The organism is Thermomicrobiales bacterium, assembly GCA_041390825.1.
Taxonomy (GTDB): domain Bacteria; phylum Chloroflexota; class Chloroflexia; order Thermomicrobiales; family UBA6265; genus JAMLHN01.
Window position 1 is genome coordinate 1 of sequence record JAWKPF010000017.1, and the last position, 56404, is coordinate 56404.

63 protein-coding genes, 6 tRNA genes, 1 other RNA gene and 2 pseudogenes (1 of these 72 cut by a window edge) are annotated in these 56404 nt (G+C 60.8%); 31 read left to right on the plus strand and 41 right to left on the minus strand.

The annotated features are described in order from the left end of the window. From dnaG to dnaN, 6 genes are all read right to left on the minus strand, one after another. Positions 1 to 1636: DNA primase (dnaG, locus tag R2855_10485; GenBank protein MEZ4531447.1), on the minus strand; the 1636-nt coding region annotated here is incomplete at its 3' end. Between the two features lie 5 nt (positions 1637 to 1641). Beyond that, on the minus strand, positions 1642 to 2679 hold the full coding sequence (locus R2855_10490) for a deoxyguanosinetriphosphate triphosphohydrolase (protein MEZ4531448.1): 1038 nt from the start codon (positions 2677 to 2679) through the stop codon (positions 1642 to 1644). A gap of 14 nt (positions 2680 to 2693) precedes the next feature. Further along, positions 2694 to 4961: a UvrD-helicase domain-containing protein gene (locus R2855_10495; protein ID MEZ4531449.1), complete on the minus strand. Its 2268-nt coding sequence runs from the start codon at positions 4959 to 4961 to the stop codon at positions 2694 to 2696. A 124-nt stretch (positions 4962 to 5085) separates the two neighbouring features. Continuing rightward, positions 5086 to 5159 (minus strand) — tRNA-Gln (locus tag R2855_10500). Positions 5160 to 5219: 60 nt separating this feature from the next. Continuing rightward, positions 5220 to 6425 carry a DNA replication and repair protein RecF gene (gene recF / locus R2855_10505; protein ID MEZ4531450.1) on the minus strand — a complete coding sequence of 402 codons (1206 nt, stop codon included), beginning with the start codon at positions 6423 to 6425 and terminating at the stop codon, positions 5220 to 5222. Positions 6426 to 6461: 36 nt separating this feature from the next. Continuing rightward, positions 6462 to 7622, minus strand: coding sequence for a DNA polymerase III subunit beta (gene dnaN / locus R2855_10510; protein MEZ4531451.1), 1161 nt, complete (start codon positions 7620 to 7622; stop codon positions 6462 to 6464). 216 nt (positions 7623 to 7838) lie between these two features. On the opposite strand from dnaN, the gene R2855_10515 reads away from it, so the two are divergent. Together R2855_10515 and R2855_10520 are read left to right on the plus strand one after the other, a co-directional pair. After that, on the plus strand, positions 7839 to 8453 hold the full coding sequence (locus R2855_10515; protein MEZ4531452.1) for a hypothetical protein: 615 nt from the start codon (positions 7839 to 7841) through the stop codon (positions 8451 to 8453). A gap of 27 nt (positions 8454 to 8480) precedes the next feature. Next, positions 8481 to 8702, plus strand: a complete 222-nt coding sequence (locus tag R2855_10520) for a hypothetical protein (protein ID MEZ4531453.1) — start codon at positions 8481 to 8483, stop codon at positions 8700 to 8702. Positions 8703 to 8786: 84 nt separating this feature from the next. Here R2855_10520 and R2855_10525 read toward each other — a convergent pair whose 3' ends face one another. The 6 genes from R2855_10525 to R2855_10550 are packed head-to-tail and all read right to left on the minus strand — an operon-like array spanning position 8787 to position 13090. Beyond that, a complete protein-coding gene (locus R2855_10525; GenBank protein MEZ4531454.1) occupies positions 8787 to 9521 on the minus strand; it encodes a peptidylprolyl isomerase in 735 nt (244 codons plus the stop codon). Next, on the minus strand, positions 9511 to 10101 hold the full coding sequence (locus R2855_10530; protein MEZ4531455.1) for an HD domain-containing protein: 591 nt from the start codon (positions 10099 to 10101) through the stop codon (positions 9511 to 9513). The genes R2855_10525 and R2855_10530 overlap by 11 nt, the downstream gene beginning before the upstream one ends. A gap of 41 nt (positions 10102 to 10142) precedes the next feature. Then, positions 10143 to 11168 (minus strand): tRNA preQ1(34) S-adenosylmethionine ribosyltransferase-isomerase QueA, encoded by a 1026-nt coding sequence (gene queA / locus R2855_10535; protein MEZ4531456.1) that lies wholly within the window; start codon positions 11166 to 11168, stop codon positions 10143 to 10145. Positions 11169 to 11174: 6 nt separating this feature from the next. Beyond that, a complete protein-coding gene (gene ruvB, locus R2855_10540) occupies positions 11175 to 12266 on the minus strand; it encodes a Holliday junction branch migration DNA helicase RuvB (protein ID MEZ4531457.1) in 1092 nt (363 codons plus the stop codon). A gap of 38 nt (positions 12267 to 12304) precedes the next feature. Beyond that, positions 12305 to 12469: a Trm112 family protein gene (locus tag R2855_10545; protein MEZ4531458.1), complete on the minus strand. Its 165-nt coding sequence runs from the start codon at positions 12467 to 12469 to the stop codon at positions 12305 to 12307. Between the two features lie 18 nt (positions 12470 to 12487). Next, positions 12488 to 13090: a tetratricopeptide repeat protein gene (locus R2855_10550; GenBank protein MEZ4531459.1), complete on the minus strand. Its 603-nt coding sequence runs from the start codon at positions 13088 to 13090 to the stop codon at positions 12488 to 12490. Between the two features lie 162 nt (positions 13091 to 13252). Here R2855_10550 and R2855_10555 point away from each other — a divergent pair. The 7 genes from R2855_10555 to R2855_10585 all read left to right on the plus strand — a co-directional run bounded on the left by R2855_10555 (position 13253) and on the right by R2855_10585 (position 15624). Further along, positions 13253 to 13325: transfer RNA gene (locus tag R2855_10555), tRNA-Thr, on the plus strand. A 29-nt stretch (positions 13326 to 13354) separates the two neighbouring features. Further along, a tRNA-Leu gene (locus tag R2855_10560) sits at positions 13355 to 13438 on the plus strand. 35 nt (positions 13439 to 13473) lie between these two features. Continuing rightward, an RNA gene (gene rnpB, locus R2855_10565) (RNase P RNA component class A) lies at positions 13474 to 13816 on the plus strand. Between the two features lie 9 nt (positions 13817 to 13825). Then, positions 13826 to 13899 (plus strand) — tRNA-His (locus tag R2855_10570). A 30-nt stretch (positions 13900 to 13929) separates the two neighbouring features. Continuing rightward, positions 13930 to 14002, plus strand: a tRNA-Arg gene (locus R2855_10575). A 28-nt stretch (positions 14003 to 14030) separates the two neighbouring features. Next, entirely contained in the window at positions 14031 to 14408 is a 378-nt protein-coding gene (locus tag R2855_10580; protein ID MEZ4531460.1) for a hypothetical protein, read from the plus strand. Between the two features lie 49 nt (positions 14409 to 14457). After that, complete coding sequence (locus R2855_10585; GenBank protein ID MEZ4531461.1) at positions 14458 to 15624, plus strand: CinA family nicotinamide mononucleotide deamidase-related protein; 1167 nt, start codon at positions 14458 to 14460, stop codon at positions 15622 to 15624. Here the strand turns inward: R2855_10585 and ybeY are convergent. Genes ybeY through R2855_10605 form a run of 4 tightly spaced genes read right to left on the minus strand, consistent with a single transcriptional unit; the run spans position 15594 to position 17920 of the window. Then, complete coding sequence (ybeY, locus tag R2855_10590) at positions 15594 to 16049, minus strand: rRNA maturation RNase YbeY (protein ID MEZ4531462.1); 456 nt, start codon at positions 16047 to 16049, stop codon at positions 15594 to 15596. The genes R2855_10585 and ybeY overlap by 31 nt on opposite strands. A 3-nt stretch (positions 16050 to 16052) precedes the next feature. Beyond that, positions 16053 to 16511 (minus strand): GatB/YqeY domain-containing protein, encoded by a 459-nt coding sequence (locus R2855_10595; GenBank protein ID MEZ4531463.1) that lies wholly within the window; start codon positions 16509 to 16511, stop codon positions 16053 to 16055. A gap of 10 nt (positions 16512 to 16521) precedes the next feature. Then, positions 16522 to 16860 carry an HIT domain-containing protein gene (locus R2855_10600; GenBank protein MEZ4531464.1) on the minus strand — a complete coding sequence of 113 codons (339 nt, stop codon included), beginning with the start codon at positions 16858 to 16860 and terminating at the stop codon, positions 16522 to 16524. 37 nt (positions 16861 to 16897) lie between these two features. Beyond that, entirely contained in the window at positions 16898 to 17920 is a 1023-nt protein-coding gene (locus tag R2855_10605) for a mannonate dehydratase (protein ID MEZ4531465.1), read from the minus strand. 194 nt (positions 17921 to 18114) lie between these two features. On the opposite strand from R2855_10605, the gene R2855_10610 reads away from it, so the two are divergent. The 4 genes from R2855_10610 to mutM all read left to right on the plus strand — a co-directional run bounded on the left by R2855_10610 (position 18115) and on the right by mutM (position 22173). Then, positions 18115 to 19431 carry an extracellular solute-binding protein gene (locus R2855_10610; GenBank protein MEZ4531466.1) on the plus strand — a complete coding sequence of 439 codons (1317 nt, stop codon included), beginning with the start codon at positions 18115 to 18117 and terminating at the stop codon, positions 19429 to 19431. Between the two features lie 123 nt (positions 19432 to 19554). Further along, positions 19555 to 20427, plus strand: coding sequence for a sugar ABC transporter permease (locus R2855_10615; protein MEZ4531467.1), 873 nt, complete (start codon positions 19555 to 19557; stop codon positions 20425 to 20427). After that, complete coding sequence (locus R2855_10620) at positions 20427 to 21278, plus strand: carbohydrate ABC transporter permease (protein ID MEZ4531468.1); 852 nt, start codon at positions 20427 to 20429, stop codon at positions 21276 to 21278. The genes R2855_10615 and R2855_10620 overlap by 1 nt, the downstream gene beginning before the upstream one ends. A 64-nt stretch (positions 21279 to 21342) precedes the next feature. Beyond that, positions 21343 to 22173 carry a bifunctional DNA-formamidopyrimidine glycosylase/DNA-(apurinic or apyrimidinic site) lyase gene (gene mutM / locus R2855_10625; protein MEZ4531469.1) on the plus strand — a complete coding sequence of 277 codons (831 nt, stop codon included), beginning with the start codon at positions 21343 to 21345 and terminating at the stop codon, positions 22171 to 22173. 7 nt (positions 22174 to 22180) lie between these two features. Here mutM and rpsD read toward each other — a convergent pair whose 3' ends face one another. Beyond that, complete coding sequence (rpsD, locus tag R2855_10630; protein ID MEZ4531470.1) at positions 22181 to 22780, minus strand: 30S ribosomal protein S4; 600 nt, start codon at positions 22778 to 22780, stop codon at positions 22181 to 22183. A gap of 97 nt (positions 22781 to 22877) precedes the next feature. Beyond that, on the minus strand, positions 22878 to 24110 hold the full coding sequence (locus R2855_10635; GenBank protein MEZ4531471.1) for a right-handed parallel beta-helix repeat-containing protein: 1233 nt from the start codon (positions 24108 to 24110) through the stop codon (positions 22878 to 22880). A 141-nt stretch (positions 24111 to 24251) separates the two neighbouring features. On the opposite strand from R2855_10635, the gene R2855_10640 reads away from it, so the two are divergent. Beyond that, complete coding sequence (locus tag R2855_10640; GenBank protein MEZ4531472.1) at positions 24252 to 24503, plus strand: hypothetical protein; 252 nt, start codon at positions 24252 to 24254, stop codon at positions 24501 to 24503. Positions 24504 to 24551: 48 nt separating this feature from the next. Then, positions 24552 to 25016, plus strand: coding sequence for a hypothetical protein (locus R2855_10645; GenBank protein ID MEZ4531473.1), 465 nt, complete (start codon positions 24552 to 24554; stop codon positions 25014 to 25016). 20 nt (positions 25017 to 25036) lie between these two features. Here the strand turns inward: R2855_10645 and R2855_10650 are convergent, their stop codons facing one another. The 11 genes from R2855_10650 to R2855_10700 form a co-directional block, all read right to left on the minus strand. Further along, positions 25037 to 26641: an ABC transporter ATP-binding protein gene (locus tag R2855_10650; GenBank protein MEZ4531474.1), complete on the minus strand. Its 1605-nt coding sequence runs from the start codon at positions 26639 to 26641 to the stop codon at positions 25037 to 25039. Positions 26642 to 26648: 7 nt separating this feature from the next. Continuing rightward, positions 26649 to 27707 (minus strand): iron chelate uptake ABC transporter family permease subunit, encoded by a 1059-nt coding sequence (locus R2855_10655; protein ID MEZ4531475.1) that lies wholly within the window; start codon positions 27705 to 27707, stop codon positions 26649 to 26651. Positions 27708 to 27713: 6 nt separating this feature from the next. After that, positions 27714 to 28763, minus strand: coding sequence for an iron ABC transporter permease (locus R2855_10660; GenBank protein ID MEZ4531476.1), 1050 nt, complete (start codon positions 28761 to 28763; stop codon positions 27714 to 27716). Positions 28764 to 29165: 402 nt separating this feature from the next. Then, entirely contained in the window at positions 29166 to 29543 is a 378-nt protein-coding gene (locus R2855_10665; GenBank protein MEZ4531477.1) for a hypothetical protein, read from the minus strand. 1061 nt (positions 29544 to 30604) lie between these two features. Continuing rightward, positions 30605 to 30829 carry a hypothetical protein gene (locus R2855_10670; GenBank protein MEZ4531478.1) on the minus strand — a complete coding sequence of 75 codons (225 nt, stop codon included), beginning with the start codon at positions 30827 to 30829 and terminating at the stop codon, positions 30605 to 30607. Between the two features lie 267 nt (positions 30830 to 31096). Next, on the minus strand, positions 31097 to 31414 hold the full coding sequence (locus R2855_10675; protein MEZ4531479.1) for a hypothetical protein: 318 nt from the start codon (positions 31412 to 31414) through the stop codon (positions 31097 to 31099). Between the two features lie 57 nt (positions 31415 to 31471). Then, a complete protein-coding gene (locus tag R2855_10680; GenBank protein MEZ4531480.1) occupies positions 31472 to 31606 on the minus strand; it encodes a hypothetical protein in 135 nt (44 codons plus the stop codon). Positions 31607 to 31808: 202 nt separating this feature from the next. Continuing rightward, a complete protein-coding gene (locus R2855_10685) occupies positions 31809 to 32285 on the minus strand; it encodes an argininosuccinate synthase (protein MEZ4531481.1) in 477 nt (158 codons plus the stop codon). 75 nt (positions 32286 to 32360) lie between these two features. Beyond that, a complete protein-coding gene (locus tag R2855_10690; protein MEZ4531482.1) occupies positions 32361 to 32519 on the minus strand; it encodes a hypothetical protein in 159 nt (52 codons plus the stop codon). A gap of 259 nt (positions 32520 to 32778) precedes the next feature. Further along, positions 32779 to 32988 (minus strand): hypothetical protein, encoded by a 210-nt coding sequence (locus R2855_10695; protein MEZ4531483.1) that lies wholly within the window; start codon positions 32986 to 32988, stop codon positions 32779 to 32781. 1009 nt (positions 32989 to 33997) lie between these two features. Then, positions 33998 to 34300 (minus strand): hypothetical protein, encoded by a 303-nt coding sequence (locus R2855_10700; protein MEZ4531484.1) that lies wholly within the window; start codon positions 34298 to 34300, stop codon positions 33998 to 34000. A gap of 594 nt (positions 34301 to 34894) precedes the next feature. Here R2855_10700 and R2855_10705 point away from each other — a divergent pair. Next, positions 34895 to 35173 carry a hypothetical protein gene (locus R2855_10705; protein ID MEZ4531485.1) on the plus strand — a complete coding sequence of 93 codons (279 nt, stop codon included), beginning with the start codon at positions 34895 to 34897 and terminating at the stop codon, positions 35171 to 35173. 231 nt (positions 35174 to 35404) lie between these two features. Next, the gene (locus R2855_10710; protein MEZ4531486.1) at positions 35405 to 35848 is read left to right on the plus strand and encodes a hypothetical protein; all 444 of its coding nucleotides are present in this window, start codon (positions 35405 to 35407) and stop codon (positions 35846 to 35848) included. 234 nt (positions 35849 to 36082) lie between these two features. Here the strand turns inward: R2855_10710 and R2855_10715 are convergent. From R2855_10715 to R2855_10760, 10 genes and pseudogenes are all read right to left on the minus strand, one after another. Next, positions 36083 to 36158: transfer RNA gene (locus tag R2855_10715), tRNA-Gly, on the minus strand. A gap of 289 nt (positions 36159 to 36447) precedes the next feature. Then, positions 36448 to 37128 (minus strand): hypothetical protein, encoded by a 681-nt coding sequence (locus R2855_10720; GenBank protein MEZ4531487.1) that lies wholly within the window; start codon positions 37126 to 37128, stop codon positions 36448 to 36450. Positions 37129 to 37167: 39 nt separating this feature from the next. Beyond that, entirely contained in the window at positions 37168 to 37299 is a 132-nt protein-coding gene (locus tag R2855_10725) for a hypothetical protein (GenBank protein ID MEZ4531488.1), read from the minus strand. A gap of 247 nt (positions 37300 to 37546) precedes the next feature. Continuing rightward, positions 37547 to 37777, minus strand: a pseudogene (locus R2855_10730) (AAA family ATPase). Beyond that, positions 37666 to 38025 carry an AAA family ATPase gene (locus R2855_10735; GenBank protein MEZ4531489.1) on the minus strand — a complete coding sequence of 120 codons (360 nt, stop codon included), beginning with the start codon at positions 38023 to 38025 and terminating at the stop codon, positions 37666 to 37668. Before R2855_10735 ends, R2855_10730 begins: the two are co-directional and overlap by 112 nt. Next, complete coding sequence (locus R2855_10740) at positions 38022 to 38426, minus strand: hypothetical protein (GenBank protein MEZ4531490.1); 405 nt, start codon at positions 38424 to 38426, stop codon at positions 38022 to 38024. The genes R2855_10735 and R2855_10740 overlap by 4 nt, the downstream gene beginning before the upstream one ends. 62 nt (positions 38427 to 38488) lie before the next feature. Continuing rightward, positions 38489 to 38650: a hypothetical protein gene (locus tag R2855_10745; GenBank protein MEZ4531491.1), complete on the minus strand. Its 162-nt coding sequence runs from the start codon at positions 38648 to 38650 to the stop codon at positions 38489 to 38491. Between the two features lie 184 nt (positions 38651 to 38834). Then, complete coding sequence (locus tag R2855_10750; GenBank protein MEZ4531492.1) at positions 38835 to 39077, minus strand: hypothetical protein; 243 nt, start codon at positions 39075 to 39077, stop codon at positions 38835 to 38837. A gap of 1792 nt (positions 39078 to 40869) precedes the next feature. Beyond that, the gene (locus R2855_10755; protein ID MEZ4531493.1) at positions 40870 to 41103 is read right to left on the minus strand and encodes a hypothetical protein; all 234 of its coding nucleotides are present in this window, start codon (positions 41101 to 41103) and stop codon (positions 40870 to 40872) included. Positions 41104 to 41160: 57 nt separating this feature from the next. After that, entirely contained in the window at positions 41161 to 41670 is a 510-nt protein-coding gene (locus R2855_10760; protein ID MEZ4531494.1) for a tetrahydrofolate dehydrogenase/cyclohydrolase catalytic domain-containing protein, read from the minus strand. A 423-nt stretch (positions 41671 to 42093) separates the two neighbouring features. Between R2855_10760 and R2855_10765 the strand changes: the two genes are divergently transcribed. The 8 genes from R2855_10765 (at position 42094) to R2855_10800 (ending at position 45798) form a co-directional block, all read left to right on the plus strand. Then, complete coding sequence (locus tag R2855_10765; protein MEZ4531495.1) at positions 42094 to 42414, plus strand: hypothetical protein; 321 nt, start codon at positions 42094 to 42096, stop codon at positions 42412 to 42414. 403 nt (positions 42415 to 42817) lie between these two features. Beyond that, entirely contained in the window at positions 42818 to 43204 is a 387-nt protein-coding gene (locus R2855_10770; GenBank protein ID MEZ4531496.1) for a hypothetical protein, read from the plus strand. Further along, entirely contained in the window at positions 43201 to 43665 is a 465-nt protein-coding gene (locus tag R2855_10775; protein ID MEZ4531497.1) for a hypothetical protein, read from the plus strand. The genes R2855_10770 and R2855_10775 overlap by 4 nt, the downstream gene beginning before the upstream one ends. Before the next feature lie 81 nt (positions 43666 to 43746). Next, positions 43747 to 43914, plus strand: a complete 168-nt coding sequence (locus R2855_10780; GenBank protein MEZ4531498.1) for a hypothetical protein — start codon at positions 43747 to 43749, stop codon at positions 43912 to 43914. Between the two features lie 178 nt (positions 43915 to 44092). After that, positions 44093 to 44341: a hypothetical protein gene (locus R2855_10785; GenBank protein MEZ4531499.1), complete on the plus strand. Its 249-nt coding sequence runs from the start codon at positions 44093 to 44095 to the stop codon at positions 44339 to 44341. A gap of 368 nt (positions 44342 to 44709) precedes the next feature. Beyond that, positions 44710 to 44901 (plus strand): hypothetical protein, encoded by a 192-nt coding sequence (locus tag R2855_10790; GenBank protein MEZ4531500.1) that lies wholly within the window; start codon positions 44710 to 44712, stop codon positions 44899 to 44901. Positions 44902 to 45257: 356 nt separating this feature from the next. Beyond that, positions 45258 to 45548, plus strand: coding sequence for a hypothetical protein (locus R2855_10795; GenBank protein ID MEZ4531501.1), 291 nt, complete (start codon positions 45258 to 45260; stop codon positions 45546 to 45548). A 1-nt stretch (position 45549) separates the two neighbouring features. Beyond that, positions 45550 to 45798 carry a hypothetical protein gene (locus R2855_10800; GenBank protein ID MEZ4531502.1) on the plus strand — a complete coding sequence of 83 codons (249 nt, stop codon included), beginning with the start codon at positions 45550 to 45552 and terminating at the stop codon, positions 45796 to 45798. Between the two features lie 2111 nt (positions 45799 to 47909). Here R2855_10800 and R2855_10805 read toward each other — a convergent pair. Continuing rightward, entirely contained in the window at positions 47910 to 48503 is a 594-nt protein-coding gene (locus R2855_10805; GenBank protein MEZ4531503.1) for a TatD family hydrolase, read from the minus strand. A gap of 1222 nt (positions 48504 to 49725) precedes the next feature. Continuing rightward, a complete protein-coding gene (locus R2855_10810) occupies positions 49726 to 50211 on the minus strand; it encodes a hypothetical protein (GenBank protein ID MEZ4531504.1) in 486 nt (161 codons plus the stop codon). Positions 50212 to 51425: 1214 nt separating this feature from the next. On the opposite strand from R2855_10810, the gene R2855_10815 reads away from it, so the two are divergent. The 6 genes and pseudogenes from R2855_10815 to purF all read left to right on the plus strand — a co-directional run. Next, the gene (locus R2855_10815; protein MEZ4531505.1) at positions 51426 to 51650 is read left to right on the plus strand and encodes a lyase family protein; all 225 of its coding nucleotides are present in this window, start codon (positions 51426 to 51428) and stop codon (positions 51648 to 51650) included. A 753-nt stretch (positions 51651 to 52403) separates the two neighbouring features. Next, positions 52404 to 52769 (plus strand): annotated as a pseudogene (locus R2855_10820) (phosphoribosylaminoimidazolesuccinocarboxamide synthase). Positions 52770 to 53703: 934 nt separating this feature from the next. Further along, positions 53704 to 53892: a hypothetical protein gene (locus R2855_10825; protein MEZ4531506.1), complete on the plus strand. Its 189-nt coding sequence runs from the start codon at positions 53704 to 53706 to the stop codon at positions 53890 to 53892. A 290-nt stretch (positions 53893 to 54182) separates the two neighbouring features. After that, on the plus strand, positions 54183 to 54362 hold the full coding sequence (locus tag R2855_10830; protein ID MEZ4531507.1) for a hypothetical protein: 180 nt from the start codon (positions 54183 to 54185) through the stop codon (positions 54360 to 54362). Positions 54363 to 55656: 1294 nt separating this feature from the next. Continuing rightward, positions 55657 to 56211 (plus strand): AIR synthase-related protein, encoded by a 555-nt coding sequence (locus R2855_10835; GenBank protein ID MEZ4531508.1) that lies wholly within the window; start codon positions 55657 to 55659, stop codon positions 56209 to 56211. A 16-nt stretch (positions 56212 to 56227) separates the two neighbouring features. Next, positions 56228 to 56404 carry the beginning of an amidophosphoribosyltransferase gene (gene purF, locus R2855_10840; GenBank protein MEZ4531509.1) on the plus strand. The gene runs 1275 nt beyond the window's last position, so 177 of the gene's 1452 nt are visible here — the first part of the coding sequence; its start codon is at positions 56228 to 56230; the stop codon falls past the right edge of the window.

A 56404-nucleotide genomic window follows, 5' to 3' on the forward strand; every position in this document is an offset into this window, starting at 1 on the left:
GCCGATTCGCGAGCGAATCGAGGAGTGTGGTCGCATGGTTCTGCAGGACCGGATCGAGCGTCTCGACGAATTCAGGGCCGAAGGTGTCGTCCGGCAGCGAATCGTCGCGAAGCATGCCGAGCAGGGTGCGATTGCGCGCATCCATAATGTCATCGGGCGGAACTTCCGACATCAGGTCGAATACCAACGCCCGGTGCTTCAGGAGGAGCGCGATCAGATGATCTTCGATCTGTAGACTGGTAACACGTTCCGGCTCGACGCTCGGTCGAGTTGCACGGGCGGCAGCGCTTTGCACGGCGCGCTGCAAACGCGCCTGAACGTCCCGGAAGGGGAGATCGAGACGTCGAGCGACCATCTGGGCGTAGTGACCGCGCGTGAGCTCGTCCGGAACCAGTTGCAGCACCGGGGCCAGACGATCGACCGCATGTCGCTTCGCAGTCGGATCGTTGAGATCGACGCCCTCGGTCACCTTGGTGATGAGGAACTCCGCGTACGGTCGCGCCGCGTCGATCACGCCATCCCAGAGCTCGGGAGAGGTTCGGATGAGCTCGTCCGGGTCTTTGCCAACCGGCAGTTCCGCCACGGTGATCTCGGTATCGATCCTGCGGGCGATCCGAAACGCGGTGCGCGGATCGGGAACGAACTCCTCGGTTTGGTCGAGTCCCGAATGAATCGACTCGATCGCGCGCAGCGCCGCCATTTGCCCGGCGGCGTCGGCGTCGAGCGCGAGTACGATCCGCTTGGTCAGGCGCTTGACCAGTTCGATCTGGGATTCCGTGACCGCCGTTCCCATCGTGGCAACCACGTTTCGATGACCAAACTGATGCGCCGCGATAATATCCATGTAGCCTTCGACGACAACGACGCGATCTGCGTCGCGAATCGCGTCTTTCGCAAGATCGAGCCCATAGAGGAGCCGGCTCTTGTCGAAGATCGCTGACTGCGCCGAGTTCAGGTACTTTGGCTGATCGTCACCCATGGCGCGAGCGCCGAAGCCAACGACGACGCCATCCCGGTCGCGAATCGGGAAGATCAACCGGTTGCGAAAGCGGTCGTAGTAGCCGCTGCCGTTCTCCCGTTCCTGCAAGAGTCCGGCCTCGTACATGGCTCGCGGATCCTTGCCGCGTGCCGAGAACTGCCGCAACAGGAAATCCCAGGAGTTGGGTGCGAATCCGAGCCGGAAATGCTGAATGGTCGCTACATCCAACCCGCGCTTTTCGAGATAGTCACGCCCGATCTGGCCGGCCGGAGAGTTCAGCAGAACATGCGAAAAGAGCTCGGCGGCCAGTTCGTTCAGGTCGAGCGAGTGGGCAACGGAAGGATCGGCTTCGACGGCCGTTTGCGGTCGATAGGTCTCGATTTCGACACCCGCGCGTTGCGCGAGCTCGGTCATCGCTTCGCGAAAATCGACTTTCTCGGCCAACTCGTAGAAGGTGAAGAGATCGCCACTCTTTCCGCAACCGAAACAATGGAAATGCTGCGAGTCCGGGAAGACAACGAACGACGGCGTCTTCTCCTGGTGGAACGGGCAAAGCCCCTTGAAGCTGCGGCCGGTCTTCTTGAGCTGAACCTTTTCGCCAATGATGTCGACGATGTCGAGCCGTTCTTTGATGAGCTCGACGCTGTTGCCCGCCATTCGAGTCAATCCCAATACTTCGGAACGAAGAGTTCTCGATACCGCTCGATCGCGTACCGGTCGGTCATGCTGGCGACGAAGTCGGCAACGAGACGCTCGGGCGGATCGTCGTCGCGTTTTCGGTACTCTGCCGGCATCTGATCGAGGTGCGTCACGTAGTGGTCGCAGAGCGCGGCGATGACCCCTTGCGCTTTCACGGTATTCGGGGTGCGGTTCAAGGGATAGTAGACCCGTTCGAACAGGAATGCACGCATCTCATTGGCGGCCGCCAGTGTGTCTGCGGACATTTCCACTCGCCCTTCCGGTGCATCGACCTGGGATGCGCGGATGATATCGGTGACCAGCGTGTCGATCCGTTGCGCGTGTGAGTGCCCAAGCTGCTCCATTACCCGCCTTGGCAAGTCGCTGTTCGTAACGATCCCGGCCCGAACCGCATCGTCCCAATCGTGATTGATGTAGGCGATCGCATCGGCCAGGCGCATCGCTTCTCCTTCGAGCGACGCAGAGACGCCCGTGAACGATCGGCTCAGCTCGTCATCCGGCTTCGAGTGGTGGACGATTCCGTACCGCACCTGATCGGTCAAATTGAGTCCAGCGCCGTCCTTCTCGAGGAGATCCACCACCCGCAGGCTCTGCTCATTGTGGCGAAAGTTCGGCAAGAACTCGGCGAGCGCCATCTCGCCAGCATGCCCGAACGGAGTGTGCCCAAGGTCGTGGCCAAGCCCGATCGCCTCGATGAGGTCTTCGTTCAACCGCAAGCCGCGCCCGATTGTGCGGGCAATCTGGGTGACTTCGAGCGTGTGAGTCAGCCGGGTGCGGTAGTGATCTCCCGATGGGGCCACAAAAACCTGTGTCTTGTGCATCAACCGGCGGAATGCCTTGGAATGAACCACCCGGTCCCGGTCTCGCTGAAACTCGGTGCGCACATCGGATTTCGGTTCCGTTCGTTGGCGAGTGGCAGCGTCGCTGAAGGACGCGGACGGCGACAGCCACGCGCGCTCGCGTGCCTCGAGCTGCTCGCGGATGGTGCGATCCGAGATCATGCGCGCCAGATCCTTCAGTCCGAAATCAGGTCGAGCGGCGCGAGACTGGCGAGCAGTCGTTTCTGACCATGCCGCTGGAAGGCGATTGCCAATTCCTGATCGCCGCGGCGTTCCACGACCTCCGTGATCGTGCCCTCGCCGAACTTGGCATGAAAGACGCGTTCGCCTGCCGACCACGCGCGGACCGCTGCTTTGGCGGAAATTGGCGCCGGCTTGAGTGTGGACTGTGGCAATCCCGACAGTGTTTGCACGCGACCGGAGAGCGAGGTCCCTCCTCGCGGCGAGAGACTCGAGCGGCGACCAAGATCCTTGATGTGTTCCTGCGGGAGCGAGTCGAGGAAGCGTGACGCCACCCCCGGTTGATAGCGCCCCCACGTCATCCGATTCGCTACGTAGGTGATGTAGAGGAGTTGCTCGGCTCGCGTGATGCCCACATAGAAGAGCCGTCGCTCTTCCTCGATGGCCCCTGGATCGGAGTATTCCGCCTCGACCGCGCGGGAAACTGGTAGCAGCCCTTCCTCGAGCCCGGTAATGAAGACGACGGGAAACTCCAGGCCCTTGGCCGAATGGAGCGTGATCAGCGTAACGCGCCCCTTGCTGTCATCTTCGAGCGAGTCGACATCCGCGACCAACGCAACCTGCTCGAGATAGGCGGAAAGCGCCTCGCCAGGCTCCAGCACGTCGAACCGTTCCATATCGGCCCGAACTTCGAGCACGTTCTCCCAGCGATCGAGATCATCGTCGTCGATCTTTGCCAGGTGATCCCGGTAGCCGGTTAGCTTCACCAGAGAATCGAAGAGCGAGGTCAGCGGCTCGGTCTGTTCCAGCTTCTGAAGCTGTTCGTAGACGGAACCCAACTTCTCCGCCGCGGTGCGCGCCGCGCCCGAAAGCTGCGGAGCTTCGTGCTCGCTCCTGGAAAGCGCGATGAACCCGTCCAGCAGCGGACGACGAGTCAGAATGGACCAGTTGTCGATCGCTTCGAGTGCTTTGGGACCCAAGCCACGCCCGATCGGCATGTTCTCCAGCACGCGTTCCAGGCTCACGGAATCGCTAGGATTGACGATCAGTTTGAACGCTGCCAGGACGTCCTTGACTTCCTTGCGATCGTAGAAGCGCACGCCGCCGACGATCTGATACGGAATCTCGCTAACCCGGAACGCTTCTTCCAGGACGCGGCTTTGGGCGGTGGTGCGGTACATGACCGCAAAGTCGTCGCCTCGGATCCCGCGCTCTTGCATGACCCGGCGGATCTCGCCCACGACGAAATCTGCCTCGTGCTGCTGGTCGGCAAGCTCGCGAATAGAAACCTGGTCGCCGTCATCGTTGTGCGTCCGCAGCCGTCGATCGATTCGGTCACGGTTTTCGCGAATGACATTGTCCGCCACGGCAACGATGCGCGCCGTGGAGCGGTAGTTCACTTCGAGATCGACCCGCTGCGCTTCGTGGAACGATTTCTGGAAATCGAGAATGTTGCGAATGTCCGCTTGCCGCCAGCGATAGATCGACTGGTCGGGGTCGCCCACGACGAAGAGGTTCTGATGACGCTGGGCCAGCGCTTCCACCAACACGTACTGCACCCGGTTGGTGTCCTGGTACTCGTCCACAAGGATGTGACGATATCGCTCCTGATACCGCTCGAGCAGGCGTGGTTCGGCATCGAAGAGTCGTAACGGCAGAATCAAAAGGTCGTCGAAATCGATGGCGTTGGCCTTGCGCAGCAGCCGCTGGTACTCGGCATACGCGCGCGCCATGATCTCATCGCCAAAGTTCGCTGCTGTCTCGCGCGCTTCTTCCGGGCTGACCATGCTCGACTTGTACGCGCTGATCCGGGCGCCTACTCGTCGCGGTGCCAGCTGCTTCGGATCTTGCCCGATGTTCGTAATCGCCTGCTTGATGATGGCCTGCTGATCGGCATCGTCATAGATGGTGAAGTTCCGCGTGATTCCAAGTCGATCGGCGACCAGTCCGGGGTTCTCCCGCAGCACCCGCACGCCGAACGAGTGAAACGTTCCCATGGTCAGTCCGGCGGCCGCTTCTGCCGGAACGAGCTGCTCCACGCGCTGACGCATCTCGCGCGCGGCTTTGTTCGTGAAGGTGACGGCAAGGATGCTGGTTGCCGGCACCCCCCGCTCTGCAATCAACCATGCGATCCGGTGAGTCAACACGCGGGTCTTGCCACTTCCGGGACCCGCGACGACAAGCGTTGGACCGTCAGGCGCCGTGACAGCTCGCACCTGTTCAGGATTTAGGCCGGCAAGGAGGTCGATCGATGTGGTCTGCATGGAAGGGAAGGCTCCCGAGATGACGTGGACCTCGTGATGCGGCAGCCCGGTAAGGATGATGCGGAGGGATGCGCGCAGCCATTCGGCAGAGACAGCAAACGCGCGCCGCGGCGCGCGTTTCTCTTGGCTGGGGAGCAGGGATTCGAACCCCAACTACTTGGGCCAGAACCAAGCGTCCTACCGTTAGACTACTCCCCAACGCGGCGACGAATTGTAGCACACCAGCATCGTCGTCTCAGACCGATTCCTGACCTGCGATCAATCGACCCAACGGATCTCGCCAGCGCCGACCTCTGCATAGCGCTCGAGCGGAATGGCCGCCGCGCGGACAACAGCTTCATCGGTCGCAGTGACGATCGTTTGCATTTTTCCACTGGCAATCGAACCCGCCAACAAGCCACGATGCACCGAATCGAGCTCTGAAAAAACGTCATCGAGCAGAAGCACCGGCGGATCGGCTCCAGCAGACGTCATCAGGTCGGTTTCGGCGAGTTTGAGCGCAATCACTGCCAGCCGCTGCTGCCCGCGTGAGCCAAATGCGCCGATTGCGTTGCCGTCGATAGTGACGATCAGGTCGTCCCGATGTGGGCCGACCAGCGTGATGCCTCGTCGCCATTCATGTTGCCGTTCCCGTTCCAGCGATTCGGACATGTCATAGGCCAGGCGATGCTCGAGTTCGTCCAGCGTCGATGATCCTGGCAGCTCGAACACGTTCGACCGCACGGTCGATGCATAGGAAACACCGAGCGTCGACTCCTCCGTGAACGAGGCAAATCGGGCGGCAGCGAGCTTGGTCAGCTCGGCCGCGGCGCGCGCCCGGCGAGCCAGAATCGCGGCGCCCGCATTGATCAGCTCCCCGTCCCAGTAGTCCAGTTGCTGTCGAGTCGATGCGGCATTCCAGGCCGCCCCGCTTTGCGTCAGGTTCTTGATGAGACGATTGCGTTGTTCGACGATGCGGAGATAGCGGCTCAACGAGCGCAGATAGACCGGATCGAGCTGCGACAGCATGATGTCCAGGTATCGCCGGCGTACCGAGGGCGCCCCCGACACCAACTCGATATCTCCAGGCTCGAAGAGCACCGACCGTAGCACGCCAACCGCAGTGCCGGCGCGAACGTGCTTGCCATTCAGGCTGATCTGCTTCTTGAGGTGGTTTCCCCGATGTGGATCGAGCTGCATTCCGATCGCTAGCTCGGCGGGACCAGCGCTCCGTTCGACGCTCGCCTCGATGCGCGCGAATGGGGCGATTCCGTCCCCGTATTCCGAGCCGCTCTCCCAGGCGATCAGCTCGCGCTCTGTCTGCGCTCGTCCCGAGCGCATGGTCGAAAGCATCGAAATCGCTTCGAGCAGGGTCGACTTCCCACTGGCGTTGCGGCCAATCAGCACAAACCCTTCTTGCGGAATCTGGAGATCGAGTGCTCGATAGCGCCGGAACTCTGTGAGACGCAATGATTTCAGGTACACACGGGTCCTCTGGAGTTTTCCCCGAGGTCCGGCACCCTATTGCGCGCCGATCACCATCGGCATGATGACGTGCGTGTAGTCGTCACTGTCGCCTGCGCGAATAACGCCCGCCTGGTTGGAGCCGTTGAGTCCGAGCGACGCGGTGCCAGTGCGAATGACGCCAAGCACATCGTTCAGATACCGCGCATTGAACGCGATCTGAACGGCAGGTCCGTTGATGGATGCATCGACATAACTATGCGAATTTCCGCGCTCAGCAGCATTGGCCGAGACCTCGACGGTGCCGGGGCTCAGGTCATCGTCAGTGGTCAGCACATCGAACCGGATGGCGTCATTGTTGTCGCGAGCGAAGTAGCTGGAACGGCGCACTGCAGTGAGTAGCGCATCGCGGCCCAGCTCCACCTTCGTGGAAAAGTCACTCGGAATGATCTGCCGGTAGTCCGGAAACGTCCCCTCGATGAGCCGCGACAGGAACTCGACCTCACCCTCGCCATTCTCACCCGAGAAGTGCACGATGAGCTGGCTCTTGTTTGGCGTGACGTGCAGAGCGACCTCGTTCTTCGCCTCGCCGAGCAGGCGCCCCAGTTCCCGCATCGAACGCGCCGGCACGATGATGTCGATCGAAGAGAGGAGGGCACGGCTCATCCGCCCTTCCCGCACAGCGAGCCGGAATCCATCCGCCGCTGCCAGCACGATGCGGTCGCCTTCGATGCGCGCCAATACCCCGGCAAGCACGGGACGGCTCTCGTCCGACGCGGCGGCGAACTCCACCTGACTGATCATCTCTCGCAATGCCGCTGGGTCGATCGAAGTCGATTCGACATCGTCGACTACCACCGGGATCTCCGGGAAATCGTCCGCGTCGATACCGTTGATTTCGGCGCGGTCGCGTCCGCAGGTGACCGTAAGCAACGTCTGGCGGCCACTACTCGCCAGCTCGACCTGTCCTGCTGGGAGGGTGTGGACGAAATCGCTCAACAACCGCGCGTCCACCGCGAGACGGCCTTCCTCCGCAATCGAGGCGCCAATCCAGGTCGTGATTGCGATGTTGAGGTCGGACGCGACGATCTTCAGGCGACCGTTGTCGGTCACCAACAGCACATTGCTCAGGGCGGGAAGCGAAGTGCGGGTCGCGACGGCGCGGGTTACTTGATCCAGCGCATGCTGGAGCGTTTCCTGCAGACAGGTGACTCGCACGTTCTGAATTGCTCCTCGATCGAACCCTATAGATTGCCGGCGAATTGTACATCCTGTCGTGAAACGCCCGAGATTTTGTCGCGTCAGCTCGCGGTAAATCGTGGTGTTCCGTCTGTCGTGCCTCGCGCCACCGGGTTGACAGAAGAGAACACTTGATCTACTATTCTGAGTAGAACACGCGTTCGACTCCCGTAAGAACCGAGGCGATTGCACGAAATGGAAACAACCAGCACCTTTGACCCACGCAAGTATGTGAGCCGCGTTGGCGGCGCCGACTATCTCGAAGTCAAATGGCGAGTCCTCTGGCTGCGGACACTGCATCCAGACGCGCTCATCGAAACCGAATTGATCTCCCACGAAAACAGCGTCGCGGTTTTCAAAGCGCACGTTGCCATTCCTGGCGGCGGATCATCCACAGGCTGGGGCAGCGAAGGGTACGACGACTTCCGCGACTACCTGGAGAAAGCGGAAACCAAGGCGCTTGGCCGCGCGCTCGCGGCGCTCGGTTTCGGCACCCAGTTCACACCTGATTTCGACTTTGCCGAAGGGCAGGAGAAGGTCGTGGACGCGCCGGTGCGGTTGGCGAGGCAACGGCAGCTCGTCGATCTCAGCGAAGAGCGGCGGGGACACGCCGCCGAGCGGCAATCCATGACCGAGCGGCAAATGGACTTCATTCAGAAGATGGCACGTGAGAAGGGCATGTCGTCTGAGGCGATCGACTCCCAGGTCACCGAGCTCTTTGGGAAGCGCTTCGATCAGCTCGATCGTCGTGACGCGTCCGCATACATCGAACGGCTCAAGACGATCGAGCCACTCGCCAAAGCCTCGTAGCGAGACAAAGAAACAGGAGTCAGTGTCATGGCAACGCAGCTCACATCGATTCCCGGCAGCAAGCAGGTCGACACTCCCGAGACGATCGAAGACCGCATGGCCAAGCTGGAACTTCGCCTTCAGGATGGCTTCGCCCGTATTGGGGAGGCGATGAGCCACGGCATCGAGGTGGAGACCTGGGAGCGCCATTGGATCCAGCTCCTGCGGGAATACGAGTCGCTCAGCGACGATCTGGCTGACGCAGCGTAGATCTGATAGCGCGAACGAACACAGAAACGCAGGGTCGCGAGATGGCGGCCCTGCGTTTACTGTCTTTGCGATCGGTAGCTGCGGTTAGCTCTCGGTAATCGTGACCTTCTCGATGGTTACCGGTTCGACCGGGGTCGATTTCTCGCCGGACCGCCCCACTTTGGTTTCGACCTTGCCGAGCGTGTCGACCACATCCATGCCGTCCGTGACCTTCCCAAAGAGCGTGTAGTTCTTGGGCAGCCGTCCGGTCAGGTTCTCCAGAACCACGAAGAACTGGCTTCCATTGGTGTTCGGGCCGGCATTGGCCATGGCCACCGTGCCCTTTTCGTAATCGAGGTTGACTGGCTCGTCGTTGAAGCGATATCCGGGGCCGCCCGAACCGGTGCCCGTCGGGTCTCCGCCCTGAATGACGAACCCGGCCACGATACGGTGAATCGGTGTGTTGTCATAGAAGCCGGCGCGCGCCAGGCAAACGAAATTGTTCACCGCGAGCGGCGCTTCGGCCGGAAGCAGTTCGATGGTGAAGCTTCCCTTGTTGGTTTCCACCAGGGCTGAATACTTCTTCGAACCGTCGATCTGCATCGCAGGCGGCTTGTCCCACTGCTGAATGTTCGCCAAAACTGGATCTCCTTCTGTGTCTACACGGTCTGCTGCCGTCCAGCATCCGCTTTCGATATCCTGATTTCCCTGTGACACCGTCGTCGGCGCTGGAACCTGGGTTTCGCTCTCGGACTTCTCGTCCTGCGATGCGCCGCACGCCGAAACGAAGCTCACCAGCAGCAACATGGCCAGCAAGCTGGCAATTCGTCTAGCCTGCATTGGCCGATACCGGCACGCCTGCCAGGCCGAGCGCGTCTGCGTTGTCGGTCATCGCCTGGATGACGAATGCGACGTGCTCGTCGAAATCGACACCCATGAGTTCCGCCCCGTGAAGCATAGCCTCCCGGTCGACCGCCCGGGCGAACGCTTTGTCCTTCATCTTCTTGCGCACTGCCTGCGGGGTGACCTCGGCAACCGACTTGCTGGGCCGCACAAATGCGACCGCGGTGATGAATCCGGTCAACTCGTCCACCGCGTAAAGGGTGATCTTGAGGTTCGTGTCCCGTGGCACATCCAGGTGATCCGCGTGACTCAGCACGGCTTCGATCGCCCAGTCCGGATACCCGCGCTCCTGCAAGATCGGGACGCCGTCCTGCGGATGCTGATCGAGTGTTGGGTGAATCTCGTAGTCGAAATCGTGAATCAACCCAATCGCGCCCCAATCCTCCGGCGATTCGCCGTACTTCACGGCGTACGCGCGCATCGCTGTTTCGACCGACAGGCAATGACGACGCAGGCTCTCACTTTGGATGTACTCGGTGACAAGCGCCCACGCGTCATCTCGGGAAAGTTCGGACACCTGGTTCCTCCAGAAATTCGTCTCGGGGCTCGCTCGGCCCGCTAAAGGATAAGCATCGCGTCGCCAAAGGAGAAGAAGCGATACCGCTCGCGGATGGCTTCCTGATAGGCATCCAGAATGCGCTCACGTCCGGCCAACGCGCTCACCATCATGATGAGCGTCGATCTCGGCAGATGGAAGTTGGTGAGCAGACCATCGACCACGCGCCATTTGTAGCCGGGCGAAATGAAGATCCGTGTCGCGGTTTCGAACGGAAAAGGATCCGCTTCCGACCAAAGCTGGCCAGCCGTTTCGAGCGTTCGGGCTGCGGTCGTTCCCAATGCGATCACACGTCCTCCATCGCGCTTGGTGCGAGCGATCTGCTCGACGGTCACCTCATCTATTCGACACGTCTCCGCATGCATGACATGGTCCGCGAGATCGTCTACGGCCACTGGGCGGAAGGTATCTAGCCCAATATCCAGGGTCACTTCTGCCCAGCCGATACCGGATGACCGCAGTCGCTCCATCAATTCCGGGGTGAGGTGGAGTCCAGCCGTGGGCGCCGCTGCAGAACCCGGCACTGATGAATAGATCGTCTGATAGCGATCTGAGTCGTTCAAGCGCTCATGAATGTACGGTGGCAACGGAACGGTCCCGACCCGGTCGAGCTCGGCCAGCAGAGCATCCGGCACGACAATGCGCACGATCCCGCCCTCGTCCTTCGCGACGATCTCGATCTCATGCGCCGTCCCCTCCACAACCAGCCGCGTGCCGGGCCTTAGCCTCCGTGCAGGCTTGGCAAGCGCCTCCCAGTTCCCGTCTGCCGCCGGATGCAGCAGCAACAGCTCGACTTTTCCGCCCGTGTCGACCTTCCGTGTGGCGAGCCGTCCGGCAAGCACCCGGCTGTTGTTCGCCACGAGCAAGTCACCCGCTCGAAGCAACGACGGCAACTGATCGATGGTCGTATGCAGCAGTTTGCTTTCACTCCGGTCGAGCACGAGCAAGCGAGAGGCGTCGCGGCGCTCGAGCGGGGTCTGGGCAATCAGCTCGGTTGGGAGCTCGTAATCGAAGTCGGCCGTTCGCATCCGGCGCTATTCGAGGTCCTCGAAGAGGAACTGCTGCTGCTGGACATCGAACGAGGCTGGTGGCTCGATTCTCAGATGGTCATACGCCCTGCGGGTCGCCACCCGACCGCGTGGGGTTCGCTGCAAGAATCCGAGCTGAATGAGATAAGGTTCGTACACATCCATGATCGTGTCTGATTCTTCGCTGGTCGCGGCCGAAATCGTGTCGATCCCAACCGGACCGCCGTCGAACTTCTCCACGATGGTGCGCAGGATGCGCCGGTCGATCTCATCGAGACCGAGCTCATCCACATCGAGCATCTCGAGCGCGTCGGCTGCCAGGGCCGCGTCGATGACCGGCGCGCCGCGCACTTCGGCCACATCTCGCACCCGCTTGAGGAGACGATTGGCGATTCGCGGTGTTCCGCGTGAACGCCTGGCGATCGCAAGCGCGCCATCTCCGGTGAGTTTCACGCCCAGGATGGACGCGGAACGATTGATGATCGTTGTCATCGACTCGATATCGTAGAAATCGAGTCGGAGCACCGAACCGAACCGATCGCGCAATGGGCCGGTCATGAGAGCGAGCCGCGTAGTGGCGCCGACGAGGGTGAAGCGGGGGAGATTGATCCGCATCGAACGGGCCGCCGGACCCTTGCCGATTACGATATCCACCGCAAAGTCCTCGAGCGCCGGATAGAGCACTTCTTCGACCACGCGATTCAGCCGGTGTATCTCGTCGATGAACAGCACATCGCCTGATTTGAGATTGGTCAGGATGGAGACGAGATCGCCCGCCCGCTCGATTGCCGGACCGGACGTCACGCGCAGGCTGACCGCCATCTCGGTGGCGATGATCGATGCCAGCGTCGTCTTGCCGAGACCTGGCGGTCCGTAGAGCAGCGTATGGTCGAGCGGCTCGCCACGGCGCTTTGCGGCCTCGATGAAGACCGTCAAACTCGTCTTGACGCGATCCTGACCGATGTACTCGGCCAGACTCTTTGGCCGCAACGATCCGTCGACGCGTTGGTCTTCATTCCGTTGGCGCGACGACACGATGCGGTCGCGCTCGGGAACATCGGAGCTGGTGGCAGTGGGAACAGAGCGGCGCTCGGTCATGCGACGAGTATACCGCGAAGATCGAACATCTGTTCGCGCTAGTCGTTCACAACCATGTTGGGAATGCCATCGACGACTGGAAACACCCTCCCGCAACGGGTGCACACGAGTGCCGAATCCTTCAGTTCGAGCTCCCCGTGATCGACAGGGCAGACAAGCAAGGCGAGCAAGTCCGGATCGATGACGACCTGAGTGTCAGGCATGGTGCGTTCCTTTCCTGTTTATGAAGCCGGAGACGGACTCGCCTCAGGCGTGGCTACTCCGAGCTCGACGAGCCGTTCTTCCGCACGCTGGGCAATAAATGCTTCCGGCGCCAGCTCGATCGTGCGTTCGTATTCATCGATCGCATCGACCAATCGCTGCGGGTTCAGACCGTAGTACAGCTCCGCAAGATAGTAATGCGCTTCCGGGTTCTCGGGCGCGAGCTCGATGGCCTTCTGGAACTGCAGTTCGGCATCGCCATGCATGTCTCCGGCGGCAAGTGACCGCGCGAAATCGATTCGCAATACTGCGTCGTCCGGAGCCAGCGCAATTGCCTTTTCGTACCAGGGAATGGCGCTGGCAAGCTCGCCCGTGTTCGCGAGGTAATTTGCATAGGCGGCCAATGCCGAGGGATCGTCCGGGTTCGCCTCGGCGGTCGAGCGGAACGACTCCGCAACCGAGGCGGAAATCTCGGTGCTATTGCCGCCGCCGTCACTGGCGCTGTCGATTGCATCGAAGACCAGCGGACCGACAATGCCCAGACCGAGCGAAAGCACCATGATGCCGGCCATGATGATGAACAGAATCTTGTATTTCTCGGCCAGCTTCGGCATCTCGTCCATTCCCGGGGAGCATCTCCTCGCAGCGGAAACTACCACATGCGAGCGAGCGACAGATGCGCCATTGAGTTCCCTGCGGATGGTCCGGAGGTCCGCCGCAGGTGCGTTTGAACCTGGCATGCGCTCATGGTAAATTTGGTTGGCTCAAGCGGCGTTTGCGCGCTTGCCGGCCTAGCTCAGTTGGTAGAGCAGCTGTTTCGTAAACAGCAGGTCCGGGGTTCGAGTCCCCGGGTCGGCTCCGAGCAACCGGACGAGACCCGGTTCCGCGCCGAAGTGGCGAAATGGCAGACGCGCTACGTTCAGGGCGTAGTGGGGCAACCCATGGGAGTTCGAGTCTCCCCTTCGGCACCAGGGTCTCATCCGAACACATTAACAACTGATCGAAGTGACAGGGAAGGACGGTCGCTGGGCTCTTTTGGAGCCTAGAGGAAAGTCCGAGCTGCATAGAGCGAGGGTGCCTGGCGAAAGTCAGGGAGACGCTTTCGGGCGTCGACAGTCCATATCGGCGCGTCGCACAGACGCGAGAGCAACAGAAACCATTCCGCGACGGTCTCGACCGGCGCGGCTGAAAAGGGCAATCCTCCCCGCAGCAATCTCCGATCCGGCCGCAAGCAGGTTGCTCGCCGAGGCCGAAAGTCGAGAGCAGCCACCGTATCCATCGGTGGCCGGTCACAAGACCGAGAGAGATGATCGTCACGAACAGAACTCGGCTTACTCTCCCTTCACTTCGATCGTACGGTGCCCTTAGCTCAGTTGGTCAGAGCGCTTGTCTGTGGAACAAGAGGTCACGGGTTCAAGCCCCGTAGGGCACCCCTCCGAATAAACGGTCCAAATCACCGTCTGCGCGAGTAGCTCAGTGGATAGAGCACTGGTCTTCGGAACCAGGTGTCGCGGGTTCGAATCCTGCCTCGCGCACTAGCGCCTTGTCTGAACGGTGAAGCGCATGTATCACACCAGCAGTCCAGCCCCGATCCATCATGTCATGACGGCCATCCCCGCGGGAGGCGAGGATACGGCGCGCCGGTTCTACGTCGATTTGCTCGGCCTGACAGAAGAACCGAAGCCACCAACGCTGGGTTCTCGGGGAGGGATCTGGCTTGCGACCGGATCATTGTCGCTTCATCTGGGCGTCGATCCCGCCTTTGTTCCTGCGACCAAAGCCCATATCGCGCTGGTCTACGACAACCTGGGCGACGTGAGAAACACGTTGTCGGCCGCCGGGTTCGAACCTGGCGAACTCGAGCATGAGTTGCCCGGTTTCGTCCGCTGCTATGTGTCCGATCCGTTTGGCAACCGTATCGAGTTGATGCAGCCCCAATAGCCCGCTGGTCTGCGAGAATTTCGCCGACACGCACGGGAAGGGGCGCATCGTGAATGCATACATTCTCTCCATCGGGGCCGAACTGCTGCACGGCCACATCACAGATACCAACGCGACATTTCTCTCGCAAGAACTCGATGCACGCGGTATCGAGCTTCTGCATGTCATTCAGGTGGGCGACGATCGAAAGCGCATTCGCGAATCGATCGAACGCGCGCTCTCCGAAGCCGATATCGTCATCTGTACCGGAGGCATTGGACCAACCGAGGATGACCTGACGCGCGAAGGCATCGCAGATGCCCTGGGCGAGACGCCCGAGGTCGATGCCGAGCTTCGTGCCGACGTGGAAGCGTTCTTTGCGAAACGTGGGTTGACCATGCCCGAACGCAACGCGAAACAGGCCTGGCTCATTCCCTCGGCCGAGGCGCTGCCGAATCCGGTCGGAACCGCCCCAGGTTGGTTCGTCGAGACCGACGGCAAAGTCATTGTGTCGATGCCTGGGGTTCCGCGCGAAATGAAGCGCATGTGGACCGAGCAGGCAGCTCCTCGTATCGGAGCGAGACTCTCAGGCCGCAGCTATAGCTCGATCACCCTGAAGACCATCGGCCTCGGCGAATCGGCCCTGGAGGAGGCAATCGTCGATCTCGTCGCCAGGACCAATCCCATCGTGGCCACCTATGCCAAGGACGACGGGGTGCATGTCCGCGTGGTCGGCATTGCGGACGACGAAGAGACAGCGCGAGCCATTCGCGACGATGCTGCTGCCGAAATTTCCTCCCGGTTGAAGCGCTGGCTCTACGGAACGGACGATCGCACGCTCGCGGGTTCGATCGCAGACCAGCTGCGCAAGCGGGGGCTTGCCATGCGAGTCATCGACCACGGCGGCGGGGGCCAGTTTGCCGCTCATATGCTCGGTGACCAGGACGGCGCGTCCGTGACGATCGAGTCGCAGGCTTGCCCACCTGGTGATGTCGCTGCTCTGGAACTGGCGCAACGAGCCCATGCCGGAGATCCGCACGTGCTGGGCGTCGGCATTTCGCTCGCAGCCTCGCCTGCAGGCACGGTCTACGACGGAGTGATCAGCATCGCGGTTGCTGGCGCGCTCACCAGCAGCGAGGACTTCCCGATGCGGTCCTCGATGCCAGAGCTGCAACGCCGTTCCATGCTCTTCACGGCCGACGTGCTTCACCGATTGCTGGACGAATCGCGCGACTGAAACGCGGCCAGAATCGCTCGTTGCCGGTCGAGCATCCGCGCGCGGTCGTCCACCGTGGCATCGTCCCAGTCCGCCAGATGCAGCGCCCCATGTGTGACGAGAAAGCGAAGCTCGGATGGCAGATCCCAGGCATCATCGTGCCGTTGCCGATCCGCTTGCGCGACCGAGATCACGACATCTCCACCGGGTACATCGTCCGAGGGGAAGGTCATGATATCGGTCGGTTCCGGGATTCCCATGAAGTCGTCGTGCAGTCGGGTCAGGTGCTCATCGGATGTCAACACGATGGACACTTCCCACGCCCCCGTTGCGCCTTCCGATTCGAGAGCGAAACAGCAGAGCTCCGCCAACTCGTCGAGCAGAGAATCGTCGAGTTCCTCAGTCAGATCGACCGGTTCGCTTGTGCATGTGAATGGAGCGTCCAAGCGCTATCCGGTGGTAAGCGCGGCACGGGCGGCGTCGCTCAATCGCTTGCCGTCTGCCCGGCCATCCGCTCGCTGGATCAGGATCGGCATCAGTTTTCCAAGATCCTTGGGCGAGGAGGCGCCGGTCTTCGCAATGACCTCAGCAACCAGGGCAGCTACCTCCTCGTCGGAAAGCGCTTCGGGCAAGTACGTCTTCAGCACCGCCAGTTGCGCTTCTTCCTTGTCCACCAGATCCATCCGGCCGCCGGCGCGGAACTGATCGATCGACTCTTGCCGCCGTTTGGCATCGCGTTGCAGCACAGCGATTTCCTCTTGAGCGGTAAGCGGACTGCCCTTGTCGATGCGAGCATTCTTGAGAGAGGACATCGTGAAACGGATTGTGTCGCGCGCGGTGGTATCCCCGGCGCGCATCGCCGTTTTCAGGTCCTCTTGAAGTCGCGCATCCAGTGTTTGGTCGGTCACAGTGTCCTCGTCACCCCATGCGTCCCAGGCGATGTCCGCCCAGCACATGGAAATGCAAGTGAAAAACGGTTTGGCCCGCAATCTCTCCGTCGTTGGTGATCACCCGGTATCCGGTGTCATAAAGCCCGCGCGCCTCAGCAGCGCTCGAAGCCAGAGCCAGCAACTCCGACGCGAGGGTTGGATCGTTCAGTTCGCGCAGGCTGCTCACATGCCGTTTCGGAACGACCAGCATATGTACCGGTGCTGACGGAGCGATGTCGTCGAACACGACCGCGTGCTCGCTTTGCACGACGAACTCGGTACCCAGCTCGCCATTCGCAATTCGGCAAAAGATGCACTCTTCGTCCAATGCAACCGTTCCCCTGGTGTCGCCCTCACGAGCCCGTCTAGCTCGTGACGTGTTCCATCATATTCATAAGGCCTTGCATATAGCCAATCGCATGCGCGCGCCCACGATGTTGCCAGTCGCTATCGTCGTCCATATGCGGTACATGATCGTCGAGGAGGAAACCATCGAATCCGACCTTCCGCAGGGCCAGCATGACCTCGGCAGGATCGTAGTTTCCTTCCCCGATGAAACATTCCTTGAAAGCGGGGACTGTGCCTTGCACATCCCGGAAATGAATGTAGAAGATCTTTCCGCTGGAACCAAAACGCTCGATCATGCGCATGACATTGATTCGGCCACCCGGCATCTCCGAGCAGCATCCCAGACAGAGGTCGAACCCAAATGCAGAGCTATCTGCGATTTCGACCGCTTTCTCAAATCCCTCGACGCTGCCAAAAATCCTCGGCACCCCACCAAGCATAGGCACCGGCGGATCATCCGGGTGCAGCGCGATCTTGACGTCGACCTCTTCCGCAACTGGCAGCACCGCATGCATGAAGGTGGCGAAGTTCTCCCACATCTGGTCGTGGGTGAGAATCGGATCGTCTTCGACCACCAGCGCGGCCATACGCTCGTCCGTCTTCGCGACGAACGATTTCGCGCCTCCGGCCGAGTCGATGACTGCCATGTCGAAGGCCGTTACGTGCGCGCCGCCGCGTCCTGTCCCCTTGACCGTCGTCCGCCAGACCGAATTCGGCATCCAGTGAATGCCAAGGATTGGAATGCCCGCTGCCGCCAGGTTGCGAACGGTGGTCTGGTAATGACCGATCTGTTCCGCGCCGCCCGGAAGACCGAGCATTGCCTTGTCATAAAAGTGGATAGGAACGTTCTCGATCGCTTCCAGCGTGAGATCGAACGATTCGCATTTCTCGACCAGCGCGCGCAGATCGTCGACCTCCCAGTGTGTTTCCCCAGGAAGCTTTGGAGTATTCATCTGCACTCCGGTGACACCGATCTGTTGCGCAAAGCGAAGCTTTTCGTCACTGAGAGCGTTGAATTGGCCAATCGCAATGCGCATCATCGGACTCGGTTCCTTCCCCGGTCTCGTGCCGGAGGACGTGTGCAGAAACTTGACTTGTGCGGTAACAATGGGTCCTATCGGTCGAACTGTCAATCGTGAACGGTTGACAAATTTGCCCGCCATTGTTAGGTTCCGGTCATCAACTTTGGGCCATCGTGGGTCCGCGTACAAATCAGTAGAGGAGAGGGTCAAGGATGACACGGCTTTCCCGGCGACGGCTCTTGGCAACAACCCCCGCTGCGGCAGTGGCAGCATCCGCGGGCGCCACCAGACTGGACGCCATTCTGACGGCAAAGGCGGCTCCCGCGTTCTTGCAGGAAAAAGCCAAGTTGACCTATTGGGGCGGCTTGATCTTCTCTGAAGAGGCGAACAATCTTCTGGTCGACACAATCAACCAGTGGGGTGAAGAAAACAACGTCGACACCGAAGTGGTGATGATCAACCAAAACGAGACCAATCAGAAGGTCTCGGCGGCCGTCGAATCTGGCACCATGCCTGATGCGCTGGACATGGGGCTCGATCTTCAACTTCTGTTGACCAATACCGGTCAGCTTATCGAGCTCGGCGATCTCTTTACAGCAGTAGGAGAGGCGCACGGAGGATGGTTCTCATCGATAGAATCGGCCGCCGGGCTGCCTGGGGCGATCACTGGAATCCCATTTGGAGGTTCCGGGAACTTGCTCTTCTCCCGCCAGGATGTGCTCGAAGCAGCCGGACTGACACCGCCGCCGGCGACCTGGCAGGAAGTTCGCGAATGGGCTGCGCAGGCGCAGGAACCACCGCTCTTTGGCATGGGGTTCGCCCTTTCCAATGTCGGAGACGGCAACATGCAAATGTCCGTGCTCCAGTCATACGGCGGACGCATTGCGGACGACGCAGGCACGACCGTTACACTGGATTCGCCTGAAACCCGTGAGTACATGGCATGGGTGACCGGAGCCTTCGAGGAAGGGCTCTTCCCTCCGGGCGCCACAACCTGGGACGGCGCTGGTGACAACACCGCGTATCTCTCCGGTCAGGCAATCTTCATTGCCAACCCGGGCAGCGTACATCTTGCCGCAATGGAGGACGATCCGGAACTCGACGCGGCTACCAACTTCGCTGCGCTTCCCGCCGGGCCAGTCATGCAAGTCTCGCCAATCGGGCCAAACGTGCGCGCGATTCCGACATCGACCAAGGATCCTGACACGGCAAAGGCGCTCATCGAGTATCTGGCGAATCCCGAATTCATGGAGGCGTACTACAACGTCGCCATTTACGGTCCGGTGCTAAACGACTACGCCAGCTTTGCCATTTTCCAGGAGCCGGTGCATGCAGGGTTGCTCAATCTCGTCCAGAACGGGACGGCTCCCGGCGCTCCGGATGTGTACAACACGGCCTATGCGGACTTCTCCTCCAACTTCATCATCCCCAAGATGGTGCAGCGCGTTGTGGTCGACGGAGCGTCGATCGACGATGCGATCGCGGAGGCGCAAGAGCAGGGCCAGCTCATCTACGACAAGTACAAGTAGGCTGTCTTCGGTCCGATCCACTGTCCGGGTCCCCGTCTCGAACGGGGGCCTGGATTGCTCTCTCCAGGTTTGTCCGTGTCCACGTTGACTCCGCCCGATCAGATCCCAACGGAGCGTCCGTTCATGACCTTTGCGCGTCGCAACGCGCTTTGGGGTTATCTGCTGGTCCTCCCGGCGATCGTGTTGTTGATCGGCCTGGTGGCCTACCCGTTTTTCTATGCAATCTTCATTTCGTTCACGAGCCGCATCGTGGGCGATCCAGGCGAGTTCATTGGACTGGACAATTTTCGCTATCTCTCGAAGTCATCCAGTTTCGAGAAAACAATACGCAACACGATCACACTGGTGATCGTTTCGGATGTCCTCAAACTCGTCATAGGACTGGGCTTGGCGCTCATTCTGAACGAACACATCCGGGGAAGGGGATTCTTTCGAGCATTCATGCTGCTTCCGTGGGCAATGCCGGGGTTCGTGGCCTACCTCGTCTGGCGACTGCTCTTTCTGCCGATCGGTGGCGGGGTCAACCTGATCCTCTCTGACACGGGAATCAGCACCGAGTACATCGATTGGCTCGGTCAAAAGTCGACCGCGTTACCTGCGGTGATCTTTGCGACTGTTTGGAGAGGATTCCCGTTCTGGTGCATTTCGTTTCTGGCGGCGTTGCAAACCGTACCTCCAGAACTCTATGAGGCTGCAAAGATCGACGGCGCAAACGCCGTGCAGCGCTTCCGCTCAGTGACGCTGCCGCATCTGCGCCAGGTCATTCTGGTCGTGGTCTTGCTCTCCTCGATCTGGACTGCCAACAGCTTCGAAAACATCTGGTTAATGACCCAGGGCGGCCCCTCGGACGCGACGATGGTCTTTCCCGTGCTCGCATATTTCGGTATGCAAACGCAACGCCTTGGAGAGGCAGCCGCCGTTTCGGTGGCAATGATCCCAGCGCTGCTGATCCTGGTCTTTCTTGTGACGGCGCTCATCGAGCGACAGGATGACTAATGGCGACGATTCAGGCAAGACCGCGCCGCCGAATTCCATGGAAGTCCATCGCGCTGTACGCGATTCTCTGCGTCGTGGTGTTGGTGATCGCATTTCCAATCTACTGGATGGTCACGATCTCGCTGAAGATCCCACGGGACATCTATCGCACACCCTCGCTCTGGCCCAATCTGGTAACTTCAGACAACTATCGCGTCCTGATCGAAGAGAAGGACTACCTCACCAACATCAAGAACAGCCTCATTGTGGCGGGGTCCGTTACCCTGGTCTCGCTTTTCATTTCGTCCTTTGCCGCCTATAGCATCATCCGATTCAAGTACCGATTCAAGGGCCTCATTGGACGACTGATTCTCTTCGCATACCTCACGCCGGTCTCTCTGCTCTTCATCCCGCTCTCGATCATCGTGGCTCGCTTACATCTGGGAAACTCGCTCTTTGGGCTCATCGTCGTCTACCTGACATTTTCGATTCCGCTTAGCACCTGGCTCCTGTCCGGATACTTCCGTGGCGTTCCCGCGGAACTCGAAGAGCAAGCGATGGTCGACGGATCCGGCCGTTTGGGAGCGCTGTTCCGCATTCTGATCCCACTTTCGGCGCCTGGACTGGTGGCGGTGGCGATCTTCACGTTCACGGGGGCATGGAACGAGCTGCTGCTGGCACTCATCTTCATCACCTCGGAAGACAAGCGCACAGTCCCCCTTGGCTTGAACTACCTCATCACCGGGGACGTCTTTCTGTGGGGTCCCATCATGGCTGGCGCGGTGCTCTCGTCGCTGCCGGTCATCATCCTCTATTTCCTGGCGCAACGCTTCATGGTGGCCGGTATGACCGCAGGATCAGTCAAGGGCTGACACGATCACGCCACTTGTCCGATACTCGCGGAATGCAAACTCACCCACAACACAGACATGACGAATGCCTGAACTTCCTGAGGTAGAGACCGTCCGCCGGACCATGCACGACCGCGTTGTCGGCGCGCGCGTTGTCGATGTCGCATTTCGTGATTTTCCCGGAGTCGTTGGCGAGCTTGCCCCCGAGACCTTCAGTTCGCTCGTGCGCGGGAACCGTTTCGAACGAATCGACCGGCGGGGCAAGCATCTCTGGTTGGGATTCGAGGGTGGCGCAGGGCTCTTCGTCCACCTGATGATGACTGGCCAGCTCCTGCTGGTCGATCCCGGCGAATCCCTCGTGCGGTTCGAGCATCTCCGGATCGAGTTGGACAACGGTTGGGCGCTCGCCTATGCCGATCAGCGCAAGTTCGGCAGGGTACGCTTTCTCAGCGATGAACAGTGGTTGGCGATCGAAGAGCGAATTGGGCCGGAACCGCTCGACGACGAGTTTACGGACGAGGTGCTTTTCGAGCTGACCCGCAACCGGCGCACACCGATCAAGGCATTCCTGCTCGATCAGCGGCGAGTTGCGGGAATCGGAAACATCTATGCCGACGAGGCGCTCTATCGAGCCCGTCTTCACCCGGCGAGGGAAACCGGGTCGCTCTCGCAAAGTGAGACGGCTGCATTGCGCCTCGCAGTCCGTGCGGTACTGTCGGAAGGGCTGGAGCGAAAAGGGACCACGCTATCGGACTATCGAGACGCAAATGGCGACGCTGGAACCAACGCCGCCAATCTGCGAGTTTATGGACGCGGGGGCACCGGAATCTGCGAGATCTGTGGCTCGCAGCTCACGCGCCTGGTCGTCGCCCAACGGGGAACCACCATCTGCCCGGTCTGCCAGCCATTGGACTGACGCCCGACTACCGGTTGTAGTACTCGACCACCAGATGCTCCTCGCACTTGATGGGCACTTCTTCCCGAGTCGGAAGGTACGCGAACCGTGCCTGATACGAGCCGAGATCGGCGTCGACATATGGGACGCTCGAGCCTTGTGACCGGCCCTCATTGAACATCACCATCGACTGGCTGCGCGGCTTGACCGAAATCACATCCCCTGGCTTGAGCCGCTGCGACGGAATGGTCGCTTTTTCACCATTGACCGTGAAATGCCCGTGGGTGACGTACTGGCGGGCGGCGTAGATGGTTGGAGCCAACCCGGCGCGAAGCACCACCGCATCCATGCGGCTCTCGAGCAACTGAATGAGGTTTTCGCCGGTCGCCCCCGGCATGCGAGCGGCCCGCTGGAACATGCGCTGAAGGTACTTCTCCCCAACGTTGTACTGAAATCGCAGCCGCTGTTTTTCCAGCAGTTGCACGCCGAAATCGGACTTGCGGCGGCGGCGATTGTTTCCGGCAGAACCAGGTGGATTCGGTCGCTTCTTCATGATGCGCTCTGCCTTGGGGGTCAAGGCGACTCCGAGCGCTCGCGATTTCTTGACTTTCGCTCCGGTGAAATTCACTGATATGTCTCCGCATCGCGCGCAACAAGCCCTGAGCGCGCGTTCCCAGCTGAAAGCGCGCAAGAGCAGAAATCATACTAAATGTGTCGGAATTAGTTCAAGCGGGGTCCGAGCACGCGATGTTCGAAAAGCCGGCGCCAGCGTTGGTCACCATGTTGGAGCACGAGACGACGTTTGCCGTCTTGTCGGCGTCGTGAATGTAGAAGCCATACCCTTCGCCGGACACCTGCGCGGTATTCGAAACGAACTGATTCTCACGTCCCCACCCCATGTCGTCGATGTTGTGCGTCTGGAACCCGTCCTCGGGCGAAGTCGTTCCGACATTGCCGACGATCCGATACCCGTTGCCCTTGACATCGACCCAGGAGTCCGCCTCTGTCAGGCCCGAACCATCGAACGAGTTGTATTCGACGACCCCGTTCGACGTTCCTTCTTTCAGGTCGATCGACTCGGCCGTGGTGTCCCAAATCCTGTTCCGGCGAATCGCAACACGGTCGCTCTTGTCGGGCTCGCCTTCGGTGATCTCACCCCAGTTCGAAACCGCGCTACCGACGTAGATGCCCTCTCCGAACTTCTCACGCCGGAGCCCTGTGTAGTGAATCAGGGAGTCCTGCACCACACCGTCCGTGGCATTGCCGCGGAAGTGAATTGCCTCGTCACCGATGGTGTGCACCTCGACATTGTCGACCTGCACAAAGTCTCCGCCGTCGACCACGATACCCTTCTGTGCGTTCGAGATCGTGATTCCCCAAACACCCGCATAGCTGCCGGTTATATGCAATCCATATCCCTCGCGAATGCCACCAGAATCGATGACCGCATCGCGTGGTCCGCAGATCCAGATGCGTTTGCTCGACTCTCCGGACGCGGCAAGTTCGAAATTGCCCTGATAAACGCCCGGAGCAAGCTCGATCTGGTCGCCTGCAACCGCGCTCGCCAGCGCTTGTGTGAGTTCGCTCGCATTCGCAACCGAAACGGTGCGCGTCGCGGGTCCTGGACAGACAGCGTTTTCGGGATTCGAGGCGACCCGGCCCATCCAGAGAGGCATCTCCGCCATTTGGCGAGACGGCGACTCCCCTTGTTCGTCCTCGCTGGCGGGTGTCGCCTCCTCCTGCTGCACCGCGAGCGCCTCGGCTGTCCGTTTGTCATCGCTTTCCGGTGTGCTCGGTAGCATGGTCCAAATGGGACCCGAGCTCTCCTGTGTCGATGTATCTGGTGTGGGAGTCGATATTCGTGTCTCAGAAGGAGCAAAGAACACGAGGTAGATGACGACGATCAGCGAGAGCGCCAGAACCGCCGCGGCGACGAGCCGGCGTTGTCGATGATCCACGTTGTTGTTCCTCCCCCATTCATTCCCAGCAGGAAGTTTCCGCCGAACTGACAGTGATTGCAACTCCAGACAGAGAGGAGTAGGGTAGCAAAGGCACGACCGGGGATCCGGTCGCGATCTTCACCAGAACGGAGGTCGAGCGTGTACGAAGTCTTCCCAATTGTGGCCGGAATCATCATCGGTCTGCTCGTTCCGCGCTTCGTCGCATCTGCAACCCAACGCAGGTGGACCTATGCCTTTCTCGGAGTGGCTGTCGCCGCGCTGGCCACCATCATTGCGGGCGAGGAGTGGTTCTTCATCGCGGTCGATCTCGCCGAGGTCTTCCTGGCCATTGGTGTGACGATCTACGTTGTGGACTATCTTTCGCGGAGAAACACCACGCCAGTCTCCTGACGTCCGAACCGCCAAGAGGGCTGAACCCAATTCGAAAGGAACGAAAACGTGACGCGTCTCGAAAACGATGATGCCGCGCTGGCTCGTCGCGCGCTGATCAAGGGCGCCGCCGGTGGATTGATCGCCGGTGGACTGATTGCAGGCTCAATGGAAACTCGGCTGGCAGAGGCAGCGTTCGTTCCCAACAACTTCCACGTCGTTGTGCATGTCACGCGCCAGGAGGATCTGCCGTATGCATTCTCGAGCCTCGACACCGTCGCCCAGCACTACAAGAAAGCGACCGCCCGGCTCGTTTTCGATGGCGATGCGGTCAAAGCATTGACCGATGACGACGTGTTGACGCAGGTGCAGGCGGCCAAGGATGCGGGCGCCGAGATCGTGGCCGCGAGCGATGCGCTGAGCATCAACGGTATCGACGCGTCGTCGCTCCCGGATTTTGTCGACACCGACAACACCGGAGTCATCGCCGTCGTCGATGCGCAGGTGAAGGGGTTTCACTACTACAAGCTGTAGAAATACCCTCTGGACCGAGACTACGCTGCAACCTTGCGGTCGATCAGAACGAATGGCGCGTTCGTGTCCGGGTCGACCACGATGGTGGCCTCGACATCGAAGACCTGCGCGAGCAGTTCCTGGGTGATCACATCGCTTGGCGTTCCCGCCGCGACTACATCGCCGTCCTTCATCGCGATGATCCAGTCGGAGTAACGGGCAGCCAGGTTCATGTCATGGAGAACCAATGCGATGGTGCGGTTTTGAGTTCGGTTGAGCTCGACCGCCATTTCCAGCAACTCGATTTGCGCCCCGATATCAAGGAAAGTGGTCGGCTCGTCCAGCATGAGCACAGGCGTGTCCTGCGCCATCGCCATAGCGAACCATGCTCGTTGCCGTTGGCCGCCAGACAGGGTGTCGATCTCTCGATAGCGAAGATGACAAAGATCGCATTGGGCCAGAGCCTCTTCGACCGCGCGCTCGTCCTCCTTGCGCCACTGGCGCAAGAACCCCTGGTGCGGCATGCGTCCAAACGCCACCAGGTCTTCCACGAGGAATCCCGACGGTGGCATCGACCCCTGGGCCATGTAGGCCATTCGCCGTGCTAGCGCTTTCCGCTTCATGGACCGCACGTCATCGTTCTCGATCTTCGAGCACCCGCAGAATGGCTTCAGTAGGCAGGTGCAACAGCGCAGGAGTGTCGATTTCCCACATGCATTGGGACCGATGATCGTCGTGATCTTTCCGGGAGGAATCTGCGTCGTGACGTTCTCCAGAATTCTCCGTTCGCCGTACCCTGCGCCGAGCCCGTCGAACCGAATCGACGGACCCGTCGAGCCCCCGTCGAGCGCTACCCGGTCGATAGCGGTACGTGGCGCGGGCACGATGTAGAGATAGTCATGACCTGGATGCCGCCGAACGGCGCAATCCACACCATAGAGCTGGTCGAGCAGTTCAGGGGTGATGACCTCGTCGGGCGTCCCGCTGGCAGCAACTGTTCCATCGACCATGGCGATGATTTGGTCGCTGACGCGCGCCGCTTCGTTGATGTCGTGCAGCACCATGACGATGGTGCGGTGCTCATCCCGGTTGAGCCGAAGCACCAGTTCCATGATTTCGAGCTGATGCGCGACATCGAGATAGGTCGTTGGCTCGTCGAGCAGGAGCAAGGGCGTTTCCTGCGCCAGCGCCATGGCGATCCAGGCCCGTTGGCGTTGACCGCCCGAGAGCTCATCCACCAGGCGCTTGCGCAACTCGGTCATACCGGCAAGTTGGAGCGCATGCTCGACAATGGCTTCGTCGTGGGCGCTGGGTGTCTGCAGGAATCCCTGGTGCGGGAACCGTCCGCGCCGAACGAGATCCTCGACCGTCAGACCCTCGGGAGCCGACGCTTGCTGGGCGAGTAGTCCCAGCCGCTTGGCCACTTCACGGCTTGGCAGCTGGTGAATGAGTTGTCCATCGAGCACCACCTGGCCGCCCGACGGGCGGTGAATCCGCGCAAGCCCACGCAGCAAGGTCGACTTGCCGCATCCGTTTGGCCCAATGATCGTGGTGATCTGACCATCGGCGATTTCGATGGAGGTGTCGACCACGATGGGGTCCTCGCCGTAGGTGAGTGTGACGTTTTGACCTCGAAGCCGGCTCACTGAAGTCTCACAACCTCGTATTCGATCGATACAGCAAGAAGAGGAAATAGGGCGCCCCGAACGCGGCCGTCAACGCGCCGACCGGAAGCGAAACAGGCAAGAAATGCTGGCCGATGACATCGACCATCAGGACGAAGAACGCACCGACAACCGCCGTAAACAGAATCATCGATCCGCTCAACGGCCCAGCAAGCATGCGCGCGAAGTGCGGAACCATCAGCGCGACGAACGCAATCGGTCCAGCGAGCGCCACCGCCGCGCCAGCGAGCGCGCAGCCGATTACGATCAGCCCGAGCCTGGTTCGCTCCAGTTGCAGACCGAGTCCGCGCACCACATCGTCTCCCAGCTGCATCGCGCGCAATGGCCAGGCGAGCAGCACCGCCAGTGGCAAGCAGACAGCCAGTGTGCCGGTCAGGACTTTCACATCGAACCAGTTGCTGCCATAGATCGATCCGATCGACCAGACGATGGCCGGCCGAACCTGTTCGAGCGGGTACTTGACCAGCAAATACTGGTTGAACGCGAACAGAAACTCGCCAACTCCGATGCCGACCAGGATCAAGCGATTCGGGGCAATTCCTTTCTTCCATGTCAGGAGGTAAACCGCCGCCGCCGCCACCGAGGCGCCGACGAATGCCGCCAAAGGCATCAATCGATATGCCAACCCGGACACGATCCAGAAGACCGCAACCACCGTTGCACCCGCATTGACGCCGATGATGTCCGGTGAAACCAGCGGATTGCGCACCAATCCCTGAAAGATCGCCCCCGAGACTGCGAGCGATGCGCCGACGAGCGCCGCGGTCAGCACACGTGGCAATCGCAACTCGCGCACGACGAGGAGCTGGTCATCGGTGCCATGTCCGGCAACGGCCGCGGCTACGTCTGCAAAAGGGATATGAAAGCTCCCAAGCGTCATCGCCCAGATGAAGAGCAGACCAAGCAGGCCGAGCATGACGACGGTGTAGAGCAGGACCTTGAGATTGACCCGGACTGCGATCCCGCCTCGCCGGACAACCCGGTGGCCAGTTCGGCTGGTAGACGGTGTGAACTCCATCGTCGCCATCGTCACTCAGCTCGCCAGGGTTCGCCGGCGAGCAAGACCGATCAGCACCGGCGCACCAATGATTGCGGTGATGATGCCGACCTGCACCTCGGACGGCCGAGCGACGACGCGCCCGATCACATCGGCGCTGGTCAACAGAATCGCGCCAACTACCATCGAGTAGGGGAGCACCCAACGGTAGTCCGGTCCGATGACCGATCGCACCAGATGCGGCGTGGCCAGTCCCACAAAGGCGATCGGACCAGCAGCGGCGACGGCCGCCCCGGTGATAACGACCACCAGCACGAGCGCAATCAATCGCAGCATCCCGGTGCGCATGCCAAGCGCGCGGGCGGTTTCATCACCCAGGCTCAAAACGTTCAACTGGTGCCCAAGGAAGAGCCCGACGATCGATCCACCGAGAATGAACGGCGCCAGCCAGATGAGCGTATCGAGGTCGCGGCCTGCAACCGAGCCAGCCATCCAGAAACGCACCGTGTCCATGGTCTCGCGATCGAGCAAGAGCAGCGCGCTCGTCCAGGAAGCCAGCATGGCGGAGATCACGATACCGGCGAGCGCAACCTTTGTGGGCGTCGCTCCGGCACGACCAGCAGACGCCATTGCGAACACCAGCAACGACGCCAACAACGCCCCTGCAAACGCAAACCAGACGTACTGATATGGGGCGGTGAGATCGAAAAAGTAGACCGCAATGACCACCGCCAACGTCGCTCCACTGGAGACGCCGAGAATGGACGGGTCCGCCAGAGGATTGCGTGTGATCGCCTGCGCGATGGTGCCGCTCAATCCCAACCCAGCACCAAGTACGATCGCGTAACACGTGCGCGGCACGCGCAACGAGCGCACCACCAGTTCCGCATAGTTCTCCGGGTTGTAATGGAAAAGGGCGTTCCAGGCGTCTGCCGTCGTGATGCTGAGCGAGCCGACGCGCAGGCTAAGCAGCCCGACGACCATCAGGACGCCAATCAACGCGACAAGACCCAGCGGCAGCAATGAACGCTGCTCACGGCCAGGTTGTCCAGTGAGTGTTCCGGCGGCGTGCGCGGGAGTTGCCATGGTGGATGCGCCTTACTCGAACCGTCCGTTCCGTACTGTCGAGAAGGAACGATTCGACTGTAGCGCCATCGAAGTTGACCTCGGTCGAGTTACGGATCGAAATCCGACATTTCTGATCGGAATTTTCCTATTCCGCACCTCCGCGCTGTCAAGCGGACAGCAATCGTCCGGTCAGGCGGCGGCTCGAAATCCAGGCAGCGTCGCGGATGGCGCTCGCGAATGCCTGTTGACGGGAGGATTCTGCGTTCTCTAGTATTCCGACCAAATTAGTCAGATTAGGATTTGTAGGACAATGACGACGCAACTCGCACCAGCGCCACGCAAACCCAGAGCCAGACATCCATTGACGACCATTCCGGCCAGCGTGGTCGGCTCGACGTGAATCCTCCGCGCATGACTCGCCTAACCATACAGAGCGATCAGATGGCCGGATTCGTTCCGACGAGCCGGACCAGTTCGCTGATCATCTTTCCTCGACCCGGTCAGCAGCTCATCGATCTGTCCGATGGCGTCGGTCAGGATACATTCTTCAAGATTCCCGACGAGTTTCGACCTGAGGCCTGTACCGTGCGCCATACCAACCCTGCCGCTGGCACGATCGATGTCGACATTTTGGTGCACGGAGGACCCGGGTACACCCGGAGAACACTGGGCGGCCAACGTGCAACCGGGCGAGCGGATCTTTCTCTGGGGTCCGCGGGTGGCATACAGCCCGTTTCCAAATGCGTCGTTCACGCCTTTTTGCGATGAATGCGGGGTGCCGGCGGCAGCCTGCATCATCGAGTCGCTCCCTCGAAACGCTGCCGGCCGCCTGGTGGCCGAAGTGAAGGACTCATCGGCTATCCTCCGATGCCCGATCACCCCAGGCGTTGCGCTGGATTGGGTGTTCCTCCGGCGAGTCCGAACCCGGTACCGGAGGCCGGTTGCTGGATGCCGTCACTTTCGGTTCCGCAACCAAGTGGGTTGAGTGTACGCCTGGGGCGGCGGAGGAATGACCGCGATGCAGAGAAGATCGGACGATACTTGTAAGCATTGGGGTCTCAAGACGTCGTCGATCAGCGCCATTGGCTATTGGCGCATGAGCCGTGAGATCCCGCCACGTAAACAGCGCTCTCGATTGTTCCACGAGATGTGAACTCTTGTTACGATCCAGCATAGTTGTCGTCTGACAATCGCGATTGCGAGCGGAGAAAACTTCATGCCAACGGACCGATTCTGACAGCCACGCCGATCTCCTCGAGGTTCGATTGCTCGGTCAACTTGCAACCGTAGATTCTGGCAACCGCCCACAGGTCAACCCAGTCTGGTTTCTCTGGGAGGACGGGCATCTGCTCCTCAGCATCAAGCCGGAAACCAAGTACCGAAATCTTCGCGGGAACCCTGCGGTCGCGCTATCGGTTCTCGATCCAGGAACTCGTTCCGCTACATCGAGCTCCGTGGCGAGACCATCGATTTCGAGCTCTTTACCACCCTTGCGTTCGTGAACCGACTGGCTCACAAATACACCGGCGCGGACTTCACAGGGTGTCGACGGCGAGGAACGCTGGAAGGTGCCATCCGCATTGATTCGTGGACCTCTGCCGGGAGCTGGTTCGACGATCGGAGCGCGAAACGATCCGGTCCTTCGATGAGCGCGTCGGTGATGCCTGGTTCGCTCATGGCGTGACCGGCGTCCGGAATGATATGCAGCTCCGAATCCGGCAGCGCCGCGGCACAACTCCCAGGCGTTCCGGACCGGACAAATGACATCGTACCGGCCGTGGATGATGATGACGGTCGGGATATGCGCGATACGGTCGGCGTCCTCGATGAGCTGATTGGGGCGCTCGAAGAAACCTCCATTAGCGAAAGAGTGATTCTCGATCCGCGCGAATGCAGGGCCATTGCTCGTCGGTTCCACCCTCGAATACCGGGATGAGCTGACTGGTCGACCATTCCCAGTTCGTCCAGGCACGAGCTGCTTCGAGCTGTTCGGCCGGATCGTCTCCGAACAGTCGGCGATGATATGCGCGCATCAGGTCGTCCCGTTCTGATTCTGGAATAGGCGCCAGGTAGTTCGCCCACATCAGGAAAGATGTTGCTTGCGCCTTCCTGTTGAGTACCGGAAAGCTCGAACGGTCGCAGCAGAAAGATGCCGCGGAGGATCAACTCCGGAAACGTGTTCCGGATGCGTCTCCGCGTAGGCAAGCGAGGGTGCTCCCCCGGATCCTCGAAACACCTGCCAGCGATCGATCCCAAGTCGCTGCCGAATCGCCTCGATATCCGACACCAGGTGCCAGGTTGTGTTGCCCTCGACTGACGCGTGCGGGGTGCTCCTGCCGCATCCTCGTTGATCAGAAGAGAACGATTCGGTACCGTTCGCGTGAACTTAGCCGCCACGCGAGGTTCGTCCCACCCCCAGGTCCACCATGAAGAAAGATCACCGGCTTGCCGTCAGGGTTGCCGCACTCCTCGACATAAAGGCGGTGGCCGTCGTCGGTCTCGAGAAACCAGGTGGAGTAGGGCTCGATCTCGGGTAAAGCTCGCGCATGGTCGGTCTGTGACTTGGCGCCAATGCGCGAACCCCGCCATCGGCTGGCAGCGAGACGAGTCCAGTTTTCGGCGTAGTGGAGAAGTTTCTCCCGGGTATCGGCAATGTCGTTGTTCCGCATCGTCGAGTTGCCCGATGCGATCCTGCGCGGTGAACGACGCTTCGCCCTTCTCCATCGTCAGGCGGCTGGCGTCGTAGGTGAGGTGGGTGAGGTTGTATCGAGAATCCAGTAGTCGTTTCCGCGCCGCAAGCCAATCCTGACCTCCACGGTCACCACCTTGGCGACCCAGTTCTGCAGCGATTCGCGCAGCATGAGCGCTTGCGGATCGGTCAGCGCCCCTCATACAGCAATCGACCAGCAAGCGTGCAGCCGTTCACCCGCAGTGTCTCGATCGTGTCCTCGTTGTGGATACCGGAGACGCGAGGCGGTCGTAGGCGATGTGAAGCAGCGCCATCCCGGCGCTTCGTAGATGCCACGGCTCTTCGATTCGATGATCGATTCTCGATCTGATCGCTCATCCCGAGTCCGTGTCGTCCACCGATGGCGTTGCCGCGGTGATCAGCTCGACCTGATCCGCAACGGCGCCATCGATCGCGACCGGAAACCCCTCCTCGAACGTCACCGTCACCTCTTCGTAGTCGATCACGATCTCCGGCTTCCAGAACGCGACCCCGCTGATCGGATCGACGATCGTGATGCTGGTGCTGAGCTCCTCGAGGTGTTTGGCCTCGTGCGTGGCCCCGAGGATGTTCGAATCGGTGGAGTAGGCCTTTTCGGCGGACATGCGGTACTGGAAGCCAGCTTCCGCGAGGGTAGTCCGACATATCTCCGCGCGGCCGCCAGGTTGATCGATGAAGGCCGAATCGAGCCACGGCTGTAGATCCTGAGCGCGGGGTTCACCAGGGCCCGTAGCGAGGTAAAGGAACCGCTCGATGTCGTTACCTTTGTAGGTGCTCCCGTCACCCCAGATGTTGACGCCGTCCTCCATCATGGCCGCGACCAGAATGGTCGGTCACAGCGCGACAGCGGCGTGGTGTTGAAATAGGGGACACCGGCGGTAGTGATGTCAAGCACCCGCATTGCAGCGCGCGGTCAGCCCTTCACGCACCAGCTCCTGTCGGCAGTCCACCAGGCGCGCCGATTCCGCCCCGTACTCCAACGCGCGGCGAGGAATGTCGTCGTAGTTGGTTTCGTCCGGCTGACCCAGATTGGCCGTGTGGGGCATACGGCACCGCACCATGCTCGCGCATCCAATAGAGCGCCGCGCTCGTGTCGAGCCGCCCGAGAACGCAATGCCGATCTTTTCTCAACTGGAAGACTTCGAGAATATTTCCCATTTCACCCGCCATCTGCCACACGAACGCGCGATCGTCGATCGATGCGATTCTACGCGGTTCGCTGTTCGTGATTGCGCCGGGAGGATCCAGTTTGCATGAACGGCTAGTGGAGTTTGGGTTGGGCCTCCGGCTCGCCGAGCGTCAACATCAGTCGATTCGCGTTCGCAAGGAGACGCCGCGCGGATTCAGGATGTCGAGGATCTGAAGGTCGGTGAACCCAAGCGCACGCAGAGAGCACAGGTCGGCGCCTGTGAGCGCTTCTGGATCGTTCGTGAGCTTGGCGGATACGTCGACCACTGCTCGTTCGACCGGCGGTAGCTCGGTGCAGATCCTTCGTCCAGAATCGATTTGCGCCATGGGGCGGTTCTTCAGATAGTTCGCCACACTGACGCGCATGCACCGACGCGCAGAAGACGCAGCCGTTGATCCGGGAGGTGGTGGTCGCTCAAGTTCGCGGTACCCCGCTTGGTGACGTCGGCCTCATCGGCATAGACATGTCGATGCAAGCGCGCGCGCCTGCAACGAATCCGAAATCGTTCGCCAACACCAGCAGATAGTCCGAAGCGTTCTTGCCGGCTATGAACAGGCTGCGATCTCCTCCCTCCGACGCGGGGAAAGTTCACCATCCACCGCACGCGGAACCCAGGGAACCCAGTTGAGGAATTCGAGTGTGAACGCTGGCTCGGACATCATGACGCTCCCAATGCACGCAGCGCAGCATGAGCCGCACCTGATATGACACATACGACGACCTGCGACAGAACGACGATTCCCTGTGGCGACAGCCCCGACTCGAGCAACGCGTCGATGTCGTTCCGGCTGCTCTCCATCGGTCGAGTGGTCACCAGGTCGACGTGTCGCATTGCCGCCGACAACGGGTGATCGTCTGGCCACGACGCGTGGATGTCCATCGCCATTTGAACCTCCGGGAGCGAGACTCCGACGTCGTCAGCTCGGGCGGCGTACCAATCAGTCACTCGATTGCTTCGCGTATGCATTGCGGTCCGGATGGCGACCAATAGGCGATCAGCAAGAGAAAATGCAGCACCGGAATCGCTCGACGGGCGAAAGAGCGCGTGCAGAGTACCCCTGCATCTGCGCCGCACCCAGCTCGAGCTTTCCGCCCGGGCGCGCCACACCAGGCGGTGCAGTCCTCGCCCAGGATGGAATCCGATCCTGCCATCGTCTTGGCTCATGTCATCCCCTGTCATGCGTCCGCAGGTCGGGTCTGGTTGCAGATAACTTTCATCCATGCTCTCGCCGCCTGAACGCTCGAGCGCCCGCACGACGAACCCGAAGCATGTGTCGACCTACAGCGCTTTTCCGTCGCTCGAGAAGCGGGCAGAGATCGTCGTCCACAAAGCCGTCACGCTCCAGCGCCGGCAAACCATCGATGCTGGTGACGTTGTTGGCCTGGATAGTTCGATTTCCACGACTCGCCGTTTTTCGCTTGCTGTTTCTCGGCCCACCGCACCAGTTGTTCCCGCTCGTCCACGAGCTTCATGCGGAACATGAATCCGCATGAATCCGCGATCCGCTCGACATCGATCACGATGATCGATCGAGAAATGAGCGTCGTATCCTCCGAAGGCTCGAAGGCCGCCATCCGCTTTTCGTACTCGGGGTGGCCAGGATCGACGACCCGACCGACGCCATGCAGCCGAATCACCTTCGGGCACCCTCAACGCGCAGAACATCACAACGATGCGCCCGTTCTCACGCAAGTGAGCGATCGTTTCCGCTCCGCTCCCGACCAAATCCAGGTAGGAAACCGTGTTTGGACCGAGAACGCGAAAGAGGCCGCTGCCCCCTTTCGGTGAAACGTTGACGTGGCCTTCGCTGCCGGATGGCGCAGTGGCGACAAAGAAGAGCGGCTGCTTGCTGATCCAGGCCTCGAGCTGGGAATCGATGCCCTTGAAAATACGTCCCACGGTGTTCTACTCCACACATCGTTCGAATTGGGAAAACTCTGCAGCAGTGAGATTGGAGATTGCCAGGTGATTTCGCAATCAGTGCCGCTGGGCGCTTTTTCGACGATACAGACCGAGATCGAGCTCACCACATTGTGTTGTAATGAAACCATTCGAACGCTTGGAAATGGGCACGGGCCGGCGGCACATCCTGTACGGTCGGAGCACCTGCGCGGAGCAGAAAAGGAACGAATCTGGACTCTTTGTAACTCCGTTGGCGCGTGCTTCGCGCAGACCGACCGGATCCATGACCCTCGACTGGTCTTTGCGATTCTGGCGGTACTGGCGGATTCTTGGCGGTGTGGCTGCCGCGCGCGCGTTTGACGTTGCTCGATCTCTATTCGCATCATGAGCATCTTCTGCGGGTGTTCTTCATTGCGCTTTTCTTCTCCACCATTCTCACCGGATTGACGACACTCATCCTGAGATGGCTCGATCGGCGCGATCCACTGCCCTGGCAACTGTACGCATCGCTGCTTGCGTGGGGGCAATCCTCAGCACCGGACTGGCGTTGCCTGCGAATCAGCGAATCCTCAGAGATGTCGATCGGTGGGTCGAGAAAAACGACCTGATTCCATACGCTGGCGAGAATCGAGGCTTCCTGTAGCGCTCCGATTGCCGGCCCCTCGTCGAGGAGACGCTCAAAGGGGGTTGGCTTGCTTTTGGTTTCTTCCTCTTTCGCTCGTTCTTCCGCAGTCCTCGTGACGGATTCATCATGGGCGCGCTCGTCAGTGCCGGATTCAACTGGTTCGAGTCCGCGCTCTACGTTGCCAATGACTATACGGAATGGGGCGTCCACACCTATGGCACCGAACTGGGAGGGCGCTACGGACTGTTCCGGGTTCGCCGGGCATGCGTTGTTCACAGGACCCCGGCCAGGCTCGGCCTGGGCTATGCGGCTGTCAGCAAGACCCGCGTTCGCGCGGTGGCCTGGGCGCTCCCTTGGGTACTTCCTCGCGGTGACCGCCCACCTGGTCAACAACGGGCTTGGCGTTGCCGTGGTCGTGATCCTGCACACGATGGGCAAGCCGATTCCCGATCTCAGCGCTCCGACCGAGGAGAATCCGTTTCTCTCCAGCTGGATGAGCGCCAGTCTCCGCAGCTTCTTCATGTTCCTGCCATCGGTCTTGCTCATTCTCTACACATTGGTGCGCACGGGTCGCTGGGAGGAGAAAACGATTCAGTCGAGCTGGCTGGCCGAACCTGACACCGTCATCTCGGAAAGAGCGCGCCCGGTTGGCCCGTGAGACCCATTGGCGCATGCGCCGCTATCCATGGGAGTCACGGCGCCACTCCAGATCGATCGTGGCCGAGCAGAACCGTCTCGCGTTCCTCAAGTATCGGAGTTGAACAAGAAGGTGGCGATGTGCAGACCGATCCGGAAATCGTTGCCCAACGAGCGCGCATCGAACGGATTCGCGCCTCATCGTGATTGTCGACATTTGAAGAAAGTGATACGTTACCTGAGGGGAAGAGAGGGGTGGAGCGGGTGATGGGACTCGAACCCACGACATTTTGCTTGGGAAGCAAACACTCTACCAACTGAGTTACACCCGCATCGGCCAGCACTATACATGACGCGCAGAAGTCACGTCCAGCCGAATTCAGTCGCAACTGGCTGATCGCAGTCGACATTTCAAGGTCAACAAAGGACAACTTTCAGCGAATTCCAAGTTGACCCGATAATCTCGCTGACCATATACTCGTCGTTCCTTCAGGGGCGTAGCTCAGCTGGGAGGCGCTACAATCGCACTGTAGAGGCCGGGGGTTCGGAATCCCCCGCCTCCCTGTAGGAACGACGAAACCCCGGTCAGATGGGCCGGGGTTTTGTGTGCGACGATGTCTGTTATTGCGGACGACTACCCTGCGGGCTGCGGCACCATCTGTCCACCGAGGCACGCAACGGCCGATCACGATCGTCTGAGTCGTTCCGCTTGGTGCGCGGCTTCTTGTCCTCTGCCGGGGTGATCAGCGATGCCGCCGGACTTGCTCCAGGTGGGCCGACGAGCGTTGGTTTCGGGCGTGGCGAATCGAAAGGCGCTTCCAGTTCTTCGCCTTCGATCGTCTCCTCGCGCATGAGCAACTCAGCAATCGCTTCCAGCTGCGCAAAGTGCGAGGTAACGACTTCCTTTGCGCGCTCGAGTCCGCAGTCGACCAGCATTCGGATCTCCTTGTCGATCTCGAACGCCACTTCGTCGCTGTAGTTCCGTTGCTCCTTCAATCTCGCGGCCGAGGAAGACCAACTCGTCCTTCTTGCCGGCGAGGCTATCGCTCGCCAACTCGTCACGCCGCCCGCGCGAGGTGGTGGCCCGCTCGGCGATATCGTTGGCGGCTCCAGTCGACTGCTCGTCGAACACACCATCGATTCGGCCACATGCCCGGCCATGAACACCGCCGCGAGCTCGTCCTCGAACTGCCGCTTCGTCTTGAACATCCGGTCCTCGTCCGGCACCACGCGGGTGTAACCACCCATCATGCCGCGGGCCACGATGGAGGCCTTGCGCACCGGATCGGCATTTGGGAGCATGCGCTACGAGTGCATGTCCGGCCTCGTGATAGGCAGTCATCAATCGTTCCCGCTCGAAATCACCCGGCTCTTGCGCTGCGGGCGGCCAGCGCGGTCGATCGCCTCGGTCATCTCGTGACGCCCAATGGTCTTCTTGCCGCCGTGCCTCGCCAGGATTGCCGATTCGTTCACCAGGTTCTCGAGGTCTCTGCGCCGGAGAAGCCAGGCGTTTGCCGCGCGAGGTTGTCGATCGAAACATCGCCCTCCAGTGGCTTCCCACGGGAGTGGACTTCGAGAATGGCTCGCCGCCCGGCGATATCGGGCCGATCGAGGATGACTTGTCGATCAGTCTCCGGGCCGCAGCAACGCCGGATCGGCCGTCGGGCCGGTTGGTTGCCGCGATCACGATCACATTCGTGCTGCTGTCAATCCGTCCATCTCGACCAGAATCCTGGTTCAGTGTTTGTTCGCGTTCGTCGTGGCTGCCGCCCAGACCGGCGCCGCGCTGCCGGCCGACTGCGTCGATTTCATCGACGAAGACAATGCATGGCGCGCTCTTCAGCCGCCTGGTCGAAAAGATCGCGCGCGGCTCGCGCCCACGCCGACGAACATCTCCACGAGCTCTGAACCGGAAATGCTGAAGAACGGCTTTACCGCCACAGCGTGCCACTGCGCGAGCAATGTCTTGCCGGTTCCCGGGGTCCGACCAACAGGACACCGCGCGGTCGCGCGCCAAGCGGCTGGAACTTGTCTGGATACTTCAGGAACTCGACGACCTCGGCGAGCCTCCTCCTTCGATTCATCGACTCCGGCGACGTCGGCAAACGTAACGGTGGGCTTGTTGCTGCTGAAGAGACGCGCTCTGCTCTTTCCGAACGAAACGGCCTGATTGTTCGACCCTTGCGCCTGGCGCATCATGAAGGAAGATGCCGATCAGGAAAAGGGTCGGCAACAGGAAACCTTAACGCCCCCAACCAACTGCCCCAGCGGCTCGCTGCCTTGACATCGATTGGCGGTGCAGTAGCGACATCGACGCCATATGCCTCGAGAAGCGCTTCATAGATGGTGGTGTTGCCCGGAAGGATCGACTTGGCATCGTTGGTATCCGGGTCGATGTACGCATTTGAACCGGCATGTTCGCTGTCTTCGCCGATCATCAGCTTCTGCCTCGCCGGCCTGGATATCGGCAGCGACGGCAGAAAAATCACTGTTCGTTGTCGCATCGTTGTCGTTGACGACAAGGAACCAAAAGCGCAGCAACTGGCGACGATCAGGACAATCCAGACCGCACTGCTGCGCAAGCGTCGAATATCACCCATTCATGGACCTCCGGCCAGCCCGAGCTTCCTGGATGGTTTTCGTGATCCTGAAGGGGCGGCTTCTACGAAAGTATAGCAGTCTTACTTTTCGTAACTTCGATTTCCGCCGGATCCAGCACACCAATGTACGGCAGGTTTCGGTAGCGGCCCGCAAAGTCGAGACCATAGCCAATGACAGCCTCGTCCGGAATATCGAACCCAACCAGGTCCGTTTGCACTGCCATCGCCTCCGCTTTCGGTTTGCGCAACGAGGGCCACGACCTTGATATCGGCCGGGTTTCGCGCCGCCCAGGACGTCCAGCAGATAGCTCAGGGTGAGTCCGCTGTCGACAATGTCTTCCACGATGAAACGGCGGCCTTCGATGTTCTCGTTCAGGTCTTTGAGGATGCGCACGGCGCCCGAACTGGTCACATCATCCATAGCTGGAGACGGCCATGAAATCGACCTTCAGTTCGGCATCCATCGCGCGCATCCAGGTCCGTCATGAACGTGATGGCGCCATTGAGCACGCCGATAAGGAGTGGGGTTTCATGCACATAGACTGCGTCGAGCTCAGCGGCAAGCTCTCTCACTCGCTGCTGAACCGAATCGGCATCGATGAGGATCCGCCGCGACCCCCTTACCTTGCGCTTCAAGACCGCCTCCGCCATCGAACCCCCGCCTTCTTGCCTGAACCTTCATCGGCCCTTGCCCCGAATGGTGGGATAGATTGCCGGGATGAGCAAGACCCCGGCCGGCGAAGCAACTGCCAGCACGTGCGTTCGCACGAGTGGATGAACCAGCGGCGCGCAGGTCGCCATCACGGAGTCGTTCGTCCCATGCACGGTCGCCTTGTCTGATCGAACGCACCTCCAGCGGCAAAACCCGCTTCTGAACGTCGAACGTCACATCACCCGGTCGCGGATCGTCGCGGATCTCGATGATCCATCCGTCCCACCCCGCATCGATCGGAATCGATGCGCGCCAACCTCATGCATCAGCTGGTCGAAGCGGACCAGCCGGTTGCCGTCGACAACGATCGAACAGCGACTCCCAGCCTCTTCGACTTTCGACTTTCGTCACCATCAGTCGCGAGAGCCCGCAGGCGGTGCACGACATCTGAATCTACTTCGGGCGGCCCAAACCACTCGAGCCATCGCCGCAGCACGCGGTTTGCGACAGCTGGCTCGAACCGACTCAGTGTCCGCTGCAGAGTGTCCGGTCAGCGTTCTCCGCTCGATACGGCGAGATCTACAGCTCGATGCATAGAAGACCTATCTGCATCGAGCACCCTCCAGCTGCGCGCGATCGTCTCGAACCGCATGCGGCCAGCGCTTCAGGATTTCCGGGCGGGGGTGCCCGTAGGGGCGCATCCAGTTCCGGTCGAAGTCGGTTTCGGCGTTGCTCTCGTCGACGCCGGGGACAACCCCAGGAAGCGCGACATATGCCTCGATCGCTGTTCTGGATTCAGCGAGCATGGCCTGGCGGTCAGGTTCACACCTCCGTTGCCTCCGGAACCCACCATGGAACAGGTCGGTGCTCGACGGGACGCATGCCGGCAGTCCGTCCAACCCCGCTCCTCGCACCAGATGCAGCAGCATAGTCTCCACCTGGTCATTCGCCTGATGGCCCAGCACGATCGTTGACGACTCCCCAATCATTGGCAGCGGCTGCCAGCGCGAGATAACGCTCTCTGCGGGCGGCTTCCTGCAGTCCAATGCCCACCGTTCGTCGTCGGAGACCGAGCTTCGAGTGTCACGACGTCGATCTGCAGACCAAGCGCTGCCGCCAGTTGCCGGCAGGCCGCGGCGTCGGCGTTGGGGTTGTCGCGAATCTGATGGTCGACATGAATGATCCGAATCTGCGTTCCGAGCAGGGGGAAACGCGTGCGAGCCCGGCGGCTAAGGCGAGCGAATCGACGCCACCAGAAAACGCGACCGTCAGGCGATCCCCGGTTGCACGCCACTGTTTCGCATCGCGCGGAGGAAGACGCGCCGCCGAATCCCGTCCGGGATTTCGATCACGTTCTCATAGAATTCATGAGTCCTGGGAATGTCGTTGGGGCGATGGTGCCGACGGGTGGATTCGAACCGGCCAAAGGCTTATGAGTCCCTTCATCTGCCACTGAGCTACGTCGGCCCAAAACAACGGTCGAGGAAGCCTAGCAATCCTGGGGCCTTCGCGTCAACCTCGGACGGGCCCGGACGCGGTTCAGCCCTCAGCGCTCTGCCAATGCTCGAACGGCGGGATGGAATCGAGATCGTTGTGCAGCCCGGCTATACCAGCGGCGATCGTGTTGCGTGCCAGCATCAACGCCGTGATCGGCCCTGTGCCCCCTGGAACCAGAGGTGATCGCTCCGGCCACGCAAGGCGCGTCGAAGTCGGCATCGCCAGTGTTGCGGTCTCCGATGACATTGGTACCAAAGTCGAGCACTGCGGCGCCCGGGCGGATCAGGTCCGGTGTTAAGTAGGGCTACCGATTGCCAGCGCGACAATATCGGCCTGCTCGCGTGTGTACGACACCGTCCTGGTGCCGCTGTGGCAGACGGTCACCGTTGCGTTTCGGCGCTGCAAGAGGGCAGCCAAAGGGCGACCGACCACATTGCTTCGCCCGATGACCACGGCGCGCGCTCCGTTCATCGGTATCCCGTAGTGATCAAGCAGGGCAAGGCCGCCATTTGGCGTGCTTGGCGCCAAACACGGAAGCCCCGGTGCCGACGGCCGGCGTTGATGACCGTCACCCGTCGACGTCTTTCAACGGGTCGAGTTGTTCCGAAGGCTCCGATTCCCACTGTCGATCCGCGCCGGGAGCGGCATGAGCACCAGCACCCCGGCGACCTCTGGGTCATTGCTGAGCTCTTGTAGCGCACGCTCCAGATCGGCATCCCGGCACCCGGCAGGCAAATCGACCGGCCGATGCTCGATCTCGACCCGCTTCATGGTCCTGGAGATCGAGGTGCGATACGCCTCAGCCGATGCATTCGGTTCCGCCGCCAGCGTCACGAGCACCGGGGGACGGCCACCATCGCGCAGCAGCCTCATGCGAGCAAGTCGGATCTGGCTCCTTAGCGTTGTGGCCAGGTCGCCGCCTCGCAGGAGAAGGGTGTCAATGTTGGTCGAGGTGTGGGCGGTTATGGAGATCCCGCTCCGGCTGTCGAAACAAGGCGGCGCGTTCCCCATCGAACCAGGACGAATTAAGCCACAGATCGCGTCCCTGAGGCCATCGCCCCGACGATGCAGGGCGAGACCCGTGCATTTCCGCATGACGCCTGGGCAACGACAGTCAACTTGGCGATTCGACACCAACGGCGCGCTTCAGCGATTATCCGCATTCGAAACGACGAGTACGCCGAAACCGATGTGGATAAGCTGAAATTCGAATTGACGGCTGGGCAACGGGCTGATAGGATGGTGTCAGTGAGTCAATGACCGGTCCGAACGGTCGCCGATCGAGATCGATCGATTGTGTCTATCTGTCACAGAGCGGGGTTACGAATGACGAAGTTGGCCAACTGCTGGAAGTCGCTTCGGGAGCGGCGCGGCGTTTCTCAGAGCAAGCTCGCTGAACGCGCTGAGTTCGATCACGCTACGTCAGCCGTCTCGAGGGCGACGCGCGTATGCCAACCCGGGACGCGGTCGATCGCCTGGGCGATGCGATGGACCTGGGTGAGGGCAGGAAACAGAGACATGCTCCTTGCGGCAGCGAGCTTCTTGCCGCGGGATTTCGCCAAAGTTCTTTCGGCTGAGCTGGCGCTCGGTGAGGTCTTCTATCTGTTGAGCGACGAGCAGCTTCCCGCGGAATACCGCGAGAACATGCGCCAGGTTCTCCATCTGCTGGCAGAGCAGGCGCGGATGCGCTATGCAGCTCGCGCCCATGGGCCGGGTTTCGGCCGCCGCCTAGCGGGGCTGATCCGAAAATTCGGCAGGCGGCTCCGCGCCGCGGTTTCGCACCCGCTTCGAACCGCGCCGGAGCCGGCGATAATATTTCCAGCTTCCGCTGCGGAGTAAGAAAAAGCACAGAGCAAAGCCCCGACGTCGCGGGGTCCCCGGCAATTGCCGGGCCTAGAAACGAGTCACCCCTTTGCCCGAATTCGCTCACCTGCACCTGCACACCGAGTACTCGCTCCTCGATGGAATGGGACGCATTCCCGAATACATCGAACAAGCGCAGGAATCAGGCATCCAGCACCTTGCGGTAACCGACCACACGGCGTGCGTCATATGCCGCCTACGATTTCTACAAGCAGGTGTCGAAAGCTGGACTACACCCTATCGTGGGCATGGAAGCGTATTTTGCGGAAGGCAAAGCGGGCCCTCCTCCGCCTGACGCATCGGAAGCGGAACGGAAGGCGCGACGCCGAGCATACCATCTCCTCCTGCTGGCGGAAAACGAAACCGGTTACGGAATCTGATGAAGCTCGCATCGCAAGCGAGCCTGAACGGCTTCTACTACCGGCCGCGGATCGATATCGACCATGCTCGCCAGACACCGCGACATCATCGCCACCTCGGCATGCCTCGGAGGCCCTACGGCGGGAACAACCTCCTCAACGAACGCCCTGATACTGCTCGTGACTATGCGGTGAAGCTGGCGGAGATCTTCAGGCGCGAACGGTTTTTCGTCGAGATTCAGGATCACGGCCTCAAGGAGCAGCTCCAGGTCAACCGGGACCTGATCTCGCTCGCGAAGTCGTTCGGCTTGCCGCTCGTGGTGACGAACGACGTCTCCACTACTGCAAGCAAGCGGATTCCCCAGCGCGAGCTTCTGGTCTGCATTCAGACGCGAACACCACGTTGAACGACCCCAAGCGGCTCAAGCCCGAAACCGACGAGCTCTACCTGAAGAGCCCGCAAGAGATGTGGAATCGGTTTGCAGAACTGCCCGATGGTCCTGAAGAACTCATTGCGCCATCGCGGATATGTGCCAACTCGATCTCTCGCCTCAGGGCTTTCAGCTACCACGACTTCGATGTTCCCGCAGGGTATACGAACCACGAGTATCTGGAACACCTGGTGCGCGCGGGGCCGCCAGAACGATACGACCTCTCTGATAGCGATGTGGAAAACAGAATCGCTTATGAGCTGCGCGTTATCGGGAACATGAAACTCACCAACTATTTCCTGGTGGTGTGGGACTTCGTGCGCTTCGCCAAGGAGAACGACATTCCGGTCGGTCAGGCCGCGGTTCTTCCGCAGCGGGAAGCATCGTCACCTATTGTCTCGCGATCACGTCGCTCGATCCGCTCAAGCACGGATTGATCTTCCGAGCGGTTTCTCAACCCGGATCGTCTTTCCCTTCCGGATATCGATATCGACTTTGCGGACGATCGGCGCGACGAGGTGATCCAGTACGTCGTCGGGAAGTACGGCGACGATCGTGTTGCGCAAATCTCCACGTTTGGAACCATGGCGGCGCGCGCATCGCTGCGTGATGTCGGTCGCGCGATGGGCATGCCGTTCAGCGAGATCGACCGGGTGGCCAAGCTCATTCGGCAGAACCAGGAATGACGATCGAAAAGGCGCTCGATCGCGTCGCCGAGCTCAACGACGTTCTCGAGGCCGACAAGCGCCTGCGCGAACTGGTCGACAATGCGAAGAAGGTCGAGGGCATCGCTCGCCACTCGTCCACCCACGCAGCGGGTGTGGTCATTTCTCGCGATCCGCTGATCGAGACGGTCCGTGCAGCGTGCGAGCGGCGGCAAGAGCGAAGGGCGAAGTCACCACCCAGTATCAAATGGGATTGCTCGAGGAAATCGGTCTTCTCAAGATGGACTTCCTCGGCTTGACCACCCTCACGATCCTTCGGCGGGCTGTCGATCTCGCGCAGCGCAAGTCACCCGACCTGACCATCGACGCGATTCCGCTGGAAGATGAAGAAGCATTTCTCCGTTTGCAGCAAGGCGGCGATCGGGGTCTTCCGGTTGAGTCGGCATGACCACCCGCATGACCACCGAGGTGGCGCCGAACTCGTTCGACGACCTCATTGCACTCATGGTTGATCAGGCCAGGACCAGCGGGAGGAGCCGCCGAGTTCTGCGACCGCAAGCATGGGCGCTCACCGGCTGACTTCGGCCATCCCGACCTGGAGCCAATCCTGAAGGGCACGTTTGGCATTGCGGTCTATCGGAGCAGATCATGCAGATTGCGAACGCGATCGCAGGATTCTCCATGGCGGACGCCGATGGCCTTCGCAGCGCCATGGGCAGAAGAAACAGGACTTGATGAGTCCTATCGCAAACCCTTCATCGAGGGCGCCGTCCTTTTTATGGCCTGACGGCGGCGTTGGCCGACGAGCTCTATTCCATGATGGCGCGTTTTGGCGGTTACGGATTCAACAAAGCGCATAGCGCCGCGTACGCGGTGATCGCGGCGCAGACCGCCTATCTCAAGGCGCACTATCCGGTCGAATTCATGTGCGCGCTCATGACGACCGATGGCGACAATCACGACCGGCTCGTTTCGGACGTGGCGCATGTGCGGCGGATGGGGCCATGACGTGTTGGGACCGATATCAATCGCAGCGCGCTCGACTTCCAGCCGGAAAACCAAGTCGAACGGCAAGGAATCGATTCGCTACGGACTGAGCGCCATCAAGAACGTCGGCAAGGGCGCGGCGGGAATCGATTCTGAAGCGTGGTGCGACCATCCCAATCAAGAGTTCGCCAGCCTGAGGATTTCGCCCTGGCCGGGGTCGACTGGACGAAAGTCTCCCGGCAGTGGCTGATTCGCTGGCCAAGAGCGGCGTGCTCGACTGTTTCGTCCGCGCAGCGTGATACTCAACCGGTTGGAACCAACGATCTCCGGCGCCATCGACCGGCGCGCGGCGGCCAAGGGTCAACTGGGATCTGGATATGCTCGGAGGCTCCGTCGCGAAACAAGTCGAGACGCCTGAATCGATCACCAGGAATCTCGCTTCCTTGCGGCAGCGGCTGTCGTGGGAGCGTGAGTTGCTCGGAATCTACCTGAGCGACCATCCAGTAAACGACGTCTTGCAGCGCGTCGGCAGCTATGGACGACAGGTCATCAACGATGTGCATGACCGTTTTCCTGGCGATCGGGTGCGCATCATCGGTCAGGTCGATACATCACGGCGCTTCCTCACGAAAGCGAACAAGACAATGGCCATTATGGACTTCGAGTGACATGACCGGGACGATCGAGCTCGTGGCATTTCCGGAGACCTATCAGACGTTCCAGGATGCCTGGGAGGTCGATAACGTCATCGAGGTCGAGGCCAAGGTCGACCTGCGTGGCGAAAAAGCAGCTGATCTGCGAGCGCGTATTCGATTCGATCGACGCCCTCGGTCCAAGACCCAGCCAGCAGCAGGTGCATATCGCGCTGGTGAGCGATTCGTCGGACGCAACGCCCGTATATCGACGAAATGCCGGTAGCAAAAGCTGCAGATCATCCGGGAACACGACGGTGATGAAGTCGGCCGTCCATCGGTAAATGGCGAGGACGACCTGCCGATGCGCAGCCGGACCTTGAAGGTCGAGTGGAACGAATTGCTGCAGGCTGAACTCCAGAACTTGCTCGGAGAGGACCTGGTGTGGGTCGAGCCACCTTGCGACAGGTTCTGGCGGCTTAAGCGCGAACTGGGCCTGGCGCGGAATAATTTGCTGTCCGCTTTCTGAGTCATTGACCACAGGTCCACTGGATCATCGGACAGCAGCCATAGATGACGTCTCTGGCCGGGCGAGTCCCATGGCGCGACGCACCCTCGACCTCGGTTGTGACCGGAATTCCCATCGGAGGAAGCTCGTTCCGGCGGGCGCCTTCCATGGCGAGCGACGTGCGCTCGATATCGCGCTTAGTCGTCGTCTGAGACGATCAGGAAGTTGCTGATCGGCCCAGCAATCGTCCGATCTCAGCAGTGTCGGCAAGCACCGCGCCACGCATCCGCTGAACACGGTGAGCAGCGCGATGGCTTCAGCAGAGCGCGCAACACCGGGCGCAGATGCCAGGAGGCCGACGGGCTGTCCAGAATGATCACCGAATTTCGACGTCAGCACATTGAACGAACCGGGGATGCTCTCCGGATCGCTGACAAAGGCGAGCAAACCAGCACGAATTGCGGCCTGCGTCGATGCCCAACACGGTTGCCAGTGAGGCGGCCATGAGCGTGTCGAAGACCATAAAGTTCGCGCAGCCATCGAGCGCGTAACGCAGTTCCTGTCGCTCGCAAAGCAGAAGAACGCGCCTGCCGTGTGAAACTGCCAGCTGGTCACCGGCAGCCAGGCCAGGCTACTGCTCGTCTCGAGGTGTGATTCCGTCATCGGACCATCGAGCCCCAGGCCGACGAGCATGCGGTTGTGGGCCGGAGGTCGAGAGATCGGCCGCGACGGCCAGGTCTTCGCCGTTGAGGAACCATCCAGCCTTGGTTGACGACCGCCGTGAGCAACGCAGGCATGGCACCAAGCAGGCGGGCCGCATCACCTGCGAGCAGACAATCTTCGCGATTGGCGCAGACGTTGTCACGCCAGCACCGGCAACCGCGGACTGGTCGCCAGCGTCGACGCCGTGGCCCAATCGACCTCACGAATTGCAATGTCGATCGCCCCTTGAGGCCAGACCGGACTCCACCTTGCCACGGTCCCAGCTCTCCAACCTGGCGCACGCCATCGATATCGACTCGTGGCTCGACCACGTGGCAACCCGCAGGCCAGCGGTTCGCAGAATCGATTCGAGGATCTTGGCGACGAGCGTTTTCCCGCGGGAACTGGCGACGACCGGCCGCGAGCCAGTTGCAGACCGGCGCTGGTTGCCCACGAACGCCATTCGGAAAAGCTCGCGAACTCCGGTGAGGTCCGGACTAAACTACGGGCGCCTGCACCAATGAATTCGGCGTTCCAGGTCCGGCTTGATCGCGCGCACGGCGTTGCCGCCGCGGTGGCTGACCAGATCCTTTTCCCTGGTCGCTTCAGCTCGGCCATCGATCTGCCATCATCGAACAGGAAGACCGATCGTAACCAAACCCATTGGCCCCCTTCGGTATCGCTCCGGTGACGCCAGAACAGGTCCCCTCCACCGTCGTGACGAGCCCGTCGGCGTCGGCAAGCGCAAGCCAGCAAACAAACCTGGCCGATCGATCCTCGCCGCCGTTGCCATTCAGCAGCTTCAGGAGCTTCGATATTGCGGGCGTCCGAAGGCGGGCTGCCTGCGAATCGCGCCGATCCGATCCCCGGGGCTCCTCCCAGGGCTCGCACCTCGATGCCCGAATCATCGCCGAGCGTCAGACAGGCAGTCGCCTTGGCGACGGAGATCCGCCTTTGCTTCGGCATTCTTCCGATATGACTCCATTCCCTCTGGCGGCATCACCAGATCGAGTCCGGAAAGTCCCTCCACGCGAAACTCATCTCCCAATGGCCGTTCGAACTCGGCAAGTTTCCCAGCGTTCCCGGTGGCGATGAAATTGGCAGCCGTTCATCATTCATTGCGCAGCACCGACTGGCGCGGACGCGACGCCAATTGGAATATCTCCTCGGCGTTGGCGGTCGTCCGCTCAGCGATACGTTCGATGAGGATACAGCCAGCAGGTCAGCCAACGCCTGCGCGATGATCGGGATGTTTGCTGGGTATTGCGCCGTTCTTTCACGCCGCGTGGCGTCAGATGAGGAGCATCGGTTTCCAGGGCATCCGAGTCCAGCGGTATCTCCCGAAGAGTTTCTCGCAAATCCGCTGAACCGGAGCGGGTCATCAGTCCGCCGATGCCGAACATGTCGCCCCGTCGAAGCGCGAAATCCTGGCCGATGCGCCATCCGTCGAATGAATGGAAAACCACTCGCACCGTCGGAAAGGCCTGGAGAATCTCGGTGAGCTCCGATTCGACATCGCCCCGCATGTGAACGATCACCGGTAGCGAGAACGACCGCGCGAGTTCGAGTTGATCGCGGAAAGCAGCCTTCTGTGACGAGCGATCGACCCATTCCCGGTAGTAGTCGAGCCCAGTCTCGCCAATCGCGACTGGATTCGTAGCGTCGAGCAAGCGTTCGAGCTCAGTTGCCACATCGTTCGACCAGCGGTCCGCTGAGTTCGGATGCATCCCGAGCGCGTAGGAAGCGTCCGGATGCTGCTCAGCCAGGGCGACGACCACCATCCAGCTCTCCGGTTCGTATCAATATTGATGAAACGGCCGGACTCCAGCCGCGCGCTGGCCTCGATGACCTGCGGCAAGTCTTTGGCGAACGCATCGTCATCGAGATGACCATGCGATTCGACGAATTCCATTACGTTCCTCCGGCGTCACTTCACTGGCAGCGCTCTTGGCAGATTTCGCGGCTTGTCAGGATCATTCCCACGAAGCAGCGCTGCATGAATATCCAAGCATTTGGGCCGGCAGCGCCTGGACGAGCGGGGGCAGCGTCCCAGCATCTGGTGTTGGCAACCACACGCATCGAACACCGGGTCATCAGCCAGGCCGATACCGAAATGATATGCCCACCACGCTCAGTTCCATTGCTCCGGAAATGATGTCCGCGTGGGTTTCGTCGTTCGGGGCATAGACGACGCATGGCGTGCCGTCCTGCACCAGCGCAGGTCACCCCATGCTTGAGTTCTCCCGCCGCGAATCCCTCCGCATGAATAGGAGACCTCTTTGATCTTGAGGGCGGCTTCCAGCGCGGTCGGGTACGGGGACCAATCCACGGCCAATCACAAAGAGGTGCTCGGCCTCGTAGATGTCCCGCGCGATCGCCCGCACGCGATCGATCCATGCCGGCGACAGCATGTGGCGCATCCCTGTCGCGGCCTCCTGGACGAGATCTCGCCAGGCCTCGGGCGTTCCAGCGTCAGCACATGAGCCGTCATGAGCAGCGTGGCAACTTTCGCGGTATACGCCTTGGTCGAAAGCACGCACTGCTCCGGACCGGCCCCGAGATCGACCCGGATATCCACCATCCGCCGAGGGTCGATCAGGCGATGACCACCCCAGCCAGCGTTGCTCCCGCGCTCGCGCCGCCAGCATCGCTTCGATGTCCGGTAAGATTTCACCGCTCTGTGAAAACGCGATCGCGAGTGAACCCGGTTTCGAGAAAAATGCTCGTAGTCGCCAACTCAGATCCTGGAGCGAAATTGACGCTGACGCGAAACAATTCTGCTAAAGAGATACGACCCGGTCAAGGGCCGCGACACCGTTCCACGACCATATACGCGCCGTACGATTCCCCGGATCGCATTGGCGGCGTCGATCACTCCCCAGCAGGGCTCGACGAGGCGCTCGAGGACGTCGGGCTGCTCGGCCATCTCTTTTGACATAAAATCAGGAAAACCGCCGAGTCCGTCTCGCCGCTCGTCCACCGGGGATCGGCGCCACCCAGCCATTAACGTCCCGGAGAGGTGCGAAATCGAAATTCCGTCCATGAAGCTACATTGGCAACCTCGCCATCCTCGAGATAGTGGATCTCGGTCGCATGTCGGCGAGCTATCTCGTCTGAGGCAATGGTGACCTTGCTGCAGTTGCGCCCGACGACGAGCGGCGACGTGCGTTTCGTAGCGTATCGATTCGACGCAAGGTCGAGCACGATCACCGCTCCAAGTCCATCGAGACGGGCGAAGACGCGCTCCAGCGCCTCCTGCCAGCGTGCGCCCGAAGCGCGCTCATCCTCGATCAGGTGCGCGTCGCTGCTATCCTGTTTCCGAGCGAAAGGGTATGCCCTTCGCCTCGACCTCGTTTCGAAGTTCCCGAAGTTCTCGACGATGCCGTTGTGTATGACAGCGATCGAACCTGAGCAATCGAGGTGGGGGTGGGCATTGGCGTGGGTGACGGCGCCATGTGCGCCACCGCGTGCCGAATCCGATTCCCGCATCTGAAGAAATCAACCGATGCGACCGAGGATCTTCCCGATCGTTTTTCGTCAGCGCCAGTTGGCCGTCTCACTCCGACCGCCATCCCACAGAGTCGTATCCCCGGTATTCCAGCGTCTTCAGCGCCGCAAGGATCGCCGATCCGACACCCGTCGACTCGCCAACATACCCGAAGATCCCGCACATCGATCTGCGCTCCAGTCACGCATGGGCGCTCCGCCGCAATTGCGTGCGCCAAAGCAAGCGCGCGAGCAAAGGCGAATTTCCTTCGCTCGGCCAACAATTCGGTTCTCGATGGAGCGAGAGTGGGCTAAAGGGCAGTTCGAAAGGGCCTCTGTCGATCCGTTACCGAATCCGGTTTGCTCCTTGCGTAACGACTCTGCCAGCCGAGAAAGCGACCGCCGAAAGGTTCGATGGCTTCCACCTCGTCAACCTGCGTCCTCCGAGCAGGTCAAGGCGCCAATCGATTGGAGACATCCGACGTCCCCCGCTCCGTTCTGTCCGCAGTGTACGCATCTCGCGCCCGATTGGCAATGGAAAACGGTATACTCTGGTTGCCGATGCAGGCATCCCCGTTGGTTCATTCGGAAAGGGCAACGGCACCAATGTGATCCGTGCGGTACACCAGGCCCGAGATGGGAGCGGTGTGGAGTGACGATCACAAGCTGCAGGTCTGGCTACGCGTCGAGCTCGCGGTCTGCGAGTCCTGGCATCGGCGTGGCCGTTCCCGATTGGGCCGATCAGGCTTGATCCGTGGCGCCAGTTGCGATCTCGAGCGAATGCAAGAGGTCGAACGCGAGATCGATCACGATGTCATCGCCTTCTTGCCGCGCCACCGGCGAAACCGTTGGAGAAGCTTCACGCTACATCCATCTCGGCCCTGACCTCGTCGGATGTTGTCGACACCGCCTTGTCCATCCTGGTGCGAGGTCCTGCGCAATCCTCGAGATCGACCTCGAGCGGTTGATCGAGGTCGTCGGGCAGCGAGGGCGGTACGCTACCGCAGCACCCTGCATGATTGGCAGAACGCACGGCGTACATGCCGAACCCACACCTTCGGCCTGAAGTTGGCCGTGTGGTACGACGAGCTTCGCCGGCAGCTCGAACGGCTTCGCTGGCTCGCGAAGAAGATGCGTGTTGGCAACTCTCCGGGAGCGGTCGGAACCCATGCGCACGTTCCTCCTGATGTGAAGGCGAAGTCTGCGAAGCGTTGGGCTTGCGACCAGCCCCGGCCTCGACCCAGATCATCCAGCGCGATCGGCATGCGTTCTTCCTCTCGGTGCTGGCTGGAATCGGCGCCACGATCGAAAAGGTCGCGGTCGAAATTCGCCATCTTCAGCGGACAGAGGTCCGCGAGGTGGAAGAACCCTTTGGCGAGGGCAATCCGGGAAGCTCCGCCATGCCGCACAAAGCGCAATCCCGCATGAGTCGGAACGGCTGAGCGGGTTGGCGCGCCTTCTGCGGGGCTATGCCGTGACCGGCCTCGAAAACGTGGCGCTCTGGCGTAGGCGGCATCAGCAGCATCCTCGACCAGGCAGGAGTGCGATCTTCCGGAACGGCCATCATCATTCAGACTACTCGCTCGGTTGTTTCGCCGAGATTCTCGAGGATCTGACCGTCAACGAAGACCGCATGAAACAGAATCTCGATCTCACCGGCGGACTCATCTTCTCGCAACGCGTCAGCATTGGGCCTCGTCGATGCCGGCATCGACCGGCAAGTGGCATACAAGCGGGTCCGAGGCGCATATGGACAACTGGCTGAACGGCTCGAGCTTCGAACAGGCGGTGCGTACGGACCCTGAGATCGCCGAGCCAAGATGGTCAGGAGCAGATCACCGAACTCTTCGATCCCTACCAGCAGTTGGGGCATGTCGATGCAGTTTTCGAACGCCTCGGTCTGAACAAACCAGCGGTGAGCACGTGACCGGCGCAGTCGCAACTCAGCTCCTCAAATTCGCTTCCCGCTCAGTGCGCCAAAGGCAAGGTTCGCGACTGCTATCTGCTGGGCGACGATCTGCTCTTCGTCGCAAGCGGCCGCATTTCCGCATTCGATGTCGTCGCTTTAGCGCGATTCCTGGCAGGGCGCCGTATAACCAGCTTTCGAATTTCTGGTTCGAGAAAACGCGAGACATCATTCCCAATCACGTCATCCAGTGCGGACTGCCGGATTCGGTCGAAACCAGCGACCACGCATGGTTCGACGCTCGTTCCCACCACAAGCGAAGCAGGCCGACCGAATCGACTTCGAATGCGTCGTCCGCGGCTATCTCGCCGGTTCTGGTTGGAAGGAATATCGATCTACTGGCGGCATCGCTGGGCTTTGAACTGCCGGTTGGGTTGCGGCGGGCCGCGCGGTTGCAGAACCGATCTTCACGCCTACAATGAAAAACGACATCGGTCACGATGAGAACATCACCGTCGAACGGTTGCGCGATCTTGTCGGCGCCGACCTATCCAGCCAGTTGGAGCGCGCGAGCATCGAGCTCTACACCTTCGCGGCAGCACATGCCGCAACGTGCGGGATGCTGCTGGCAGACACCAGTTCGAGTTCGGAATGATTCGAGGCCAGGATTGACCGTCATCGACGAAATGCTGACCCCCGACAGCGCACGCTACTGGGATGCGTCGACGCATTCTCTGGCCGCGAGCCAGAGAGCTTCGACAAGCAATATGCGCAACTGGCTCGATTCCACCGGTTGGAACCACGAGCCACCGGCCCCGTCCCTTCCGGACGATGTCATCACTGGCACACAACAACGCTATATCGGCATTCAACGTCTCACCGGACGATCCGGTCTTGAGAGAGCGCCCTACGAACGAGAAGTCGCATTCGATTTGGCAGGTCGATGTGCTCGTCATGCCGAAAGCGAATACAACGACCCGGAAGGGGAGGCTATCCGTAATGGTTCACAGCCTTGGCTATTCTGGCGTGGAACGCGTGCGCGCTGGCAAGCACTATCGGTTGCAGCTCGACGCGCCAGCGCTCCGGCGCAGCCCGCGCCACCGCAGAGGAAATGGCCGAGAAGCTGCTTGCCAATCCAGTCATCCAAACCTATCTCATCGAATCGGTGACAGAGGCGCCGGAGCTTCTAGGCATGTCGTCGCAGATCGCGTTATCTACATTTCCCGGCAGCAATGGCGATCAGGATTCGTTCGACGCGCCACGCCCTGAACCTGTCAGCGCCAACGCGGATGATCGACTATCAAGGAGACCGACCTCTCCGGGTTGGCCGCCATTGTACGCCAGGCGGGTTCTCGTGTAGTGCACCTGCGTTGCGGGGGCGATCGCGCGATTCGCGCCGGTCATGGAGTCGCTCAAGGACTTTGCAGAGGGCGGTCCCGTGCCGGGACTCTGTAACGGCTTCCAGGTCCTGACAGGCGCATCTGCTTCCAGAGCGCTCCTTCGGAACGAATCGCTCAACTTCCATTGCCGATGGGTGAACATCCGGGTCAGCTTGCCAGACCACCATGGTTTTGAATTGGCGAGGTGATGTGCTGAACCTCCCGATTGCGCATGGCGAAGGCGCCTATTTTGCCGATGACGCCACGCTCGACGGGCTCGAAGCCAACGGTCCGGGTGGTTTTCCGCTGACTGCGAAGCCGATGCTTCCCGGTCAGCCCGGGCGCCAATTTCAATGGCTCGGTGCGTTCGATCGCCGGTGTTTGCAACGAGAAGGGTAATGTCGTCGGCATGATGCCCCACCCGGAACGGGCTTCCGATCCACTCTCGGACCCACCGATGGACTCAAAGATCCTCACGTCCGCGCTCGGTTTCTGAATGTGGGTGTAGGTGACGACGTCGACCACCGGCGGATCGATTCGGAAGGCGCCTGGCGAGAAGTCGCGCTCAGCGACGACGAGTATCGCCGTATCCTGGAGCTGCTCGAAACGCGCGAGCCAACACCCGTGGAGCTTGGCATGTTCCGGTTCGATGTGGAGCGAGCACTGCGGCTACAAGCACACCCGGCCCGATGCTCGGCCGCTTGCCGACCAAGGCCGACTGGGTGCTGCAAGGACCGGGCGAAAACGCTGGCGCTATCGACATCGGCGACGGTCTCGCTGCCGTCTTCAAAGTCGAGTCACACAATCACCCAAGCGCGGTCGAACCCTATGAAGGGGGCCGCAACAGGCGTCGGCGGTATCGTGCGTGACATCTTCACCATGAGCGCGCCCGGTCGCCATCCTGAACTCCCTTGCGGTTCGGGCCGCTCGATCAACCGCAAACAGTGCCCTGTTCACGAATGTCGTCGCCGGTATTGGCGGCTGGCAACTGTCTCGGTATTCCCACTGTCGGCGGCGGGTCTTTTTCGATCCGTCGTTCTCTGGAAACCCGTTGGTCAATGCCATGTGCATTGGCATCGTGCCAACCGATGGCATTGTGCGCGCGAAGGCCTCGGTGTTGGCAATCTGATCATGCTGATAGGGGCAGACACGGGCGCGACGGACTGCACGGAGCCACCTTTGCGTCGGTCGACGACCCGGAAGCCTACTGTCGTTGTCGTCAGGTTGGCAACCCGTTCCTGGAGGAATTGCTTCTCGAGCTGTCTCGAGCTGCTGCGAACGGGCGCGGTCGTAGCCATACAGGATCTCGGCGCGGCAGGGCTGACCAGCTCGACGGTCAGATGCAGTCGGGGAGTCGGGGCGGAAATCGATGTCGCCAAGGTTCCCCGACGCGAATCGGGCATGACACCGTATGAAGTCATGATGAGCGAGAGCCAAGGAGCGGATGCTGCTGGTGGTCACGCCCGAAGCTGCAGACGAAGTCAATCGCATCGCAGACGCTGGTCACTGCATTCTGCCGTGATCGGCACCGTGACCAACAGCATGGTGCGCGTCCTGGACGACGGCGAGATCGTGCCGAAGTCCCGGCGGAGTTCACCGATGCCTGTCCGACCTGTGCGCTCAGCGGCTGGAGTCTCACGGAGATCATCGCTGCGCGCGAGGACAAATCGCGCCCAGCATCCCGACATCGAATTGCGGCACGTCGGCGAGGATTCTGCTCGAGCTGCTCGGCGTCTCCAAATATCGGATCTCGGCGTCCGGTCTATGAGCAATATGACCACACAGTCAGACCAACACGGTCGTCGCTCCCGGTGAGGGAAACGCGGCGGTGCCTCGAGGATCGCAGCGAGGCATCGCCAGCGCGATCGACTGTAACCCGCGCTATTTATATCTCGATCCATATGTCGGCGCCATGCATGCTGTGGCCGAAGCCAGCCGAAACGTGAGCTGCTCACGGAGCGACGCCACAGGGCGCCACCAACTGCTCGGCACAGCGTAGCCGCAGAAACCAGCTGGTTACTATCGACTCGACCGTGCCGTCTCCGGGCTGGCCGATGCCTGCCGCGCGCTCGATATTGCCGATGGTTGGAGGCAATGTCTCCCTTTACAACGAAACCGCCGCGGCCGATCAAACCAAACTGACCGTTGGTGTCATCGGGGTCTTTGACGACGTTCGACGCCACGCGACCGCTGAAATGGACGCCAGGCCAGTCGATCTATCTTGTGGGCGACAGCGCTCCGTCCCTTGGCGGCAGCGAATACCTGAGCCTGCGGTTTGGAGAGGTCGTCGGGACTCCACCGGCGCTCGATCTCGACACTGAATCGGCCGTGCAGGCCGCCGTTCGATCAGCCATCGAGCAGGGTTTGACATCCACAGCGCACGACCTTGCCCTCGGCGGGTTGCCAGTGGCGCTCGCGAAGATGGCCGTCCTCTCGGGGAGCGGCGCAGTCATTGACAGTCGCGCCATACTTAGGCGTTCGAACCGCGTCGATGAGGCGTGGTTCGGAGAGACAGCCTCGCAGATCATCGTGACCTGTGAGCCCGCGTCCAGCAGTTCGTTGGAATCCGTGCTCTCGAATGCCGGAGTAGCCTGGACCCTGCTCGGGACCACCGGCGGAGAAGCGCTCGATTTCGGACACGCTACTATCGACCTATCCGCTCTTCGTGCCGCACTCGATCGGGCGTTCGATCCCACGGACCTCTCCGGGGCTGCCTGAGATAGGAAAACGACGCGTGATTCCCGAGGAATCGTTCGATTTGTGGAGCATGCTGGATGACAAGCCGCATGAAGAATGCGGGGTCTTCGGCATCTACGGTCCCGGAGAGGATGTGGCGCGCATCACCTTCTTCGGGCTCTACGCCTTGCAGCATCGCGGGCAAGAAAGCGCCGGCATCGCAACCAGCGATGGC

Bases quoted from the DNA above. Each gene is read 5' to 3' on its own strand.
- R2855_10800 (MEZ4531502.1), top strand. From the start codon at position 45,550: ATGACCGGGACGATCGAGCTCGTGGCATTTCCGGAGACCTATCAGACG.
- R2855_10515 (MEZ4531452.1), top strand. From the start codon at position 7,839: ATGGAAACAACCAGCACCTTTGACCCACGCAAGTATGTGAGCCGCGTT.
- R2855_10760 (MEZ4531494.1), bottom strand. From the start codon at position 41,670: ATGCGGAAATGCACGGGTCTCGCCCTGCATCGTCGGGGCGATGGCCTC.
- R2855_10790 (MEZ4531500.1), top strand. From the start codon at position 44,710: ATGATGGCGCGTTTTGGCGGTTACGGATTCAACAAAGCGCATAGCGCC.
- R2855_10615 (MEZ4531467.1), top strand. From the start codon at position 19,555: ATGACCTTTGCGCGTCGCAACGCGCTTTGGGGTTATCTGCTGGTCCTC.
- R2855_10520 (MEZ4531453.1), top strand. From the start codon at position 8,481: ATGGCAACGCAGCTCACATCGATTCCCGGCAGCAAGCAGGTCGACACT.
- R2855_10695 (MEZ4531483.1), bottom strand. From the start codon at position 32,988: ATGGCGCAAATCGATTCTGGACGAAGGATCTGCACCGAGCTACCGCCG.
- R2855_10605 (MEZ4531465.1), bottom strand. From the start codon at position 17,920: ATGATGCGCATTGCGATTGGCCAATTCAACGCTCTCAGTGACGAAAAG.
- R2855_10660 (MEZ4531476.1), bottom strand. From the start codon at position 28,763: ATGGCAACTCCCGCGCACGCCGCCGGAACACTCACTGGACAACCTGGC.
- R2855_10620 (MEZ4531468.1), top strand. From the start codon at position 20,427: ATGGCGACGATTCAGGCAAGACCGCGCCGCCGAATTCCATGGAAGTCC.
- R2855_10495 (MEZ4531449.1), bottom strand. From the start codon at position 4,961: ATGCAGACCACATCGATCGACCTCCTTGCCGGCCTAAATCCTGAACAG.
- R2855_10830 (MEZ4531507.1), top strand. From the start codon at position 54,183: ATGCTCGGCCGCTTGCCGACCAAGGCCGACTGGGTGCTGCAAGGACCG.
- R2855_10580 (MEZ4531460.1), top strand. From the start codon at position 14,031: ATGTATCACACCAGCAGTCCAGCCCCGATCCATCATGTCATGACGGCC.
- R2855_10675 (MEZ4531479.1), bottom strand. From the start codon at position 31,414: ATGCGGAACAACGACATTGCCGATACCCGGGAGAAACTTCTCCACTAC.
- R2855_10745 (MEZ4531491.1), bottom strand. From the start codon at position 38,650: ATGGCAGTGCAAACGGACCTGGTTGGGTTCGATATTCCGGACGAGGCT.
- R2855_10810 (MEZ4531504.1), bottom strand. From the start codon at position 50,211: ATGCGGGAATCGGATTCGGCACGCGGTGGCGCACATGGCGCCGTCACC.
- R2855_10770 (MEZ4531496.1), top strand. From the start codon at position 42,818: ATGAAGCTCGCATCGCAAGCGAGCCTGAACGGCTTCTACTACCGGCCG.
- R2855_10765 (MEZ4531495.1), top strand. From the start codon at position 42,094: ATGCTCCTTGCGGCAGCGAGCTTCTTGCCGCGGGATTTCGCCAAAGTT.
- R2855_10735 (MEZ4531489.1), bottom strand. From the start codon at position 38,025: ATGATGCGCCAGGCGCAAGGGTCGAACAATCAGGCCGTTTCGTTCGGA.
- R2855_10685 (MEZ4531481.1), bottom strand. From the start codon at position 32,285: ATGATGGAGGACGGCGTCAACATCTGGGGTGACGGGAGCACCTACAAA.
- R2855_10795 (MEZ4531501.1), top strand. From the start codon at position 45,258: ATGCTCGGAGGCTCCGTCGCGAAACAAGTCGAGACGCCTGAATCGATC.
- R2855_10670 (MEZ4531478.1), bottom strand. From the start codon at position 30,829: ATGTGGGCGAACTACCTGGCGCCTATTCCAGAATCAGAACGGGACGAC.
- mutM (MEZ4531469.1), top strand. From the start codon at position 21,343: ATGCCTGAACTTCCTGAGGTAGAGACCGTCCGCCGGACCATGCACGAC.
- R2855_10720 (MEZ4531487.1), bottom strand. From the start codon at position 37,128: ATGCTCCCAAATGCCGATCCGGTGCGCAAGGCCTCCATCGTGGCCCGC.
- R2855_10665 (MEZ4531477.1), bottom strand. From the start codon at position 29,543: ATGATGCAGGCTGCCGCCGGCACCCCGCATTCATCGCAAAAAGGCGTG.
- R2855_10550 (MEZ4531459.1), bottom strand. From the start codon at position 13,090: ATGGACGAGATGCCGAAGCTGGCCGAGAAATACAAGATTCTGTTCATC.
- R2855_10690 (MEZ4531482.1), bottom strand. From the start codon at position 32,519: ATGCCCCACACGGCCAATCTGGGTCAGCCGGACGAAACCAACTACGAC.
- ruvB (MEZ4531457.1), bottom strand. From the start codon at position 12,266: ATGACCGAGCGCCGCTCTGTTCCCACTGCCACCAGCTCCGATGTTCCC.
- R2855_10655 (MEZ4531475.1), bottom strand. From the start codon at position 27,707: ATGGCGACGATGGAGTTCACACCGTCTACCAGCCGAACTGGCCACCGG.
- R2855_10525 (MEZ4531454.1), bottom strand. From the start codon at position 9,521: ATGCAGGCTAGACGAATTGCCAGCTTGCTGGCCATGTTGCTGCTGGTG.
- queA (MEZ4531456.1), bottom strand. From the start codon at position 11,168: ATGCGAACGGCCGACTTCGATTACGAGCTCCCAACCGAGCTGATTGCC.
- R2855_10750 (MEZ4531492.1), bottom strand. From the start codon at position 39,077: ATGGCGGAGGCGGTCTTGAAGCGCAAGGTAAGGGGGTCGCGGCGGATC.
- R2855_10740 (MEZ4531490.1), bottom strand. From the start codon at position 38,426: ATGGGTGATATTCGACGCTTGCGCAGCAGTGCGGTCTGGATTGTCCTG.
- R2855_10610 (MEZ4531466.1), top strand. From the start codon at position 18,115: ATGACACGGCTTTCCCGGCGACGGCTCTTGGCAACAACCCCCGCTGCG.
- R2855_10710 (MEZ4531486.1), top strand. From the start codon at position 35,405: ATGGCACCGAACTGGGAGGGCGCTACGGACTGTTCCGGGTTCGCCGGG.
- R2855_10490 (MEZ4531448.1), bottom strand. From the start codon at position 2,679: ATGATCTCGGATCGCACCATCCGCGAGCAGCTCGAGGCACGCGAGCGC.
- R2855_10545 (MEZ4531458.1), bottom strand. From the start codon at position 12,469: ATGCCTGACACTCAGGTCGTCATCGATCCGGACTTGCTCGCCTTGCTT.
- R2855_10680 (MEZ4531480.1), bottom strand. From the start codon at position 31,606: ATGCTGCGCGAATCGCTGCAGAACTGGGTCGCCAAGGTGGTGACCGTG.
- R2855_10805 (MEZ4531503.1), bottom strand. From the start codon at position 48,503: ATGGTGGTCGTCGCCCTGGCTGAGCAGCATCCGGACGCTTCCTACGCG.